The 57,671-nt window shown below is 72.8% G+C and carries 36 protein-coding genes (2 of these 36 cut by a window edge); 19 read left to right on the forward strand and 17 right to left on the reverse strand.

Annotated elements, in window-relative coordinates; all coding sequences use genetic code 11:
• Nucleotides 1-1,445, forward strand: the 3' portion of a protein-coding gene (locus ACQPXS_RS37990) for a LamG-like jellyroll fold domain-containing protein (RefSeq protein ID WP_433453976.1). 1,174 nt of this gene lie to the left of the window's left edge; only the last 1,445 of its 2,619 coding nucleotides appear in the window; its start codon lies beyond the left edge, outside the window; it ends in the stop codon at nucleotides 1,443-1,445.
• Between the two features lie 75 nt (nucleotides 1,446-1,520).
• Here the strand turns inward: ACQPXS_RS37990 and ACQPXS_RS37995 are convergent, their stop codons facing one another.
• Nucleotides 1,521-2,552, reverse strand: coding sequence for an amidohydrolase family protein (locus ACQPXS_RS37995; RefSeq protein WP_433453977.1), 1,032 nt, complete (start codon nucleotides 2,550-2,552; stop codon nucleotides 1,521-1,523).
• Nucleotides 2,553-2,888: 336 nt separating this feature from the next.
• Here ACQPXS_RS37995 and ACQPXS_RS38000 point away from each other — a divergent pair, with 336 nt between their 5' ends.
• The 3 genes from ACQPXS_RS38000 (at nucleotide 2,889) to ACQPXS_RS38010 (ending at nucleotide 6,180) form a co-directional block, all read left to right on the forward strand.
• The gene (locus tag ACQPXS_RS38000; protein WP_365334319.1) at nucleotides 2,889-3,215 is read left to right on the forward strand and encodes a putative quinol monooxygenase; all 327 of its coding nucleotides are present in this window, start codon (nucleotides 2,889-2,891) and stop codon (nucleotides 3,213-3,215) included.
• Between the two features lie 394 nt (nucleotides 3,216-3,609).
• A complete protein-coding gene (locus ACQPXS_RS38005; protein WP_433453978.1) occupies nucleotides 3,610-4,635 on the forward strand; it encodes an alpha/beta hydrolase in 1,026 nt (341 codons plus the stop codon).
• Between the two features lie 3 nt (nucleotides 4,636-4,638).
• Complete coding sequence (locus ACQPXS_RS38010; RefSeq protein ID WP_433453979.1) at nucleotides 4,639-6,180, forward strand: AMP-binding protein; 1,542 nt, start codon at nucleotides 4,639-4,641, stop codon at nucleotides 6,178-6,180.
• A 42-nt stretch (nucleotides 6,181-6,222) separates the two neighbouring features.
• Here ACQPXS_RS38010 and ACQPXS_RS38015 read toward each other — a convergent pair whose 3' ends face one another.
• From ACQPXS_RS38015 to ACQPXS_RS38025, 3 genes are all read right to left on the reverse strand, one after another.
• Nucleotides 6,223-7,140, reverse strand: coding sequence for an alpha/beta fold hydrolase (locus ACQPXS_RS38015; RefSeq protein ID WP_433453980.1), 918 nt, complete (start codon nucleotides 7,138-7,140; stop codon nucleotides 6,223-6,225).
• 279 nt (nucleotides 7,141-7,419) lie between these two features.
• Complete coding sequence (locus ACQPXS_RS38020) at nucleotides 7,420-7,650, reverse strand: hypothetical protein (RefSeq protein ID WP_356309954.1); 231 nt, start codon at nucleotides 7,648-7,650, stop codon at nucleotides 7,420-7,422.
• Nucleotides 7,647-8,261, reverse strand: coding sequence for a ParA family protein (locus ACQPXS_RS38025; RefSeq protein ID WP_356309951.1), 615 nt, complete (start codon nucleotides 8,259-8,261; stop codon nucleotides 7,647-7,649). The genes ACQPXS_RS38020 and ACQPXS_RS38025 overlap by 4 nt, the downstream gene beginning before the upstream one ends.
• A gap of 346 nt (nucleotides 8,262-8,607) precedes the next feature.
• Here ACQPXS_RS38025 and ACQPXS_RS38030 point away from each other — a divergent pair, with 346 nt between their 5' ends.
• From ACQPXS_RS38030 to ACQPXS_RS38040, 3 genes are read left to right on the forward strand one after another with little or no spacing between them, the layout of a single operon-like run.
• A complete protein-coding gene (locus ACQPXS_RS38030) occupies nucleotides 8,608-9,594 on the forward strand; it encodes a hypothetical protein (protein ID WP_433453981.1) in 987 nt (328 codons plus the stop codon).
• Nucleotides 9,595-9,645: 51 nt separating this feature from the next.
• On the forward strand, nucleotides 9,646-11,493 hold the full coding sequence (locus tag ACQPXS_RS38035; RefSeq protein WP_433453982.1) for an HSP90 family protein: 1,848 nt from the start codon (nucleotides 9,646-9,648) through the stop codon (nucleotides 11,491-11,493).
• Between the two features lie 2 nt (nucleotides 11,494-11,495).
• Complete coding sequence (locus tag ACQPXS_RS38040; protein WP_433453983.1) at nucleotides 11,496-14,429, forward strand: hypothetical protein; 2,934 nt, start codon at nucleotides 11,496-11,498, stop codon at nucleotides 14,427-14,429.
• Nucleotides 14,430-14,556: 127 nt separating this feature from the next.
• Here ACQPXS_RS38040 and ACQPXS_RS38045 read toward each other — a convergent pair whose 3' ends face one another.
• From ACQPXS_RS38045 to ACQPXS_RS38060, 4 genes are all read right to left on the reverse strand, one after another.
• The gene (locus ACQPXS_RS38045) at nucleotides 14,557-17,409 is read right to left on the reverse strand and encodes an FAD-binding and (Fe-S)-binding domain-containing protein (RefSeq protein ID WP_433453984.1); all 2,853 of its coding nucleotides are present in this window, start codon (nucleotides 17,407-17,409) and stop codon (nucleotides 14,557-14,559) included.
• A gap of 24 nt (nucleotides 17,410-17,433) precedes the next feature.
• Nucleotides 17,434-18,612: an anhydro-N-acetylmuramic acid kinase gene (locus ACQPXS_RS38050; protein ID WP_433453985.1), complete on the reverse strand. Its 1,179-nt coding sequence runs from the start codon at nucleotides 18,610-18,612 to the stop codon at nucleotides 17,434-17,436.
• A 134-nt stretch (nucleotides 18,613-18,746) separates the two neighbouring features.
• Nucleotides 18,747-20,318 carry a sodium:solute symporter gene (locus tag ACQPXS_RS38055; protein WP_433453986.1) on the reverse strand — a complete coding sequence of 524 codons (1,572 nt, stop codon included), beginning with the start codon at nucleotides 20,316-20,318 and terminating at the stop codon, nucleotides 18,747-18,749.
• Between the two features lie 8 nt (nucleotides 20,319-20,326).
• Nucleotides 20,327-21,325: an N-acetylglucosamine kinase gene (locus ACQPXS_RS38060; protein ID WP_433453987.1), complete on the reverse strand. Its 999-nt coding sequence runs from the start codon at nucleotides 21,323-21,325 to the stop codon at nucleotides 20,327-20,329.
• Between the two features lie 213 nt (nucleotides 21,326-21,538).
• Between ACQPXS_RS38060 and ACQPXS_RS38065 the strand changes: the two genes are divergently transcribed.
• From ACQPXS_RS38065 to ACQPXS_RS38085, 5 genes are all read left to right on the forward strand, one after another.
• Nucleotides 21,539-22,486, forward strand: a complete 948-nt coding sequence (locus tag ACQPXS_RS38065; RefSeq protein ID WP_433453988.1) for a MurR/RpiR family transcriptional regulator — start codon at nucleotides 21,539-21,541, stop codon at nucleotides 22,484-22,486.
• Nucleotides 22,487-22,551: 65 nt separating this feature from the next.
• Entirely contained in the window at nucleotides 22,552-23,448 is an 897-nt protein-coding gene (gene murQ, locus ACQPXS_RS38070) for an N-acetylmuramic acid 6-phosphate etherase (RefSeq protein ID WP_433453989.1), read from the forward strand.
• A gap of 121 nt (nucleotides 23,449-23,569) precedes the next feature.
• The gene (locus tag ACQPXS_RS38075; protein WP_433453990.1) at nucleotides 23,570-23,902 is read left to right on the forward strand and encodes a hypothetical protein; all 333 of its coding nucleotides are present in this window, start codon (nucleotides 23,570-23,572) and stop codon (nucleotides 23,900-23,902) included.
• Nucleotide 23,903: 1 nt separating this feature from the next.
• A complete protein-coding gene (locus tag ACQPXS_RS38080; protein ID WP_433453991.1) occupies nucleotides 23,904-24,932 on the forward strand; it encodes a hypothetical protein in 1,029 nt (342 codons plus the stop codon).
• Complete coding sequence (locus ACQPXS_RS38085) at nucleotides 24,929-26,650, forward strand: hypothetical protein (RefSeq protein WP_433453992.1); 1,722 nt, start codon at nucleotides 24,929-24,931, stop codon at nucleotides 26,648-26,650. The genes ACQPXS_RS38080 and ACQPXS_RS38085 overlap by 4 nt, the downstream gene beginning before the upstream one ends.
• Here ACQPXS_RS38085 and ACQPXS_RS38090 read toward each other — a convergent pair.
• The 6 genes from ACQPXS_RS38090 to ACQPXS_RS38115 all read right to left on the reverse strand — a co-directional run bounded on the left by ACQPXS_RS38090 (nucleotide 26,631) and on the right by ACQPXS_RS38115 (nucleotide 32,941).
• The gene (locus ACQPXS_RS38090; protein WP_433453993.1) at nucleotides 26,631-28,352 is read right to left on the reverse strand and encodes an APC family permease; all 1,722 of its coding nucleotides are present in this window, start codon (nucleotides 28,350-28,352) and stop codon (nucleotides 26,631-26,633) included. The two genes, ACQPXS_RS38085 and ACQPXS_RS38090, sit on opposite strands and share 20 nt — an antisense overlap.
• Nucleotides 28,353-28,518: 166 nt before the next feature.
• On the reverse strand, nucleotides 28,519-29,100 hold the full coding sequence (locus ACQPXS_RS38095; protein WP_433453994.1) for a hypothetical protein: 582 nt from the start codon (nucleotides 29,098-29,100) through the stop codon (nucleotides 28,519-28,521).
• A gap of 210 nt (nucleotides 29,101-29,310) precedes the next feature.
• A complete protein-coding gene (locus tag ACQPXS_RS38100; RefSeq protein ID WP_356316759.1) occupies nucleotides 29,311-29,610 on the reverse strand; it encodes a hypothetical protein in 300 nt (99 codons plus the stop codon).
• A gap of 67 nt (nucleotides 29,611-29,677) precedes the next feature.
• Nucleotides 29,678-30,532, reverse strand: a complete 855-nt coding sequence (locus ACQPXS_RS38105; RefSeq protein ID WP_365727135.1) for a mycofactocin-coupled SDR family oxidoreductase — start codon at nucleotides 30,530-30,532, stop codon at nucleotides 29,678-29,680.
• Nucleotides 30,533-30,726: 194 nt separating this feature from the next.
• Complete coding sequence (locus ACQPXS_RS38110) at nucleotides 30,727-31,119, reverse strand: cold-shock protein (RefSeq protein ID WP_365334298.1); 393 nt, start codon at nucleotides 31,117-31,119, stop codon at nucleotides 30,727-30,729.
• A 106-nt stretch (nucleotides 31,120-31,225) separates the two neighbouring features.
• On the reverse strand, nucleotides 31,226-32,941 hold the full coding sequence (locus tag ACQPXS_RS38115) for a DHA2 family efflux MFS transporter permease subunit (protein WP_433453995.1): 1,716 nt from the start codon (nucleotides 32,939-32,941) through the stop codon (nucleotides 31,226-31,228).
• Between the two features lie 166 nt (nucleotides 32,942-33,107).
• Between ACQPXS_RS38115 and ACQPXS_RS38120 the strand changes: the two genes are divergently transcribed.
• The gene (locus ACQPXS_RS38120) at nucleotides 33,108-33,845 is read left to right on the forward strand and encodes a TetR/AcrR family transcriptional regulator (protein WP_356316751.1); all 738 of its coding nucleotides are present in this window, start codon (nucleotides 33,108-33,110) and stop codon (nucleotides 33,843-33,845) included.
• Nucleotides 33,846-33,859: 14 nt separating this feature from the next.
• Here ACQPXS_RS38120 and ACQPXS_RS38125 read toward each other — a convergent pair whose 3' ends face one another.
• Nucleotides 33,860-35,431 (reverse strand): AMP-binding protein, encoded by a 1,572-nt coding sequence (locus tag ACQPXS_RS38125; protein WP_433453996.1) that lies wholly within the window; start codon nucleotides 35,429-35,431, stop codon nucleotides 33,860-33,862.
• 89 nt (nucleotides 35,432-35,520) lie between these two features.
• Here ACQPXS_RS38125 and ACQPXS_RS38130 point away from each other — a divergent pair, with 89 nt between their 5' ends.
• Nucleotides 35,521-35,766: an acyl carrier protein gene (locus ACQPXS_RS38130; protein ID WP_356316748.1), complete on the forward strand. Its 246-nt coding sequence runs from the start codon at nucleotides 35,521-35,523 to the stop codon at nucleotides 35,764-35,766.
• 38 nt (nucleotides 35,767-35,804) lie between these two features.
• On the opposite strand, the gene ACQPXS_RS38135 is transcribed toward ACQPXS_RS38130, so the two are convergent.
• Nucleotides 35,805-36,677 carry an ACP S-malonyltransferase gene (locus ACQPXS_RS38135; protein WP_433453997.1) on the reverse strand — a complete coding sequence of 291 codons (873 nt, stop codon included), beginning with the start codon at nucleotides 36,675-36,677 and terminating at the stop codon, nucleotides 35,805-35,807.
• 334 nt (nucleotides 36,678-37,011) lie between these two features.
• On the opposite strand from ACQPXS_RS38135, the gene ACQPXS_RS38140 reads away from it, so the two are divergent.
• From ACQPXS_RS38140 to thiO, 5 genes are all read left to right on the forward strand, one after another.
• On the forward strand, nucleotides 37,012-38,616 hold the full coding sequence (locus ACQPXS_RS38140) for an AMP-binding protein (protein ID WP_433453998.1): 1,605 nt from the start codon (nucleotides 37,012-37,014) through the stop codon (nucleotides 38,614-38,616).
• Between the two features lie 334 nt (nucleotides 38,617-38,950).
• Entirely contained in the window at nucleotides 38,951-49,933 is a 10,983-nt protein-coding gene (locus ACQPXS_RS38145) for an SDR family NAD(P)-dependent oxidoreductase (protein WP_433453999.1), read from the forward strand.
• A 50-nt stretch (nucleotides 49,934-49,983) separates the two neighbouring features.
• Nucleotides 49,984-50,571 carry an FcoT family thioesterase gene (locus tag ACQPXS_RS38150; RefSeq protein WP_356316740.1) on the forward strand — a complete coding sequence of 196 codons (588 nt, stop codon included), beginning with the start codon at nucleotides 49,984-49,986 and terminating at the stop codon, nucleotides 50,569-50,571.
• 51 nt (nucleotides 50,572-50,622) lie between these two features.
• A complete protein-coding gene (locus tag ACQPXS_RS38155) occupies nucleotides 50,623-52,917 on the forward strand; it encodes a type I polyketide synthase (RefSeq protein ID WP_433454000.1) in 2,295 nt (764 codons plus the stop codon).
• A gap of 92 nt (nucleotides 52,918-53,009) precedes the next feature.
• Nucleotides 53,010-54,140, forward strand: coding sequence for a glycine oxidase ThiO (gene thiO / locus ACQPXS_RS38160; protein ID WP_433454001.1), 1,131 nt, complete (start codon nucleotides 53,010-53,012; stop codon nucleotides 54,138-54,140).
• Nucleotides 54,141-54,264: 124 nt separating this feature from the next.
• Here the strand turns inward: thiO and ACQPXS_RS38165 are convergent, their stop codons facing one another.
• Nucleotides 54,265-57,671, reverse strand: the final stretch of a protein-coding gene (locus ACQPXS_RS38165; RefSeq protein WP_433454002.1) for an SDR family NAD(P)-dependent oxidoreductase. 13,342 nt of this gene lie beyond the right edge of the window; only the last 3,407 of its 16,749 coding nucleotides appear in the window; its start codon lies off the right edge, out of view — the gene reads right to left on this strand; the stop codon is at nucleotides 54,265-54,267.

Raw genomic sequence — 57,671 nt, forward strand, 5'->3', positions numbered from 1 at the left:
CCATCGAGTCGGCGGACGGCGCGACGGTCTACGCGTCCGCCCACGTGCCCCATATAGGCACCGTCTTCCCCGGCCGGCCGTTCGAGCTGACCCTGCGCACCGGTTCGCGCACCCCCGTGGTCGGCGACGCGAGGCTGACCGTCACCACGGCCGACCCCGCCGCCGCGGGCGAGACCCTGTGGCTCCAGCACGTGTCCCTCTTCCCGCCCACCTACAACGACCGGCCCAACGGCCTGCGCATCGACCTGATGGAGAAACTGGTCGCGCTGAAGCCGAAGTTCCTGCGCTTCCCCGGCGGGAACTTCCTCGAAGGCAACACCATCGCGACACGGTTCAACTGGAAGAACACCATCGGTCCGGTCTGGGAACGCCCCGGCCACATGGACGACGCCTGGGGCTACTGGTCCACGGACGGCCTCGGACTCCTCGAATACCTGGAATGGGTCGAGGACATGCACGCCCAGCCGGTCCTCGCCGTCTACGCCGGCTACGCGCTCAAGGGCGAACACGTCACCGGTGACGCCCTCAAGCCGTTCGTCCAGGACGCGCTCGACGAGATCGAGTACGTCACCGGTCCCGTCACCAGCACCTGGGGCGCACGACGTGCCGCCGACGGGCATCCCGAGCCGTTCCCGCTGGAGTACGTGGAGATCGGCAACGAGGACTGGTTCGACTCCTCGGGGTCGTACAACGAGCGGTTCGCGGCCTTCCACGACGCCATCAAGGCGAAGTACCCGCATCTGAAGCTGATCGCCACGACGTCCGTCACGAGCCGCACCCCGGACCTGATCGACGAGCACTACTACCTCGCGCCGTCCGCCGCCCAGGCCTCCAGCCACAAGTACGACAACCGGGACCGCAATTCGACGAAGGTGTTCGTCGGGGAGTGGGCCGCGCAGGAGGGCCGCCCCACCCCCGACCTCAACGCGGCGCTCGGCGACGCCGCCTGGCTGGCCGGGCTGATCCGCAACTCGGACCAGGTCCTCATGGAGTGCTACGCGCCGCTCTTCTCGCACGTCAAGAACAACGTCTGGGCCACCAACCTGATCGCCTACGACAATCTGACCAGCTACGTGTCGCCCAGCTACTGGGCGCAGCAGATGCTGACCAGCAGGCTCGGCAACACGGTGCTTCCGGCCACCGCACGTGCGCTGCCCGGCCTCGCCACCGTGGCCACCCGCTCCGGGAACCGCCTCTATGTCGCGATCGTCAACTGCGGCACGGAGAAGGTGAAGGTGCCGGTCGAGCTGAAGGGACTGGCCAAGGGGGTCAAGCGACAGGCCACCGCGACGGTCCTGACCGGTCCTTCGCGCACCGCCACCAACACGCTGACGTCCCCCGACACGTTGGTGCCCAGGACGAGCACCGTGACCGGCGCGGCGGCGTCCTTCACCAGCACCGTGCCACCGCTCTCGGTCACCGTACTGGAACTCGTCCTGAGCTGATCGCTCACTGCCCGACGCCCACTGCTTCCATCGCTCGGGAAACAGAGCTACGGGTGGTCGGCTCGGTTCACCGCCTCACCGCGGAAGGAGTCCGAACAACGAGGCCGCGTTGTCGTGGCACACGGCCCTCAGCCACTCCTGTCCGAGGTCCAGGCGCTCCAGGGCGTGGAGCTGATGGACGTACGGGTGGGGGACGTTGGGGAAGTCGGAGCCGAGCAGGATGCGGTCGCCGAGTCCGGCGAGCCGAGGCAGGGCGTGGCGGGGGAACGGCATGAGGTCCTCGGCGAAGTCGGTGAACGCCATCGTCGTGTCGAGCCGTACCTGGTCGTACCGTTCGGCGAGGCCGAGGAACTCCTCGTACTCGGGCATGCCCAGATGCGCGACGACCAGCCGCAGCTTCGGGTGCCGCGCCAGTACGCGCGCGATCGGTTCGGGACCGGTGTGCTTGCCGGGCGCGGGTCCGGAGCCGCAGTGGATCACCACGGGAATCCGCGCCTCGGCCAGCAACCCCCAGGCCGGCCGGAGAAGTTCGTCGGCCGGGTCGTAGGCCCCCACCTGCACATGCGCCTTGAACACGCGCGCGCCCGCTTCGACGGCCTCGCGGACGTACGTCTCGACACCCGGCTCGGGGTAGAGGGTCGCGGTGTGCAGACAGTCGGGGGTACGGCGGGCGAAGTCGGCCGCCCATCCGTTCAGCCACCGGGCCATGCCGGGCTTGTGCGGGTAGAGCATCGCGGTGAAGGCCCGGACGCCGAACTGCCGGAGCAGGGCCGTGCGTTCCGCCTCCCCCTCCCGGTAGGAGATCGGCCACTCGACGCCCCCGATCAGCGGTCCGCCCGTGTCGAAGTAGTCCCAGACCTTGTGCAGGACACGCTCGGGCATGAAGTGCGTGTGGACGTCGACCAGCCCGGGCAGAGCGAGCCGGCCCCAGAAGGCACGGACCTCCTCGGCCTGTGCGCGACTCGACGTCACGTCCTCGTCCGTCTCCCCTGGCGCACCCGTGGCCGCCCCCGGCCTCGGTGATCCGGCACTGTGTGCGGGCCCGTGGGCGTGCTCGGGCTCGGTGGAGCCGGCAGGGGCGGGGGGAGCCTTGCGGTGATCGTCCATGACGCCCACGATCGGCCTTGGTGAGGGAGCGGGTCCACCCCTGGCCGCAGTGGCGGGTGAGGTGTGCGTCACGCGGGCCGCGGCGGTGAGGTGCCGTGTGAGGCTTTGGCCTCCGGCCCTGACGAGCGGGTTCCAGGCCCGAGCGGCCCACCCGTTGCGCCGGCTGAGTCGTAGCGACTGTTCCCCCTTGGGCGTCAGGGGATGCCGCCGGCGCTCGGGTCCGTCGTGGCCGGGAAGGAGTCTCGCGCCTGGCAGCTCTGACGCCTCGCGTTACCGCGCGGTGGCCGCCCGGCGTCCTACGATGGGTGAAGATCACATGCGATCAGGGAGCGGGAAATGATCTTCATCACGGCCAAGTTCCGGATCAAGCCGGAGTATGCGGAGAGGTGGCCCGAGATCTCGCGCGAGTTCACGGAGGCCACGCGCAGTGAGCCCGGCTGTCTGTGGTTCGACTGGTCGCGCAGCCTCGACGATCCGACCGAGTACGTGCTCGTCGAGGCGTTCCGGGACGGTGACGCCGGTACCGCGCATGTCCAGTCCGACCACTTCAAGTCGGCACAGCAGACCCTGCCCCCTCACCTGGCCGAGACCCCGCGGATCGTCAACGCCGTCCTGGAGCAGGACGACTGGTCCCTGCTCGGGGAAATGGCCGTGGAGGGCTGACGGAGTCGCGGAGGAGCTTCCGCCGCCTGGCGGAAGGGATTCAGCGTTCGGTTGCGGGAGAGCGGCATGGCGTCGACTGGTCGCGCTGCCCGAGACCAAGCCGCTCCACGACAGGCGTGCTGAGCTGTGCCGTGCCCCTGAAGAGCCGGGGCACTGGGTGAAGATCCAGCAAACGAATGGCCCGCACTTGGCGTTTGCCCGGCCTGCTTCGCCTCGACCGTAACGCGCGCAAGGCGGCGCACACTGCACCTCGACCACGTGGACCTACCACACGAAACCGAGGCCACCTGCATGCGCCGAGCACATGTCGGATCCGCTCGCAGGGCCATATCGTGCGCGCCACGCGACCGGACGGCACGATTTCGGTGCGCGACGAGAAGAGGAGTCGCCGAAAATGACGCGTCACGCCGAGGTCCCTCGCCGCAAGGCCGCGCCGCAGACCGATCCGTACGAAGAACTCGCCGTGCCCGTCAGCGGCGGCGAACTCACCGTGCTGTGCTGGCCCGCGGCAGACCCGGGCGCTCCCGTCGTGTTCGCGGTGCACGGCATCACCGCGAACGCGCTCTCCTGGGCCCGGGTCGCCCACCACCTCGCGGGCAAGGCCACTTTGATCGCGCCCGACCTGCGGGGCCGGGGCGGCAGCCGGTCGCTGCCCGGTCCCTATGGCATCGCCGCACACGCCGCCGACGTGGCGGCGGTCGCCGAGGCGTTCGGGCTGCAGGGGGCGGTGCTCGCCGGTCACTCGATGGGCGCCTTCGTCAGCGCGTTCACCGGCGTGCACCATCCTGCGAGGTTCGCCTCGCTCGTCCTCGTCGACGGCGGCCTCGGCTTCCCCGCACCGACCCAGCTGGACCCCGACGCGCTCCTCGACGCCGTCATCGGCCCGGCGATGCGCAGGCTGGCCATGACCTTCCCCGACCGGCAGGCATACCGGGACTACTGGCAGGATCATCCGGCCTTCTCCGGTGCGTGGTCGCCGTGGGCGGACGCCTACATCCAACGCGACCTCGTCGGCGCGGAACCGCGACTGCGCTCGTCCTGCGTCCGCGACGCCGTGCGCGTCGACGGCACGCAGGTGCTGTGCGATCCGGACGTACTGGCCGCGGTGGGCCGACTGAAGCTGCCCGCACGGCTTCTGTGGGCCGACCGGGGCCTGATGGACGAGCCGCAGGGCCTGTACGACGAGCAGCGACTGGCCGCCGCCGGCCTCGACCCCGCCCGGCTGACGACGCACCGGGTGGCGGACGTCAACCATTACACCGTGCTCATCGGCGACGACGGCGCGCGCACAGTGGCCGGCCATCTGCTCGACGCGGCGGGCGTGAGCGGCGGCACGGCAGGCACGAGCGGCCGGCTGGGTAGACCACCGGCAGGCACGGGGCTTCCGCGCGAAGGAGTTGTTCCGGATGCAGGAGAGTGAGCTATGCGTGTTCCGATGACGGTCGCCGACTTTCTCGAGCGGGCCGAGTTGGGTTTCGCCTCCGACACCGGTGTGGTGGACGAGCCGGATCAGCCAGGCCCGCCGGTACCGGAGACGACGTATGGGCGGCTGGGTGAGCGCGTGCGTGCCTGGCAGGCGGGGCTGGATGCGCTGGGCGTGGGTGAGGGTGAGCGGGTGGCGGTGGTCAGCCACAACTCCGCACGGCTGCTGGAGCTGTTGTTCGCGGTGCCGATGAGCGGCCGGATCTGCGTGCCGGTCAACTTCCGCCTCAGGCCCGACGAGGTCGAGTACGTGGTGCAGCAGAGCGGCTCGTCGGTGCTGCTCGTCGACCCGGAGCTGAACGAGGCGCTGTCCGGAGTCAAGGCGCGCCACCGGTTCGTCCTCGGGGAAGAGACCGAGACCGAGCTGATGCGGTTCGGCGTAGCCCCACGCCCTTGGTCGGATCCGGACGAGGATGCCACCGCGACGATCAACTACACGTCAGGGACCACCGCCCGCCCCAAGGGCGTGCAGCTGACGCACCGCAACATCTGGGTGAACGGGATGACCTTCGGGCTGCACACCAGGGCATGGGAGCGCGATGTGTACATGCACACGCTGCCGATGTTCCACTGCAACGGCTGGGGCATGCCGTACGTGATGGCCGGACTGGGCGTGAAGCAGGTGGTCTTGCGCAAGATCGACGGCGCGGAGATCCTGCGCCGGGTCGACCGGCACGGCGTGACGCTCATGTGCGGCGCACCGACGGTGTGGAAGGCGGTGCTGGATGCGGCAGCTTCCTGGGAGGGCGAGATCCCCGGCCGTGATCGGGTGCGGATCGTGTGCGCGGGGGCTCCGCCGCCGAGCACGCTGATCCAGCGGGTGGAGGAGGAACTGGGCTGGGAGTTCACGCAGATCTACGGCCTGACCGAGACGTCCCCGCTGCTCACGTTCAACCGGTCCAGGCCGGCGGATGCGGGACTGCCCGCTGGGGAACGGGCGCGCAAGCTGTCCCGTGCAGGACTGCCCGCGCTCGGAGTCAGGCTGAAGGTCTCCGAGACCGGCGAGGTGCTGGCCCGGTCGAACGTCGTGCTGGACGGGTACTGGGACAAGCCGCAGGAGACCGCGGTGGCCCTGGAGGGCGGGTGGTTCCACACCGGGGACGGCGGCAGGATCGATGAGTCCGACGGTCACCTGACGATCTCCGACCGGAAGAAGGACGTCATCATCACAGGCGGCGAGAATGTGTCTTCCATCGAGGTGGAGGACGCCGTCTTCAGCCACCCGGCGGTCGCCGAGGTCGCCGTCATCGGGGTCCCGGACGAGAAGTGGGGCGAGACGATCAAGGCCCTGGTGGTGCTCGCCGAGGGAGCCACGGCGGCCGAGGCCGACATCATCGCCCACTGCAAGCAGCGCTTGGCCGGCTACAAGGCGCCGACGAGCGTCGAGTTCCGCGACGCCATCGCCCGAACGGCCACCGGCAAGATCCAGAAGTTCAAACTCCGCCAGCCGTACTGGTCCGGCCTGGACCGGAAGGTCAACTGACCACCGGCCCCCTGGCTGCGTTCGAAGCCACACTCCGCCCAGTCACCGGGACGCCGTGGCCGATGCCGCCGTGAGCCTGTCCACGGCCGCCGCGACCGCCTCGGGGCTGGAGATCATCGTCAGGTGCCGGGCGCCCGGGATGAGCGTGGCAGGCGGTGCGCCGATGCGCCGGGCGGTCTCCTGCGGGGTCTGCCGGGTGAACACGTCGTCCCTGGCGCCGAACACCACCGACTTGGGCAGGCGCACCCGGGCGAGCCGAGCCACCTGGTCCGCGGGCAGTCCCGGCACCCCGGCGGCCAGCATGCTCCACAGCGCGTTCTCCGCGCCCGGCACCCGGAGCGGGCGCCGCCACTGGTCCAGGCCGGCGGCGTCCAGGCGCGGACAGGCGGGCCCGCACTGCGCGTCGTACACGCTGCGGATCAGCGCGTCGATGCCGAGCCCGATCCGCAGCAGGCTGGTGCGGTACGGGTTGATCAGCACGTGCTTGAAGGCCGGCGGCGGCCCGGCGCCCGTGTCGAGGGCGTCGCCGTCGAGGAGCATCACACCCCCCAGCCGGCCAGGGGCCCGCAAAGCTGCCTCGGTGACCACGGCGGCTCCGCTGGAGTGCCCCACCAGCAGCGGGCGCTCGCCCGGACCGCCGAGGTGCATGGCGTTCAGGAAGCCCAGGAGCTGCCGGGTGAAATGGTCGACGGTGTACGGGCCGTGGCGCTCGCTGTATCCGTCGCCGGTCAGATCGAGGGCGTACACCCGGTGGTCGCGGGCGAGCAGCGGGGCAAGGCGCGACCAGGTGTCCACGGATTCGAAGGCGCCGTGTACCAGGACGACCGGTGGGCCCGCCGTGCCCCAGGTCTGGTAGCGCGTGCGGACGTCGGCGGCCTGCACGTACCTGAGCCCCCGCGGCGGTGCGGCGCGCCCGGCGGTGGCGGCGTTGTAGACGAACGAGGCCGCTGTGACGACCACCAGCACGACGGCACAGCCCAGTGCGGTGCGCCGCAGCCACCGCCGCAGCCGGGAGCGGCGCGGTCGCTGCGCGCGCTCGGCGGGGGGCGACGGCGGAGCGGATGCCGGACGGGAACCCCCGCCCCCGGCCCCGTCCCCGTCTGCGTCCCCGTCTCCGACTCGGGGAAGATCAGCTGTCACAACCCACAGCATCGCCCATGGCACACCCCCGGTCATCCTGCGGGGGGAGCCATCGTGACTACTCCGCCGGGTGCAGGGGAGTGCGTGATCGATGGCGGCCTACGGGTCCTGTCGTAGCGGTCGCAGGACCGCCTCGCCGGCGCGCGCGAGTGCGGACAGCGGTTGTCCTGCCCAGCCGGTGAGGTCACGTGCGAAGGCGAGGTCGAGTTCGATGGTCACCTTGAGGTAGCGGGTGTCGAGCCGGGTGACTTTGGTGGGAGCGGAAGCGGGGGCCGTCGTGTCCGGTCGCCGCTGCAGTGCGGCCCGGTAGGTGTCCTTGCGCTGGTTCATGCCCTGTCCTGACGGTCGATGAGTTCCTCTGCGAGATCCATGTAGGCCGTGCCCTTCACCTCGACGGGGCTGCCGAAGGACTGGGAGTACAGGTCGAGTCGTGGGACATGCGTGGACAACACGTCGAAGCCCCGCTCCGTGAGGGCTTCGCGGGCGTCGGCGTCCGGACCGGTACGGGTGGCGCCGGGGCGGTTCGTGCGGTTCAGCAGGACGGCGGTGCGGGCCGGTTGGGAGCGCAGGGACTGCATCTCATCCATTTCACGGTCGATGGGCGCCATGCGGTCCAGTTCGATGGGGGCCGGGGTCACGGGCACGATCCACTCGCTCGCGTACCGCATGACGCCTCGGGCGATGGGGGCGTGGTCTTCCAGCTGCGGGGCGTCGAAGACCACTGCCCGTCGGTTGTCGAGAAAGTCGTTCACCCGCCGGTGTACGTCGCCCACGGGGAGGGCGAGCACGGGGAACGGGAAACCGCCCGCCAGCTCGCTCCAGCGCAGCGCGGAAGAGGCGGGATCGCAGTCCACAAGCAACGGTGACAGGCCCGATGCGTGCAGCGCGTGGGCCAGCCAGACCGCGCTGGTCGTCTTCCCCACGCCGGGTTTGAGGTTCACGAATGCATAGCTCAGCGGCACAGGAGCCGACGCTAACGGCCGAGCGCCGACGCCTGTCGTCGACGCCGGGTCACCGTGCACGGTTCACCCTGCGGCGCCGGCGAATCATTCCCGCGGGCTAACCTCCGGCCTTCCCCCGGGTGACCGCTCGGGGACAGAAGGCGGACATGTCTGTCGGTGATGGATGCGGGCCGCGGAGCCGGCGGACGAGGGCGGCCCGGGACCGGGAGGGACGCGAGGGGGGACCGGGGGTCGTGGAGCGCCCGTGGAAACCCTGTGGAAGCGGTGTCGGTGGTGCCGCTTATGCTGCACCAAACGATCACGCGGGACCTGGGGAGGGCGCGGCATGTTCGGCAAGCTGTTCGGCAGGGGTGGGGACAGACCGGCGGCGGATCCGCACGCCCTTCCCGTCCCACGCAAGCAGAAGAACGGGATGTACACGCTGCGCGCCCTCGGGGACGCCCGGGTGCTGGCGTTGGTGGAGGCGGCGGAGGCGGGTGACTGGGAGGCGGTCAAGGCGGCGTCGGCTCCCTTCGACCTCGGCCGTGACCACCAGGTCCTGGGCGAACTGGCCGACCTGGACGGCGTGCAGGACTGGATCGGCCGGGCCGTCGAGGAGGACAAGGAGCACCGGGCGACGGCCCTGCTGATATCCGGGGCGCGCCACATCATCTGGGGCTGGGAGGCGCGCACCAGCGCGCGTGCCGTGGACGTCACACAGGAGCAGTGGCGGACCTTCCACGAGCGGCTCCACATCGCCGAGGAACAGCTGCTGGAAGCCGCCGAGTTGCGCCCGGAATCGGTCACGCCCTGGCGCCGTCTGCTCACCTCCGGCCGCGGCATGTCCCTGGGCCCGGCCGTCAACGAGACCCGGCTCGACGCCGCCCTGCGCCGCGACCCGCTGGACCTGGAGACCCACATCGAGTGGGTGTCGTACCTTCAGCCCCGCTGGAGCGGCGAGCCGGGCCAGGCACTCGCGTTCGCCCGCGAGGCGTTCGCCGGCGCGCCCGAGGGCCACCGTCTCGGCTGTGTGATCGCCATGGCGCACATCGAGGACTGGGTGGAGTCGGACAGCAAGGACTGCCTCGTCACCCCCGAGATCCAGGACGAGTTGCGGGAGGCGGCCGAGCGCAGCATCCTCCACCCCGCCTACGAGCGACGCCCCGGCTGGCAGGAGGACTTCAACATCTTCGCCATGGCGTTGTCGCTGGCCTCCGAGAGCATCGCGCTGCCGCGCGTCTTCCAGGAGCTCCAGGGCGCCTACACCTCGTGGCCGTGGAAGTACATGGCGCAGCCGGAAAAGATGTACGCCCGCGCCCGGCGCAACGCCTGAGCCCGCCACGCCACCTGCCACTCCTCGAACACCCCGACCCCGGACTGCCCGATGACTCTGCCCGACACCCCGCCCCGCCCGGCCGGCACCGACCGCACCTTCCAGGTGGATCTGCGCGGCCTCGTCGATCTCCTCTCCCACCACCTCTACTCCAGCCCCCGCGTCTACCTGCGCGAACTGATGCAGAACGCGGTGGACGCGCTGACCGCGCGGCACGGCCTCGAACCGGGCGCCGCGGCCGGCGCCTTCGGCATCCGCCTGTACGCCGACGGTTCGGCGGTGCGCGTCGAGGACGACGGCGTCGGTCTCACCGAGGCCGACGTGCACACCTTCCTCGCCACGATCGGCCGCAGCAGCAAGCGCGCCGAGAAGATCGCCGAGCAACGCGCCGACTTCATCGGCCAGTTCGGCATCGGCCTGCTCTCCTGCTTCCTGGTCGCGGACGAGATCCACGTCCTGAGCCGTTCCGCGCGCACCCCCGACGCGCCCGTCGTGGAGTGGCGGGGACGCGGCGACGGCAGCTACTCCGTCCGCACCCTGCCCGCCTCCGCCCGCCCGCGGCCCGGCACCACCGTCACGCTGACGCCCCGCGCCGACGCGGGCGAGTGGACCCGGCCGGCCCAGGTGCACGCGCTGGCCCGGCACTTCGGCTCCCTGCTGCGCCACCCGGTGACCTTCGACGACGGCACGGGCGGCCCGGGCGCGCCCGTCAACCCCGAGCCCGCACCCTGGGCGCGTACGTACCCCACGCCGGGAGCCCGTTCCCGCGCGCTGGCCGCGTACGGCGAGGAGGTCTTCGGGTTCACACCGCTGGACACCATCGAGCTGGACCTGCCGGCCGTGGGCCTGAAGGGCATCGCGTGCGTGCTGTCCGAGGCGGTGCCGGCCGGACGCCGCCACGGCCACCGCGTGCACGTCAAGGGCATGCTGCTGTCCGAGCAGGCCGAGGAGATCCTGCCCGAGTGGGCGTTCTTCGTCCGCTGCGTCGTCGACGCCGAGAGCCTGCGCCCGACGGCGTCCCGCGAGTCCCTGTACGAGGACGACACCCTCGCCGCCGTCCGCGACGCCCTCGCCGAACGGCTGCGCGCGTGGATCGCCCGGACCGCCGCCAGCGACCCGGACCTCCTCGGCCGCTTCCTCCAGGCCCACCACCTGGCCGTGAAGTCGCTGGCGGTGCACGACGACGAGATCCTGCGGATGCTGCTGCCGTGGCTGCCGTTCGAGACCACCGACGGCCACGCCACGCTGGACGAGTTCGCGCGCACCCACCGCACCGTGCTGGTGACGTCCAGCGTGGAGGAGTTCCGGCAGGTCGCGGCGATCGCCTCGGCCGCCGGGCTCGGCGTCGTCAACGGCGGCTACACCTACGACCGTGAACTGGTCCACCGGCTACCGGAGATCAGGCCGGAGGTGAGCGTCGCCGACCTCGACCCGGCCACGCTCACCGCCCACCTCGACTCCGTCGACCGGGAGACGGAACTGGCCGCCGCGGCCTACCTCGCCCTGGCCCGCGACGCCCTGGCCGTCTTCGACTGCGACGTCGCGCTGCGCACCTTCCAGCCCGCCTCCGCCCCCGCCCTGCTCCTCGACAGCCGCGAGGCCCGGCACGAGCGGACCCGTTCCCAGCTCGCCCGCGAGCAGCAGGGCGGCCTGTGGGGCGACATCCTCGGCCATCTGCGTCAGGAGGCTCCGCGGGCCCAGCTGATTCTCAACCAGCTCAACCCGCTGGTCCGCACGGCCGTCACCATCGACGAGCCCGAACTGGCCCGCACCAGCGCCGAAGCCCTCTACGGGCAGGCCGCGATGCTGTCCCGGCGCCCGCTCAGGCCCGCCGAGTCGAGCCTCATCAACCGCTCCTTCCTCGACCTTCTCGCCCACGCCCTCCGCAAGGACAGCTGACGATGCCGACCGCACCCCAGACCACCGACGAGCTGTACCAGGCGCTCCAGGAGAACGACCGGCGCCCCTACGGCCGTACCCGCACCGTCACGGCCGAGGAACTGGTCGACGCCGCCGAGCAGTTCGCCGAGCCCGTCCCGCTCGTCCACGCGCTCCTCGAACTCCAGGAGGCGTACACCTACGGCTCCGAACCCCGCAAGTCGCCCGTCGTCTTCGCCCGCCTGCTCACCCTCTTCGACGAGCAGCCCGACGTCTTCGACGAGCGCCTGCGCCACATGCTGTTCTGGCGGTTCAAGTGGGTGGCCCACGCCCTGCGCCAGCTTCCCGAGATACCTCTGACCAGCCTGCGCCAGTGGCTGACGGAGATGCGCGACCGGTACGAGAAGGCGGGCCTCGGCCTCCAGCCCTACTACGGACAGGCGTACCAGCTCGCCGCCCACATCGGCGAGGACACCACCCCCGCCTACGAGCTGTGGGCGGGCCGTACCCGCACCAGGCTCAGCGACTGCGAGGCCTGCGAGATCTGCGAGCGCGCCCTGTACCACCTCACGGCCGGCGACGACGAGCGCGCGCTGCGTACCTGGGAGCCCGTGCTGGCCGGGAAGGAATCCTGCCAGGAGGAGCCCGCCCGCTCCGTCTCCTACGCGCTGCTTCCCCTGCTGCGCACCGGCCACACCGACCGGGCCCGCGAGCTGCACCTCGCCGGTTACCGCGCCTGCCGCCGCAACCCCTCGATGTCCCAGGAGGTCGGCCGGCACCTGGAGTTCTGCGCGCTGACCGGCAACGAGGCACGCGGCCTGGAACTGCTCGCCGAGAACCGGAGCCTGTTCGACGAGGTCGACTCGCCGCTGGACCTGCTCGGTTTCCTCACCGGCGTGGAGGTCCTCCTCCAGCGCGTCGAATCCCTGGGCCACGGCGAACTGCCCGCCGCCGGATACGCGGGCCGCACCTGGACGGTGGCAGCCTTGCGCGCCGAGGTGCGTGGCCGCGCCGACGACCTCGCCGCCCGCTTCGACGCCCGCAACGGAACCACGGCCCACACCGACCGGCGCAGGGCACGCCTCGACCGTGCCCCCCTGCTGGACGCACTGGAACTGACCCTGCGCCCCCGCGGTCTCGACGACGTCGCCCCGGCCACCCCGGCCACCGCGCCCGCCGCCCGCACGGCCGCCGCCGTCCCCGAGTCGCTGCCCGAACTCATCATCCGGGCAAGAGCTCTGGACGAGCAGGGGCATCCGGACGCGGCCGCCTGCTGGGCACGGCTGCGCACGCTCGCCGCCGCCCCCGACTACGCCCACCCCGACGACCCGGCCGTGGGACCGCTCGTCCTGCTCCGCGCCGACCTGCTGGCCGACGAGGCGGGCCGGGTGGGCGAGAAGGACCGGTTCGAGGAAGCCGCCGCCCTGTACGAGGAGGCCGCGAGACTGTACGACGAGGCCGGAGCGCCGGGTCACGCGGCGCTCGCCCGCGCCTGCGCCCTGCTCCCCACCGGCGAGATCCCCGCGGAGCGCGCCGACGGAGCCGAGGCGAAGGCCGCCGCGCTGACCGCCGCCCACGCGGCTCTCGTCCGGCTGCACGAGGAGGCGACCGGCCTCGCCCCGTACCAGGAGGCCCGTCTGCTGCGGCTGCGGGCGAGCGCGCTCGGCCTGCGGCTGCAGACGTCGGGGAACGAGGAGCACGTCGCGCCGGTCTTCGCCGAGGTGGACCTGCTGCTCGACTTCGCCACCCGGCACGACATCGCCGGACAGGTCTCCGGCGCCCTGCTGCTGCGGGCGAGCACCTACGCCCTCTCCGGCGATCTGCCCGCCGCGGCCACGGAGATCGACGCCCTCCTCGACCGGCTGAAGGCGCACGGCCCCGCCTGGCACCTGCCCCGCACCCTCGGCCTGCGCGGCCGGATCCAGCTCGGCCTCCGGGACGCGCAGGCCGCGCACGCGGACCTGACCGAGAGCCTGCGCCTGGCCGCCGACTGGCCGTCCGACAGGGGCGACACCGCCCGCCTCCACGGTGATCTGGCACAGGTCTGCATGCACCTGGGCCGCCCCGACGAGGCACTGCGGCACCTGACGCGCTCCGCGGAGCTGGAACTGCGCCACGGCAGCCGCATCGACGCGTTCTGCACCTACAGCAACGCCGCGCAGCTCAGCCTCGACCTGGGCCGCGTCGAGGACTGCATCGCCCTGCTCGACTCCCTCCTGGCCGAACCGGACGTCGCCGCCGGAGAGCTGGACGACCGGCTCGTCGCCCAGCTGCGCCTGACCCGCGCCCGCGCGCTGCACGCGGGCGAGGACCTCAAGGCCGCCACGGTGGAGTTCGCCGCCCTCGCCGCCGAGTCGGCCGGCTGGGACGACGACCCCGGGAGCCACGCCATGATCGCCGCGGAGACCGCCGTACTCCTCGCCGAGTCCGGCGAGTTCGGCCGCGCCCGCGAGGCCGCGGACCAGGCCCTCGCCGCCCACGCACAGGCCCCGCGCTACGAGCAGCTCAGCAACTGCCTGCGCGAACTCGCCCGCCTCCAGGCCCAGCAGCAGGGCCCCGAGGGCCTGGCCGACGCCCTCGCCTTCCTCGCCGACGCGGGCAGGATCGCCGACGAGGCCCGCGCCGCGGGGTACGAGGCCCGCGGCCGCGCCCTGGACCCCGCCCTGGCCTACGAACACGGACGGGTCAACGCCTACGCCCGTGAGTACGAGACCGCCCTGGCCGCCCTGGACGAGGCCCTCGGCCTGCTCGGCGAACCGGGATCCGACGAGGACCACGCCGGCGAGTGGGCCGAGTGCGTCCGTCTCGCGGCTGCCGTGGAGGGCATCTACCTGGAACGCCCCGCCCCCGCCCTCACCCGCCTCGACGCGGCGGTCCCCCGCCTCACCGCCCTGGGCCACACCGAGGAGACCGAGCCGCTGACCTCCCTGGCGGCCCGGCTGCGCGACAACGGCTGATGCGGCGGCCCGGTGCCGGGGCGGCTGGCCCGCCCCGGCACCGGCGGCGCCGCCGTCCGACCGGCCGACCGCGCACGCCGACGCGCTCACCGGCACCGTCCGGATCGGTGTCGCAGGCCGGGCAGGCTCAGGCCGTCGCCTCGTCGAGGAGTTCCAGCACGTGCCGGTAGGGGCGGCCGGTGGCGCGGGTCATGCCCATCTCGCAGGTCCGGTTGCAGGAGGCGTACGCGTCGTACCTCCCCGCGGTGATCTCGGCGGCCTGGACGGCGGTGGCGCTCGCGGTGATCTCCGGGTGCAGCAGGCCGCGGTCGCCGGCGAACGCGCAGCAGCCCCAGGTGTCGGGCACGGTGACCGTGTCGCTCACCGCCGCGGCCACCGTGCGCAGGGCGCCGTCGATGCCCAGGTGCACGGTGGAGCAGGTGGGGTGCAGGGCGAGGCTGCCCAGTCGGCGGGGCGAGGGCAGCGCGGGGAGCAGGTGCTCGGCCGTGAAGACGACGCTGTCGACGAAGCGCAGGGCGGCGAAGCGGGCGCGGTCGGACTCCGGTAGGGAGTCGGGCAGTTGCTCCAGGCCGTGCGTGCAGGAGGACGCGTCGCAGACCACGGGCAGCCGGCCGTGGTCGCTCGCCTCCCACAGCACCTGGAGCGTGCGGGCGGCCATGGTGCGGTGCCCGGCGGTGTAGCCCTTCGACTGCCAGGGGGTGCCGCAGCACAGGCCGGTCAGGCCCTCGGGCACGACGACGGGCACGCCCGCCCGGTCGCACAGCCGCAGGAACGCTGCCGCCGCCCCGTCGGAGGCGCCCTCGGCAGCGAAGACGCTGCCGATACAGGCGGCGAAGAACACCGCCCGCGGCTCGGCGGGCCGCCGCGGCGCGGGCCGGGCCGGGCCGCCGCGCGGGATGTCGTCGGCCCAGGCGGGCACCAGTTCCCCTGCCCCGAGCCGGCGCACGGCGCCGGTGGCGGCGCGTACGGCCGGGGCGGGCGCGGCGTGCGCCGTGTTCAGCGCGGCGCGCACACCCCTGACCGCGGTACCCCAGTGCCGGGCCACCGCGCTCCCGGCGCGCTGCGCGGCGGCGCCGTGGCGTTCGCCGCGCAGGCGCTTCATGACCGCGCCGGTGTCGATGGTGACCGGGCAGGCGGTGACGCAGAGGCTGTCGGCCGCGCAGCTGTCGACGGCCGCGTAGGCGTAGTCGGCTTCCAGGGCGCGGCGGCGTTCGTCGTCGCCCGCGGCGGCGGCGAGCGCGATCTCGCGCCGCAGCGCGATCCGCTGACGGGGCGTCGTGGTGGCATCCGCCGTGGGGCAGACGGGCTCGCAGTAGCCGCACTCGACGCAACGGTCGACGGCGGGGTCGACCTCGGGAACACTCTTGAGGCTGCGCAGGTGCGCGGCCGGGTCGTCCGCCAGCAGCACACCCGGGTTGAGCACGCCGTGCGGGTCGCACAGCCGCTTCACCTCGCGCATGACGTCGTACAGTTCGTCGCCGTACTGACGGCGGACGAAGGGGGCCATCGCCCGGCCGGTGCCGTGCTCGGCCTTCAGGGTGCCGCCGGCGTCCAGGACGAGGTCGGCCATGGCATCGGTGAACCGGGCGTAGCGCTCGATCTCCGGGGCGGAGTCGAAGTCCTGGGTCAGCATGAAGTGCAGGTTGCCGTCGCGGGCGTGGCCGAAGATCACCGCGTCCTGGTAGCCGTGCCGGTCGAAGAGGCCGATCAGGCCCTCGCAGGTGCGGGTCAGCCGGTCCATCGGCACCGCGATGTCCTCCAGCAGCGCGGTGGTGCCGGGAGGCCGCGCCCCCGCGACCGCCGTGTACAGGCCCTTGCGCAGGTGCCAGAGGCGGGCCCTGACCCGAGGGTCGCGGACGAGCCCGGTCCCGGTGACGGCGGGCAGGCCGTCCAGAACCGGCCGGGCCGCGGCCACCCGCTCCTGAAGCGCCTCGGCGCTGTCCTCGGCGAACTCGACCAGCAGGGCCGCGTGTCGCTCGACGCGCAGACCGCGCAGTTCCGCCACGGGGTCCGGGGACTGCTGTGTCACGCGCAGGGAGGCCGCGTCCAGGAGTTCGGCGGTGCGGGCGCCGACGGCCAGCAGTGCGGGCAGCGCGTCGGTGGCCTCGGCGAGGCCGGGCAGCACCAGAAGGCCGGTGGCGGTGTGCGGCAGGACGGGCACGGTGCGGAAGACGGCCTCGCCGACGAAGCCGAGGGTGCCCTCGCTGCCGATCATGAGGTGGGCGAGGATGTCGGCGGGATCGGTGTGGTCCAGGAACGAGTTGAGGCCGTAGCCCATGGTGTTCTTCATCGAGAACAGGCGCTCGATGGTGGCGCGGGAGCCGGCCGAGGCGCGCACGCGGTCGCGCAACCGCAGCAGTCCCGCGTGCAGTTCGGGTTCGTGGGTGCGCAGCGCCCGGTCGGCGTCGGGTTCCGCGGTGTCGACGACGGTGCCCGAGGGCAGCACGAACTGCAGGGACTCCATGGTCCGGTAGGCGTTGTCCTGGGTGCCGCAGTTCATGCCACTGGAGTTGTTGGCGACCAGGCCGCCGATCGTGCAGGCGGACTCGCTCGCCGGGTCGGGTCCGAGCCTGCGCCCGTACCGGGCGAGTCGCGCGTTGGCCTGACGGACCGTCAACCCTGGCTGGAGGCGCATGCGCAGGCCGTCGTCGAGGATCTCGGCGGTGCGCCAGTGGCTGCGCACGTCCACGAGGATGCCGTCACCGCCCGCCTGCCCTGCCAGGCTGGTGCCGCCCGAGCGCAGCGTGAGCGGCACTCCGGCGGCGCGAGCCCCGGCCATCAGGGCGCCCACCTCGGCCGCGGACGCGGCGCGCACGACGGCTCGCGGGGTGAACAGGTACGGCGACGCGTCGTGCGCGGCGGCGACCCTGCGGGGCACGTCGGTGGTCACCCGGGCCGGGTCGCCGACGCACGCGGAGAGCAGCTGGGCCAGGTCGGAGGCCGGCTCCGGCGTGGGCGATGCGGCCGCGGTGGGGCTCATGGAATCCTCGCTCCCGGGCGGGTGTCAGCGGGCGGGTCGGTCGATGCGCAGCAGGCGCGGCGGCCGTGCGGCGGGTTCGGGCAGACGCAACGGCACCGACCCGGGGGTGATGCTGCCCAGCAGCGTGGCCCGGCGGGCGCCGGTGCCCGAGGGCAGGGCGCCGGGCAGCCCGTGCACCGTGAGGAAGCCGAGGACGGCGAACGCCAGGGCCTCCTTGGCGTCGGAGGGCAGGCCGAGGTCGTCGCTGGGGCGCAGCCGCACACCGGGCAGCTCCTCGGCGATCAGGCGCATGAGCACCGGGTTGCGGGTGCCGCCGCCGGAGACGACGAGCTCGGTGACCCCGTGGGCGCGGCAGGCGTCGGCCACGGTGACGGCGGTGAGCCGGGTCAGGGTGGCCACGACGTCGTCGGGGTCCGGGGTGGGCACCTTCTCCAGCGCCCGCTGCAGGTAGGGCAGGTGGAAGTGCTCCTTGCCGGTGCTCTTCGGGGCCGGCCTGCGGTAGTAGGGGTCCTCCAGGAGGGCGCGCAGCAGTTCGGGGCTCGTCCGGCCGGCGGCGGCTCGGCGTCCGTCCTCGTCGTAGGTCGCGGCGCCGCCGGTGAAGTGCCGTACGGCCGCGTCCAGCAGGGCGTTGGCGGGGCCGGTGTCGAAGGCCAGTGGTTCGGCGCCGGGCGCGAGGACGGTGACATTGGCGATGCCGCCGAGGTTCAGCGCGGCGGGCGTGCCGGGCAGGGCGCGCAGCAGGAGGGTGTCGGTCATGCCGACAAGCGGGGCGCCCTGTCCGCCCGCCGCCACGTCCCGGCTGCGCAGGTCGGAGACGACCGGGAGCCCGGTGGCCTCGGCGATCCAGGCGGGCTGGCCGAGTTGGAGCGTGCCGCGGACGGCGCCGTTCTCGACCCAGTGGTGGATGGTCTGGCCGTGCGAGACGACGAGGTCGGCGGTGCCGCCGCACAGCTCGCGCAGCGCGCGTCCGGCGGCGTCGGCGAAGGCCTGGCCGACACCGGTGTCCAGGGCGCAGACGGCCTGCGTGGTCGTCGCGGCCGGCGGCAGCGTGGCGCCGATCAGGTCCCTCAGATCGTCCGGGTAGGGCACGGAGAGGTGTCCGAGGGGCCGCAGAAGCAGGGTGTCGCCGTCCAGGGCGAGGTCCGCGGCGGCGGCCTCGATGGCGTCGTAGGAGGTGCCCGACATCAGACCGATCACGCGCACGACGCCTCCCGGTTCCTGTGCCGCCGCGTGGGCGGGGTCGGTCGACGCTGCGGCATGGCTTCTCCCTGGGTGTCGGAACGGGGCGGGTGCGGGGCCGCGGGTGCGGCCCCGCACCGGGTGGGGCGGGCGTGCCGTCAGTCGCGGCCGGCGACCGCGGCGACGTGGTCGGGTCCGGGGTCCGTCTCGCCACCGGCCACCGGGATCGCGGCGATCTCGGGGGCGCGGTGGAACAGGCTCATCAGGCCGCCGACGACCAGGGTGATCACGACGCCGATCGGCACGAGCCACTGGGCGGCGATCGCGGTCGGCACGGTGGCACCGGCCACCGTGACGTCGATCTTGACGCTGCGCACGATGTACGTCATCACGCCGACCGTCACCAGGAACGCCACGACGGAGTCGGTCTCGTTGGCGCGCCGGACGAGGCGCCCGAGCAGGAACGCGCCGAGCAGGGCGCCGTAGGTGTAGCCCGCGATCGTCAGACCCGTCAGATAGACGTTGCCGGTGCTGGTGCTGAAGGCACAGGCGAAGACCGCCATCAGCACCGCCCACACCAGCGTCATCACCCGGGCGAGCCTCAGCAGCGACTCCTCGGACGGCGTGCTGCGGAAGAAGCTGTGGATGATGTCGGCGACCGTCGAGTTCGACATGGAGTTCAGCGCCGAGGACAGGGAGCCCATCGCGGCACCGAGGATGCCCGCCACGAGCAGACCGGAGATCACCACGGGCAGCCCGTGCAGGATGAACTGCGGGTAGAGGTTGTCGGAGCTGCTCAGGCCGAGCTGCTTGAAGTCCTTGCCCTGGTTGTACGACCACAGCAGGGCGCCGACGAGGGAGAAGGCGGCGAACTGGAGGGTGACGAAGACGCCGGAGGCGATCATGGCCTTCTGGCCGTCGCGCAGCGAGCGGGTGGCCAGCACGCGCTGGACGATCAGCTGGTCGGACCCGTGGCTGGCCATGGCGAAGATGGCGCCGCCGACGATCGCGGTGGGCAGGGCGAACGGGCTCGTCAGGATGTGTGCCAGGTCGAAGTCGGTGTCGAACAGCCTGAAGTGGCCCGAGTGCAGCGCGCTGGAGAATCCGCTGCCGCCGACGTGGCCGGAGAGCACGGCGATGGCGAGGATCGCCCCGCCCAGGTACAGGCCCATCTGGATGGCGTCGGTCCAGATGACGGCCTTGATGCCGCCGAGGTACGTGTAGACGACGGTGATCACCGTGAGCACGATGATGATCAGCCGGTAGCCCGCGTGCACGCCGAACTCGTCGAGCAGCAGCTTGATCGGGATCGCGGAGGCGAACAGCCGGACGCCCTCGGCGAGGAGGCGGGTGAAGACGAACGTCACCGAAGCGAGCCCCTGCAGCTTGAGCCCGAATCTGCTGCCCAGATACTGGTAGGCGCTGACGAAGCCGCCGCGCTTGTACAGGGGGATCAGCACGGTGGCCACGACGACGCGGCCGATGACGTAGCCGAGGGCCAGTTCGACGTTCCCGAAGCCCTGCCCGCTGTACGCGCCACCGGGCACGCTGATGACGGTGAGCACGCTGGTCTCGGTGGCCACCACGGAGAACGAGACCGTCCACCACGGCATGCGGCCTTCGCCGACGAAGTAGTCCTTCGCGGTGCTCTGCCGGCCGGCCAGGCGCAGTCCGATCACGGCGATCGCCACCAGATAGACGACGACCACCACGAGGTCGAGTTGACGCACGCTCACTCCTAAGCAACGGCCGGCGGGGGCACCGGCGGGGTGGGGACAGGGGGAGAGGACGCCGCCCGTACGCGGACGACGTGGGGCTCGTGCGGCGCGCGGGCGTCCAGCGCCAGCAGGCGCGCACCGTCCAGCGGTTGCCCGAGCGGGGACCGCAGACGCAGAGAGCGCGGGAAGCCGGCCAGCGCCGAGCGCAGCGGCCCGAGGAGCGGTTCGCCCAGGCCGGTGAGCCCGCCGGTGATGGTGACGGAGAAGGCTTCGCCGCCGATCCGGCGGGCGGCGGCGAGCACGGCCTCGCCGAGCGCGCCGGCGGCGTCCCGGATGATCGCCGAGGCGGCGGTGTCGTCCGCCGCGGCCAGGCGTGCGACGTCCGGCGCGAAGGAAGCGGCGGTGCGGGCCGGGTTGCCGTCGTGGCCGAGGGCCACAGGCAGCCGGTCCGGATCGCCGAAGCGTTCGACGGCAGCGGCCAGTAGCGCGGTGTCCGGGCCGCGTCCGTCGTGGGCCCGCAGCGCGGCCCGCAGCCCGGCGGCGCCGATCCAGGCGCCGCTGCCCTCGTCGCCGAGCCAGGGACCCCAGCCGTCGACGCGCGCGTACGACCCGTCGTCCCCGATGCCGATGGCGACGGAGCCGGTGCCGATCGCGAGCACCACGCCGGTGTGGCCGCCGAGGGCGCCCGCGTGGGCGGTGACGGCGTCACTGGTGACGGCCACCTCGTCCGTGGGCAGGTCCGCGAGAAGCAGACCGGCCAGCGTGCGGGCCGCCTCCGGTGCGGCGGCCGCCCCCGCCGCGCCCACGCAGACCGCCGCCGGCCGTGGCGCGGGGTCCCCTTCGAGGAGGGGGAGCACGGCGGCGAGCACGGCGGCATGGGCCGCCGCCACGCCGTTCTCGGCGGCGAGCCCGGGGGCGCCGGGCACCTCGTGGATCCGCTGGGGAGGGCCGTCGCCGCCGTTCCACAACGCGGCACGGCAGCCGGTCTTGCCCAGGTCCACCGCGACTACTGCTGACATACGGCACGCCTTCGTGTCTTCGGGGGTGTGTCGCGCAGCCCGGTCACGGGGACGGCCGGACGGCCGGTGACCGGCACGGCACACGGTTCAGCGAGTATCAGAACGACGGACTCGGCATGTCAATAAGTAACGTCACGTAATTCGGCACGTAAATTTTTGACGCCCGCCGAACGCGTGGTTACTGTGGCGCCACCCACCCAGGAGGAACGGCCCATGGCCAGCACCGAACCACCTCGCATACCGGACCGGCCCGCGGAGGACACCTCCGCCGCCGGGACCCTGGCACGCATCAGGACGGCCCTGCCGTCCCTGGCGCCGTCCGAGCGACGCGTGGCCGAGGCCGTTCTGGCCGATCCGGCACAGGCGGCGGAGCTGTCCATCAGCGCCCTCGCCAAGCGGGCCGACACCTCGGTGGCGACGGTGATGCGCTTCTGCCGGGCCATAGAGATCACCAACTACCCGCAACTGCGCCTGGCCCTGGCCGCGGCGGCCGCTCGCGAACACGCCCTCAGCGGCGATCGCCCGGCACCGGGCACCGACATCAGCGCCACCGACACCCTGAACGAGATCGTCGGCAAGATCATCTACAACGAGGTGCGCGCCCTGGAGGACACCGGGGCGGGAGTGGACGTCGAGGTGCTGGGCCGGGCCGTGGAGGCCCTGGCGGGAGCGTGCAGGATCGACATCTTCGGCGTCGGCGCCAGCGGGTTCGTCGGCCAGGACCTGCACCAGAAGCTGCACCGCATCGGCCGCATGGCGTTCATCTGGACCGACCGGCACGCAGCACTCACCGCCGCCGCCCTCCTCGGCCCCGGCGACGTCGCCGTCGCCATCTCGCACTCCGGGGAGACCGAGGACACCGTCGAACCCCTGCAGGCCGCCGCCGAACGCGGGGCCACCACGATCGCCCTCACCAACGTCCCACGCTCCGCCCTCGCGGAGAGTGCGGACCTCGTACTGACGACCTGCGCCCGGGAGACGCCCTTCCGCTCCGGCGCCACCGTCAGCCGTATCGCCCAACTCGCGCTCATCGACTGCCTGTTCGTCGGCGTCGCCCAGCAGTCCTACGACGCCACGACCGCGGCGCTGGAGAAGACCTACGGCGCGGTCCAGCGCCGCAGGCGCCAGCCGTCGACCCGCCGCACACCACCCGGCGACTGACCACCCGCCCTGTCCCCTTCCGTCGGCACCATCCCCGAGCACCACCCTGAAAGGACGACCGCGCCGTGGACCTCAGCACACTCGGCACCGAGACCCGCAACGAGCGGACCGCTGATCTGGACCGCATGCCGGTCACCGAACTGCTCTCGGTCATGAACGACGAGGACCGGACCGTCGCCCTCGCGGTACGCGAAGCCCTCCCGGAGATCGGGGCCGCCGTCGAGGCGATCACCGAGTCGCTGCGGCGGGGCGGACGGCTGATCTACATCGGCGCAGGCACCAGCGGCCGCATCGGCCTCCTCGACGCCGTCGAGTGCCCGCCGACCTTCGGCACCTCCCCCGAGCAGGTCGTGGGGCTGCTCTCCGGCGGCCCGGGCGCCTTCGTCCTCGCGGTCGAGGGGGCGGAGGACGAACCGACGAGGGCGGTCGCCGACCTCGACGAGATCGGCGTGGACGACCGGGACACGGTCGTCGGGCTCGCCGCCAGCGGCCGCACGCCCTACGTCGTCGGCGGCCTGCGGCACGCCGCCGGCAAGGGCGCCGTCACGGTGTCGGTCGCCTGCAACCGTGACGCGGACGTCAGCCGGTACGCCGACATCCCGATCGAGATCCCCACCGGCCCCGAGGTCCTCACGGGGTCGACCCGGCTCAAGGCCGGCACCGCCGAGAAGATGGTCTGCAACATGCTCTCCACCGCCTCGATGGTGCGTCTGGGCAAGGCCTACGGAAACCTCATGGTCGACGTCAAGGCCAGCAACGAGAAACTGGTCGACCGGGCCCGCCGCATCGTCGTCCAGGCCACCGGCGCCGACCCCGACACCGCCGCCGACGCGCTGCGGGCCGCCGACGGCCACGCCAAGACCGCCATCGTCATGCTCCTCGCCCACTGCACGGCCGAGGAGGCGACCCGGCGCCTCGAGAAGGCCGACGGCGACACACGCACCGCCATCGGCCGCCCCTGACGCGGAACGCCCCGGGGCGGCTTGCCCCGGTGAGTACGCTGGTACGGGCGTTGACGCGGGAACCGCGGAACCGGTTTCGGCGTTTTGGTTGCAGACCTGAGCTCGAGGCGGGGGCGTTGGCATGGCTACGAGGATCTCGGTGACCGTCAGGGGGCTGACCGGTCTTGACGACCGGGAGCGGATGCTCGACGAACTGGAGGCGGAGACCGGTCTGTCGTGGCGTGCGTCGGCCGTCGACCAGGGCAAGGTACTGACCGGCGGCATCGTCGAGGTCGTCCTCGTGGCCGTGGTGGGCAAGGCGACCGAGATGACCGTGTCGGCCGCCGTGGACGCCGTGAAACGGGTCGTCGAGCGCCGGCGCCGTGAGCGGCTGGATCCGCCCGAGACCTCGGTCGGCACCGAGTCCGTACCCGACTCCGCGGCGGAGCCGACGGCTCAAGGGCTGGACGGCTGAGATGGCGTCCCGTGCGGTGGTGATAGGACCGGCGAGGTACGCCGTCGGTTCGGGGATGGACAGCCATCCGCCGATCGGCGAGAGCGCGCGTATGTACGGCGAGGTTCTCGCGGGCGACGAGATGTGGGGTGCCGACTCCTGCCGGGTCCTGACCGAGGACGAGGTCCGGACGGCTGACGGCGTGATGAGGGCGTTGCAGGAGGCCGCGGACGAGACGGGACCCGACGACATCTTCCTGGTGGTGTACGTCGGGCACGGTCAGTACTGGAGTGACGTTCCCGGCGCGCAGGTCCACTTCTCCGTGGGCTCGTCCTGCCGGGACAAGCCATGGACCTGGCTTTCCAGTTGGTACGTCTACCGCGTCATGCGCAAGGCCAGGGCGAGGCTGAAGGTCCTGATCGCCGACTGCTGTTACTCGAACCTGCTGCCTCAGCTGGGGGAGGAGCCCGTCCTTCCCGGAGTGCTGGGCGCGCTGGACGAGGGCACCTGTGTGTTCACGGCCGTCAAGAACGCCAGTTTCGCGTCCGCTGACGGCTGCTCGGCCCTGCCGGGGAATCTCGCGAAGTGCACACCGTTCAGCGGGCATCTGCTGCACATACTGCAGGAGGGCACGAAGGACCACAATCACCAGCTCACCATCGGCCTCCTGCGGGAGGCGGTGAAGAAGGAGATGGAGTTCTGCACAGGTGCCCAGCACCAGGTGCCGAGGATGTCGCTGAACGACGCCCGTGACGGCACCCCGCTCTTCACCAACCAGATGGAGCTCAAGAAGCGCGACCCGGTCCCGCAACTCCCGGTCGAGCCCGCGGACTGGGTCAAGACGCTGATGATGGACCGGGACGCCCGCCTCGACGAACTGCTGAAGGACGAGCGGAAGACCGGTGACGTGGTCGCCCTGCTCAGCTCCAGGCCGGACGAGGCCAGCCGGCATCTCGCGCGGCACATCGACGTCAGGGCCAACCAGGCGTTCAGCTCGCCCCATGCCTTCGCCCGCTACTGGAACCAGGTGGAGAAGGCACTGCGCGTATGACGGAGGGTCAGAAGGCCGCGGGCTCCGCCGTGGCCAGGAGTTCCGAGGGTGACGGTGCGGCGGAGCCGTGGGGCTTCGGCTACGAATGGGTGACCAAGTGCTCGGTCGCCGCCTTCAAGGAGCGCATGCAGGCCATGCGGGAGGGCGAGCAGCCCGTCACCGAGAGCAGCGAGAGACCCCGGCCCGCCAACGCGATCAGGGCCCTGCACGCGTTCGCCATGTTCAGCTCCGTCGACCGGCTGATCGAATGCGCGGTGAGTTTCGACTACCGGGACGCCGTCAACATGGTGGCCACGGCGGCGCTGAGCCGGAACATCATTCATGCCGCGGAACTCGCCATCCGGCAATGGGACGCCGAGCGCGCGAGTGAGGGCGGGCACCCGCGGCTGACGGACGGCGTCATCCACGACATCGCCTGCCAGCGGACGGTGCTCGACGTCGCCGTCTTCGTCCGGGAGTGCCGTCGCGCCGGGAAGAGCGAGCTGGTGGACCAGACGCTGCGTGTCTTCACCACACCGAGTTCGGGGCGGACCAATCTCGACAAGGCCCTCCTCTACATCGCGCTGCGTGACGAGGAGTGCGGGCAGGAGGCCGCCGAGCTCCTCCGTCTGACCCTCGTCGCGATCACCGAGCACGTGCACATGCCGTTCCAGGCCTCGTACACCGTTCCCAGGGAGTTCCAGGATCTCGCCGGCGCTCTGCACCAGCTCAGTCCCTCCGAGCGGATCCTCGAGGAGTGGGTCGACGCACAGTTGCGGATTCCGGATCGCGTGCCCGAGACCAGACGGATCGTCGCCCATCTGATCGCCACCCGGACCGACAGCCCCGACACCCTCGTGGAGCATGTCGGCAAACGGCTGTCCCAGCATGACATCGCAGAGATCTGCGGCCAGTTGGCCAGACAGGGGTCCCCCGAGAAGTGCGTGTTGATCCGCGAGCACGCCGCGTCGCGCGACAACGTGGAGCACCTGGCGGAGATCGTCATCGCCTGGCACCGCTCAGAGGCTCTCACCAGGACGACCAAGGACCTGCTCGCCGACATCGTGGCCAGGGGGACGGCGCGGGCGGCCGGGCCGCGTTCGCCGGTCGAACTCGACTACCTGGACACGGTACTGGGCAACTTCAACGCCCAGCCGGAATGCAGGAGGCTGCTGCGCATCGCCGCCGCGGCGCACACGGACGGCCGCTCCGGAACCGATCTGGCCGGTCTGCTGGTCAGGATCGAGCGGCCGAGGGACCGCAACCGTGTGGCGCAGACGATCGCCCAGCGGCTGGCCGCGCACGTCCTCGAACAGGGCGCCGACGCACGGCTCTTCGTCGAGTACGTCGAAGGGCTGCGGGGTCACGGCCGCGCCGAGGCCGTCGATCTGGCCTGCAAGGAACTGGCGGACCCCTCCGACCCCGTCGGGGTGATCCGGGGTTCGGGCGCCGTCATCGCCGAGATCGCCGCCTGCCTGTACGGCGCGGCGCTGCCCCGCGACGGCTGGGATCTGCTCGAACGATGCCTGGAGAACGAGCAGCGTGTCACCCCTCGGGACGTGGCGCTGGTCGTCGACCGGCTGCGCACCAGCTCGATGGAGGAAGAGGACAGGCATTTCCTGCTCCGTGCCACGGTGGGCCGCTGGTCCGACGCGAACCGCCGGGAGGAGGCGGTCGAGGAGCTGCGCGGCAGGGGATTCGAGGAGGAGGCCACGGAGGTCATTCGTTCGCTGCGTTAGCGGCCGCGGCGGGGCCGCCGGTGCCCGGAGTCGGCAGCATGGGCGCCACTTCGGCCATGTGGCGTCTGGACGCGTGGACCAGGCCCTCGAACGCCGCGAGCGCCGCAGCCACGGCCAGCAAGCCCCCGAGGACCTTGGGGAGGACACCGATCGAGGAATCGCCCAGCAGCGTCAGCAGCGTCAGCACCGCGAGATGACCGATCAGCCAGAGCGCGGCCTGGGCGGCGGGGCTGGTGCGCCAGTGCCGTAACAGGGTCACGTGCACCTTGGCGTCGTACATCCGGCCGAAGGCGGGCAGCCACCGGGCGACGATCGGCAGGCACAGCAGCAGGGCGCAGCCCACCGTGAGGGTCGCCATGCCCCGCCACAGCGGGGCCCAGCCCGCCCCGTAGAGAATGAGGGCGATCAGGGCGAAACCGGCCCGCGCCAGGACCTCGCGCACGCCGCGCCGCAGACGGGACCAGCCGGTCAGGTGATCGCGGAGCGACACGAGTACGACGCCCGGGACGGCATAGACGACCAGCGTCAGGACTCCGGTGATCGCGACGAGGGAGCTCCAGCTGCCGCCGACCGCCAGTAACGCGATGCTCGCGACGAAGAAGTCCACGACGAGGACCAGCCAGTACACGTCGTACCGCCGCTTCAGGGACGCCTTGCGGGCGGTTTGCAGCCCGCGGTGCGTGAGGTGGGCCCGGCTGAGCGCCGCCACCTCGCGGGTGAGCGCGTGGGCGAAGACGAGTCCCGCACCCATGGGTGAGATCACGGCCCCGACCCTGAGCAGCCACCCGAGCCACCACAGGGAGAGAGCGAAGGCGAACTGGGCATAGGGCGACGGCTCGATGCCGGGCGGACTCCAGTAGGACGCCTGGTACTTGGTGAAGACGACCTGAAGCGATATGTACAGGACCATCGCCCCGGTGATCGTTCCGAAGACCGCCCTGCGGAGCCGGGCCGCCTCGCCGATTCCCCGTCCCCACCGCTTGATGTTCCCGGCGAAGTCCAGCGGTCCCTGGAAGCCCACGTAAGCGAAGATCACGCCGCTGCCGACGACCGCGGCCAAGGCGGCGCCGGCACCCTTTCCGGTGGCGCCGCCGCTCTCGTGGGGACTCCCGTGGTCGAAACCGGCCGCGATCAGCAGCGCGACGGTCAGGACGGGGATGACGACCTTCACCACCGTCAGCCAGGAGTTGATCCTGAAAAAGATCCGCGGGGCCACCAGATTCACCGCGGAGATCGCCGCCATGAACACCAGCGCGTAGACCCAGCCTTCGAGGGTGAGCGCCTGTGAGGAGTCCAGGAGCCCGTGGACCTGCCAGGACAGGCCCCTCGTCATCGCGACGGCCTCACTGGCGAGGTTGATCGCGTAGAAGATCCACAGGCCGGCCGCGACCACCGTCGCCACCAGCGCGCCACTGCTCTGCAGCGGCAGGAAGATCAGCCCGCCGGTCTTGGGGGCGACGGTGCCCAACTCGACCATGACCGCGGCGATCAGCAGCATGAGCAGGCCGCCGAACGCCCAGGCCAGGTAGGCGTCCGAACCGGCCCGGCGGAACGCGTCGTCCGCGCCCAGCAGCCAGCCGGAACCGATCATGCCCCCAGCCGCCAGGCCGACGAGGTGGAACACCGACAGCCGCCGCTGCTCGTCCTCCTCCTCGGCCCGCACCGGCCGCCGGCCCTGAGGCTTCACTTCCCGGACACTCATCCGTCCTGTCCCCCGCGTAGCGTCGGCATCCTCACGCACAGTGGCGAACAGGGTACTGGTCGGTGCGGGCCGGGGATACGGCGTTCCCACCGGCCCTTTCCGCCTTGCTGTCAGGCGTGGTTGGCCGGGTTCACCGAGGGGTCTGCCGGGTCGGTCCCCGCGGCGGTCACCGGTGCTCGGTGGGTACCGGCTGGGGGAGGGCGCCGAGGCGCCAGGCCGGCGTACGGTCCCGGGGGCGGGTGGCGGCATGGGCGGAGAGGCTGACGGCGGTCAGGTCGAGGACCGCCTGGGTGAGGCCGGCGGCCGAGTCGAGGGCGCCGGGGTCGGTGCGCCGGCGCTGCCGGGAGACGCTCGCGACCAGACGGCGGAACTGCTCGGCGACCGGTTCGCCGAGGGCGGCGTCGGGCAGCAGCACCGCCGGGGACCGTCCCTGCAGCCGGGCGACGGCCGCGCCGATCACGCCGGCGAACAGACCGCCGGGACCCAGTCCCAGGACGGCCCGTACCCGCAGGCCGCGGGCTCGCACGTCGTCGGTCCACGGCACCAGGTACGCCTCGAGGTCCAGCCCCGAGGGCCGGTGCCCGGCGGGGCCCGGCAGGGCCTGCCACACGGTGTGCTCGGTCCCCAGCAGCGGCGCCGCGTCCCGCAGGTCGGCGCCCGTCGGGCCGAACAGGGGGCGGCACACCGCGAGGACCAGTTCCTGGGAGTCCCCGCGGTGCAGTTCCTCCCAGCAGACGAGATCGTGCACGCGGCCTCCTTCGGACGGGGTGCGCGCAACGGCGCGGCGTGGAAAGGCTCGGCGTGGAAACCCCGCGGCGCGGAAACGCGGCGCGGGAAGGACACGGCCGGCGAAGGCGGGGCGCGGAAACCGTGCGGCGCCCGCCCTCTGCGGGGGATCAGAGGGCTGCCCACACGGTTTCCGCGCGTCGTGAGGCCGCCTTCGGGGTGGCCGTGTCCGTCAGGCGCGCTGGCCGGTGACGGCCATCCGGCCGAAGTTGCCCGCGACGGTCCCGCCGGTCAGCGCGTCGCCGTCGATGATGAGGTCGAAGTCCATCTTCATGGGCATCGGGCGCACCATGTTGATGGTGAACTGCGCACGGTCGCCCTCCAGCCGGCCGTTCTCGATGTCGACCGTGCTGCCCATGGCGGTGGCGGTGCCGCTGAGCGCGGCCCCGTTCTGCTTGACGTCCACGGTGCCGTGCTGCGGGCCGATGGGAGAGGCGATGGTGATGGACCACGTGCCGTCGAAGGCGCTCATTGATTCTCCGTAGGTTGGTCGGTGGCCTGGATAGGCCGGGTGGGGCTCGCGGGCCCGCCCGGGCGGCTCAGCGCTGGATCGCCCGCTGCGCCAGGGCCCCGGCGTCGATCTTCAGCTGTACGCCGGTGAGGTACCGCGATTCGTCCGAGGCCAGGTAGACCACGGCGTGCGAGATGTCGATCGGATCCAGCAGCGGAACGCCCATGGCGTGGAAGTTCCTGAAGAGCACCTCGGCGTCCGCCTCGGTGGGGTGCTCCAGGTCGGGACGGTAGGTGCGGTAGGTGGACTCGTTCTGCACCATCCGGGTGGCCACGTTGCCCGGATGGACCGCGTTGACGCGGGTGCCCTTGGGGGCCAGCTGCACGGCGAGCCAGTCGACGTAGTCGACGAGCGTCTTCTTGGAGAAGCTGTAGCCGTAGCCGCCGGGTCCGGCGACCGCGTTGCCGGCGAGCTCCGGGGCCAGGCCGGCGACCGAGCCCATCACGATGACGGAGCCGCCGTCGACGAGGTGGGGCAGGGCGGCGTGGACGGTGGAGATCGAGCCGAGCAGGTTGACGTCGATCGTCTCGGTGAACGCGGACAGCGGCCGGTCCATGCCGACCGGGCTGATGCCCGCGTTGGCCACGACCACGTCGAGCCGGCCGAGTTCCTCGACCGCTTCGGCGAACGCCCGGTCGAGCGCGGGCCGGTCGCGGATGTCGAGCTCGCGGGTCACCGCCCGCCGTCCGAGCTTGCGGACCAGCTCCGCGGTCTCCTCCAGGTCCGTGGAGGTCGACATGCCGTAGTCGGCGACGGGAATCTCCTGGCAGATGTCGAGCGCGATGATGTCCGCGCCCTCCTCGGCCAGTCGCAGCGCGTGGCTGCGGCCCTGTCCGCGGGCGGCTCCGGTGATTGCGACGACCTTGCCCTCGACGCGGCCCATGATTCGCCTCCGTAGGCACTTGGAAGGATTGCGTGTGCGCGGGCTGCGGGCCCTGCGCGTCCGTCACGGCGTGGCCGCACCGGGTGCCGGCCGCCTGGGGCTTCTATATAGCCACGGCCCCGGAAGGCGTACGACCCCTAGATTCACGGTCGGTGCAGACCTAGGGGGTGTCCTCGCCCCGGGCCACGGCCGGGTCAGTCGTGCACCCAGCCGTGGCTGCGGGCCACGGTCAGCAGTCGCTCCCGCAGCCGGGAGATCTGGGCCGCCGTCACCGACGGGGCGCCCGAGATGATGACGTCGGTGAACTCCTGCAGGAGTTCGGCCGATGTCATCGTCCCGGCCGCGGAATGGGACGCCGTCCGCGGGCCGTCCTGGCACGGGCCGTCGGCCTGGGTGGCCGGCACCCGGGTCAGCGGCCGCACGTTGACGGCCCGCAGACCCCGCTCGCTCTCGGTCTCCTCGAACTCGACCTGCACCCCTGGAGCGATGAGGTGCCGGTCGCGGAGGATGTCGTTGGCGTGCATGAAGGCGTCCTCGCCTGAGGGGTGGCTGACAAAGCCGTAGCCGTGAACGCTGTCGAAGCTCACTACTCGACCTACAGGCATGGGGGGTTTCCGCGCTTTCTGTGTCGTCGGTGTCGTGGTCGCCGTGTCTATGGGGACCGACAGGGACGTCTCGCCTGAGCGCCGCTGGTCAGGTCCCCGGCCGCAGGTCGGCGTTCGGGGGAACGTCGCCCTGCCGGGCGGCGCCGGACGTGGTCGCGGTGCCGGCCGCACCGGGTGCGGCGGTGCCGTCGAGCCCGGCCGGCGCTTCCTCCGGGTGGTGCGCCAGGTACTCGCTCAGACCGGGGAACTCCTCCTCGTAGTCCTCGGGATAGGTGGCCGGCGCGTGGCGCAGCGTGATCAGCGCCGTGATCGCGACCACGGCGAGCAGCACCACGTTGACCATGACGGCGGAGTGCAGGCCCCGCATGAACGCGGCGTCGGCCGCGTCGAGGAGGGCGGAGGCCGTCTTGGCGGGAAGTGCGGCGGCGGCCTGGAGGGCCCCGCCGAGGGAGTCGCGGGCCGCGTCGGCCACCTGCGCCGGGGTGCCCTGGGGCAGCTCCAGCGTGTGGGTGTAGCGGTTGTTGAGGATGGTGCCGAGCACCGCCATGCCCAGCGCGCCGCCCAGCTCGGCCGCGGTGGTGGCGAGCGCGGACGCGGCGCCGGAGCGCTCCTTGGGCGCGCTGTTGACGATGGTGTCGGAGGTGACGGTGAACGTCGACACGGCGCCGATCGCCTGCAGGATGATGGGGATGATCACGATGCCGTAGCTGGTGTCGGCCTTCAGGGTGCTGTAGAAGGCCATGGCGACGGCGCCCACGCCGAGTCCGAAGCAGCACAGCTTGGCCCGGCCGATCTTCGGCACCAGCATGCCGATCATCGGGGCCACCAGGATCGCCACGCCGGCCGGGGGCAGCATGGCCAGGCCCGACTTCAGCGGCGACCACTGGTGCACCAGCTGGAAGTACTGGCTGAGCAGCAGCGTCGTACCGATGAATGCGAACAGGGCGAAGGTGTTGGACGCCACGGCCCCGGAGAACGCCGTGTTGGTGAAGAGCTTGACGTCGATCAGCGGGTGCGCCATGCGGACCTGCTTGAGCGCGAACAGCACCAGTGCGACGACGCCGATGGCCGTGGCGGTCAGTACCCGGGTGTCCGTGAAGCCGTCGTGCACCGACTCCTGGATGGCGTAGACGATGCCGACGACACCGATGACCGACAGCACGACGCTGACGGGGTCGATACGGCCCGGCAGCGGGCTGCGGGACTCGGGGACCACGAAGACCGCCACCGAGAACAGCAGTACCATGATGGGGACATTGATCAAGAAGACCGAGCCCCACCAGAAGCTGTTGAGCAGCGGTCCGGCGACGATGGGCCCGATGGCCATACCGCCGCTGATCATGGCGGCCCAGATGCCGACGGCGGTGGTGCGCTCCTTGGGGTCGGTGAAGATGTTGCGGATGATGGAGAGCGTGGTCGGGTAGACCGTCGCACCGGCGACACCGAGCAGCGCCCGCCCGAAGATGAGCCAGCTGGGCGAGTCCGCGTAGGCGCACAGCACCGAGGCGGCGGCGAACGAGAACGACCCTGCCAGCAGCAGCTTCTTGCGGCCGATCCGGTCGCCGATGTTGCCCATGGTGACCAGCAGACCGGAGAGCGCCAGACCGTAGATGTCCGCGATCCACAGGATCTGGCTGGAGGTGGGTTTGAGGTCCTTGATGAGCGAGGGGATGGCGAGTTGCAGGACGGTAAGGTCGACGCTCAGCAGCAACGCGGCCATGCAGATCACCACGAGTGCCACCCAACGGCGGCCCCCCAGTTGCGGGGGAGCGTCTAGGCGGGGCGCGGTGGGGGAGGTAACCATCAGAGTGTCTCCGGTTCAACGCGTGGTCGGACGAGGACGGTAACTGTGTATGCCGTACTCACTTGTGTAAGCTATACGCAGAACGGCGGGGTGGTCAATCGCTCCGTGCTCGACGACTGGAGTGTCTGTGTCGAAACAGGACAGAGCCGATGACTTCTCGAGGACGTTGGAGCTCCTCTGGGGCGGACAGGAGCGCTCGGCTCGCGGGCCGAAGCCGGCGCTCTCCGTCGAGCGCATCGTGGAATGCGCGATCGACATCGCCGACCGCGAGGGTTTTTCGGCGGTCTCGATGCAACGCGTGGCCGGTGAGCTCGGCTTCAGCACGATGTCGCTGTACCGCTATCTGCCCGGGAAGAACGAGCTGGTCAGCCTCATGATCGACGCCGCCCTCGGCGACCCGCCGGTGCTCGAGGACTCCGTCGGCGACTGGCGCGCCAAGCTCGAGGTCTGGGCGCACTGCTACCTGATGGTCCTCAACGACCACCCGTGGGCCGTCCTGGCGGCGACGTTCGGCCGGGCCATGGGACCGAACGAACTCGGTTGGCTGGAATCCGCGGTGTCCGCGCTGCGCGACACGGCCCTGAGCGGCAGCGAGAAGACCGACGCCGTCGTGGCCGTCAACGGACACGTGCGCAGCTGGGTCCAGTACGCCGGAAACGCCCCCTCCGGTCACACCTCCAGCCTGTCCAACGAACAGTGGGGCAGCGCCATCGCCGAGCTGGTCCGCAAGCACGGCGACCGCTACCCCGCGCTGCTCGACGCGATGTCCTCCGGCGCCTTCGACCCCGCGGACGACAACGGCCCGGCCTTCGGCCTGCGCGTCGTCCTCGACGGCATCGGCGTCCGCATCGCCGAACGCCAGGCGATGAGGGACCGCGAGCGTCCCGCGGCCCCCCACTCCTGAGTCCCGGAAACCGGCTACGGGCCCGACTCCTCCGCTCCGGGCGGCAGTTGGGCCCGCCGGGCCAGTTCCCTGCGGTCGGTCTTCCGGTTCGAGTTGAGCGGGAACGACTCGACGTGCCGGAACTCGCGCGGCAGCGCGCCGCTCGGCAGCAGGCTCCGCAGATGCTTCAGCAGGCTCGCCGCGGGAACGCGCTCCCCGGTGTAGAAGACCACCAGCTCCAAAGAGGTGTCGGCCGGCCGCGCCACCGCCACCGCGTCGGTCACCCCCGGACAGGAGCGCGCCGCGTTGTCGACCTCCGCCAGCTCGACCCGCAGCCCCTTGAGCTGCACCTGCGAGTCCAGCCGGCCCACATAGCTGTACTGGTCGGCGGTGCGCACGACCCGGTCGCCGGTCCGGTACCAGGTGCGTCCGTCCTCGACGAAGAACCGCCCCTCGCCGTCCGCCGGATCCAGATACCCGGGGGTCAACTGCGGGCCGCTCACGCACAGTTCACCGCTGTGCCGGCTCTCCTGGCCGTCGTCGTCCAGCAGCCGGGCCAGATGCCCCTCGTGGACGGCGCCGATCGGGACGACCCCGTTGACCGCGAGTTCACCGGAGATCTGCGCCGACCACCGGTGCGCACTGATCGTGATGGTCAGCTCGGTGGGGCCGTAGAGGTTCTCGATGATGCTGTGGTCCGCCGCCCGGTGCCAGTCCTCTACATCCCCGCACTTCAGCGCCTCGCCGGCGAAGAAGCTCCAGCGCAGGCCCGACAGGGAGCCGGGCGTCAGCCTGCCGGTGCGCCGCACCAGGGATATGGCGCTCGGCGTCGAGAACCACACGGTGATCCTCCGCTCGCGCACGAACGCCGGCAGATCCAGATAGGCGGTCGGCGGCACCGGGTGCACACAGGCGCCCGCCCCCCAGGCGCAGAACAGGTCGAAGGCGGTGCAGTCGAAGTTCAGCTCGACGGTCTGCGCGAAGCCGTCGCCCACCCCGAAGTCGTAGCGCGCGTCCACCACCGCGAAGTAGTGCAGCAGATTCGCGTGGGTCAGCGGCACCCCCTTCGGCCGTCCCGTGGAGCCCGACGTGAACAGCACATAGGCCACGTCGTCGGGAGCGACCCCGGCGGGTTCCGCGAGGGCGTCCGCCGGCTCCAGCGGCAGCAGCCCGCCGAACGGCCCCTCGTCCGCGCCGGATCCCGGCCGGTCCGGACACAGCACCGGCAGGCCGAGTCCCGTCTCGGCCACCGTCAGCAGGCCGTCCGGATCGGCGATCACCGCGTCCACCCGCGCCGCCCGCAGCATCTGCCCGATCTGCTCGGCCGGCCACCCCACGTGCAGCGGCACCGCGGCGGCGCCCGTGTAGAGCGCCGCGAGCAGCCCGGCGTAACCGGTGAGGTTCTTCCCGGCGAGCACGGCGACACGGCGCGGGCGGCCGGCCAGGCGCCGGGTGAGCGTGCCCGCCCAGCGCAACGCGGTGTCGTGGAGTTCGCCGTACGTGTACCGCTCCTCGGCGCCCAGGCAGAGGGCGGGCTGGTCGTGGGCGGCGCGCAGTCCCTCCAGGAATCGGTGGTGCACCCCGGCGTCCGACACCGGCTGCGTCATCGTGGCCTCCTGCCAGGGTTAGGGGTTGTTGTCATGCGCGGGGCGCCTTTAGGTTGACGCCGAGTTCGCCGAGCAGGAAGGGCCCGACCGTGTGGGATTCCGAGTTCGAGCAGCTGCTGCGCCGGCACACCCCGTTCATGGGGCCGGACGAGCCGCTCACCGAAGACGTTTCGCTGAAGGACCTGGGACTGGACTCCATGGCCACCGTCGAGCTGCTGGCCGCCCTCGAATCCGCCTACGGGGTGCGGTTCAGCAACGACGCCATGAGCATGGAGCGCTTCTCCACACCGGCGCTGCTCTGGCAGACCCTCACCGAGGTGCGGGCGTCGGCGTAGGCCCCGCGCGGGGGCGCCCGCCGTCGCGGCCGGCGCCCTCATCCGGTGCCCGCCGGCAGCCTCCGGGCCGGCGGCACCAGGGCGCGCCGGGGTGTCAGCGTCGTCACCGCGAAGTTGTCGGTGCTGCACCGCACCCGCCCCCACAGGCTGTCCTGGCCGGCGACGACCAGCTCGCGCACACCGCGCTCCCGCAGCGTGGCCACCACGCTCGGCCAGCGCACCGGCGCGGTGATCCCGTCCAGGACCATCTCCCGCACCTGCCCGGCCGTGTGCACCGCGCCGCCGTCGTGGTCGTCGACCATGGGCAGCACCGGGTCGGAGAACTCCAGCCGCGCGAACACCTCCGCGGCCACCTCCTCGCGCAGCGCGGCGAAGGACGGTGAGTGCATGGGCGGGCGCATGGTGGCCAGCGGCAGCCCGCCGCGCGCCCGCATCTGCTCCACCAGCCACGGCAGGCGGCGCTCGCGCACCGAGACGATCGCGAAGTCGGCGTCGACGTAACAGGCCACGTCGTGCCACTCGCCGTCCGCGCGCAGCTGCGCCAGCACCTCGGCCAGCTCCTCCTCCGGCAGCCGGGCGCACGACTGCGAGACCGTGTCGCTGTAGTGCTCGGCGAAGTAACGGTCGACGCGGTCGCCCCAGCCGGCGGTCATCCGCACCGCGTCGGCGAAGCCGACCGCGCCCGCGTAGGCCGCGGCCGGCATGCCGCCGAAGCTCGGCCCCACCACGACGTCGGGCCGCAGCTCGGACCGCAGTTCGGCGTCCCGGGCCAGCGCCAGACAGCCCACGAGGAAGGACACCCGGGAACTCGCGGTGAACCGCCCGTCCTCCTCCTTGTACCGGTCGAGCAGGTGATAACCGAGAATGTCACTCGCTTCGGCGACCAGCGCTCTGGCCGATTTACTGAGCATCAGGAATTTGGCCAGATTGGCATATGGGGTGGCGCTGATTCCGGGAAAGACAATCGCGGTGCTGCTCGTTTCGCTGATTTCCATGCGCCCTCCGAAGTGGCCGATTCGCAGCGTGTGCACGTCCTTGCAGCTGCTCGCAGGTGTGGTCCTGCCGAGTCTCCTGTCGGGCGTTCGGGCGCAGAACCCCTAGCGTCCCCTAAGCCCCCCAGGCCCGCTGGGAAACGGGCGTGAAGGTACTGTGTCGGTGGCCGGGATTGATTAGCGTCGGGCGCCGGAACGGTGCCGTGGAAATTCCCTGCGGACACCGCAATGCAGTCCGCCGACAGGAGAACCCGTGACGCTCCAGCCTCCGCGATCGGTCCGCTTCGCCTGTGCGACCGACGAGAACGACAATCTGCGCGGCTACCTGCTGGCCGCTGCCGCCACCACCCCCGACGCCCCGGCGCTGGTCGAACGCGCGCCCGACGGCGGCCTGCGCACCTGGAGCTACGCCGCACTCGAAGACCTCGTGGACGGGTACGTCGACACCCTGGACGGGCTCGGCCTCGACGTCGGCGAGCGGGTCGTCGTGCAGTCCCACCACTGCTCGTCGGCCCTCGCCGTGCTGCTGGCCTGTGCGACGCTCGGGCTGCCGTTCATCCCCGTGGCCCCGGACATGCCGGACGAGCGCCTGGCCCTGATCCTCGACAGCGCACGGCCGGCACTGTTCCTCCAGCACGGCGACGGCACCCGCGACCACCTGCCCGGCACCGTCGGCACCGGCCGGTTCGGCGACGACGGACTGCGCGTCGAGCGGGCGCCGCACACCCGGCCCCGCGTCCGCGCCGGAGTGACCCCCACCGACCCCGTCTACATCATCTTCACGTCCGGAACGACCGGCCGCCCCAAGGGCGTGGTGATGACCCACCGGGGTGTCGTGTCGTTCCTGCGCGGCGTACGGCGGCTCGGCTTCGTCGCGCCCGGCGACCGGGTCGCCACCACCTCCCCCCTGCAGTTCGACTTCTCCCTCGTCGACACCGGCATGGCCCTGGGCTGCGGCGCGACGCTCGTACCGGTGCCGCGGGACGAACTCGCCTGGCCCCGCCGCTTCCTGGAGTTCCTGTCCGAGGCCGAGGTCAGCCAGGTGCACGGCGTGCCGTCCATCTGGCGGCCCGTGCTGCGCACCGCGGCCGACGAACTGGCCGCCATGGACACGCTGCGGCGCGTCGTCTACTCCGGTGAGGACTTCCCCCTGCCGGAGCTGCGCCGGCTGTCCGAACTGCTGCCCAAGGCCCAGATCGTCAACGGATACGGCGCGACCGAGTCGATGGCCGCCTCCCTCACCGCACTGCCCAACCCGATTCCCGACACCCTTCAGCGGCCGTCCATCGGCTGGGCCCACCCCGGTGCGGAGATGACCCTGATCGACGAGGCCGGCCGTCCGGTCACCGAACCCGGGGTGACGGGGGAGATCCACCTGCGCAGCCCGGCGCTGTTCAGCGGCTACTGGAACGACCCCGAGGCGACGGCCGCCGCACTCGTCCCCGACCCCTTCGACCCCTCCTCCGGGCAGCTCGTCTTCCGCACCGGGGACCTCGCCTACCGCGGCCCGGAGGGCGAACTGTACTTCTGCGGCCGCGCCGACTCCCAGGTCCAGGTGCGGGGCAACCGGGTGGAACTCGGCGAGATCGAACGACGGATGCAGCAACACGAGGGCATCGCCTCGGCGGTGCTCGCGCTGGACCGGCAGGCGGGCCCCGAACCGGTGTTGACCGCCTTCCTGGTCCGCGGCGACGCAGCCGCCGGCGAGAGCGTGACCGCGGCCGCCGTACGCGCCTTCTGCGCCGAGACGCTGCCCGCCTACATGCTTCCGCACCACATCCACTTCGTCGACGACATACCGCTCACCAGCAACGGCAAGGCCGACCGCCGCGCCCTGCTGGCCCGCGTCAGCCACTGAGTCCACCGGTCCCGTGGACCCCGGGCCGCCACGCCCCGGATCCACGGGACCGGCCCTCCGCCCCGGCGGGACCGAACCCGCCGACTGGCCGAATCCCGCAGCGTCTCCCGGCCGTCACGCCGGCCGAACCCCGACGGTCCGCGCAGTCCACCGGTCCTCGAACCGGCGCCACCGCCTGCACCGGCGCACGCCGAACCCCGCCTCCGCGACGCGGTCCATAGGGGGCGTCGCCCCATTCGCAGGGGTGGGGCGGATACCCGCCGAAAGCTACCGTCGATGGCCGAGACGCACCTGTCTTCCCGTAGGAACTCCGAGGTGACCAGGTGATAGCCCAGTGATCCCCGCCGACGACGCCGGTACCGACGCCGAGCGCGGTGCCGCCGAAGAGCAGCCGACCTTGCCGACGAGTGCGGAACTCACCCGCTCGCTGACCCGGCTGCTGCGCGAGCAGCTGCACGACATCCGGCTCCGGACGGACCCGGACGCCGACGGCGAGATCGACCTGGAGCGGCCCTTCCGCGACCTCGGGCTCGACTCCCTGGGGCTGGTCGAACTCCATGCGCGGCTCGTCGCGCAGACCGGCCTCGACCTGCCCGTCACCGTCGGCTTCGAGTACCCGCGGCCCGCCCTGCTGGCGCGCCATCTGAAGGCGCGGCTCCTCGGGACGCCCGAGGAGGCCCCGGAACCGGAGCCGGCCGCGTCCTACGACGACGAGCCGATCGCCGTCGTCGGCATCGGCTGCCGCTACCCCGGCGGCATCGGCTCGCCCGAGGACCTGTGGCGGGTGGTCTCCGCCGGCGAACACGTCCTGGCGGAGTTCCCCGACGACCGCGGCTGGGACCTGGACGGCCTGTTCGACCCCGACCCGGACGCGCCCCGCACCAGCTACGTCCGGCACGGCGGATTCCTGTCCGACGCGGGCCACTTCGACGCGGAGTTCTTCGGCATCGGCCCCAAGGAAGCCATGGCCATGGACCCGCAGCAGCGCCTGGTGCTGGAGACCGCCTGGGAAGCGCTGGAGCGGGCCGGCATCGACCCGAGCACCCTGCACGGCAGCCGCTCCGGCGTGTTCGTCGGCGTCGAACCGCACGAGTACGGGCCGCGCACCCACGAGGCGCCCGACGGGGTCGACGCGCACCTGCTGCTCGGCAACCTGCCCAGCGTCGTCTCCGGACGCGTCGCCTACACCCTCGGCCTGGAAGGGCCGACCCTGACCGTCGACACCGCCTGCTCCGGATCGCTGACCGCGCTGCACCTCGCCGTGCAGTCGCTGCGCCGCGGGGAGTGCGCACTGGCGCTGGCCGGCGGCGTCGCCGTCATCTCCAGCCCGGGCACGTTCACCACGTTCAGCCGGCAGCGGGGCCTCGCCGCCGACGGCCGCTGCAAGGCGTTCGCGGCCGAGGCCGACGGCACCGCGTTCGCCGAGGGCGCCGGCATGCTCGTACTCGAACGGCTCGACGACGCCCTGAAGGCGGGACACCCCGTCGTCGCCGTCGTACGCGGCTCCGCCATCAACCAGGACGGTGCCAGCAACGGACTCACCGCGCCCAGCGGACAGGCCCAGAAGAAGGTCATCCGGCAGGCCCTGGCCGACGCGGGGCTCACCGGCGCCCAGGTCGACGCCGTCGAGGCACACGGCACCGGCACCCGGCTCGGCGACCCGATCGAGGCCCGGGCGATCCTCGAGACCTACGGCCGGGACCACTCGGCCGATGACCCGCTGTGGCTGGGCTCGGTCAAGTCCAACATCGGGCACACCGGCGCCGCGGCGGGCGTCGCCGGCGTCGTCAAGATGGCCATGGCCATGCGGCACGGCGTCCTGCCCGCCACCCTGCACGCCGACAACCCGACACCGCACGTGGACTGGTCGTCCGGCGCGGTGCGGCTGGCCACCCGGCCCGGGCCGTGGGAGCAGCGCGAGGACCGGCCGCGCCGGGCCGGAGTGTCCTCCTTCGGCGCCAGCGGCACCAACGCCCACGTCATCCTGGAGGAGCCGCCCGCGCTGCCCGCCGAGCCGCCGCGCCCGCCGGCCGCCGGTTCGGTGCCGCTGCTGCTGAGCGGCAGGAGCGAGGCGGCCCTGCGGGCCCAGGCGGCCCGGCTGGCCGACTGGCTGGCCGAGCGGCCCGCCGACCAGACCGGCCTCGCCGACGTGGGCTTCTCCCTCGTCACCACCCGCGCCGCCCTCGACCACCGCGCGGCGGTCCTCGCCGGCGACACCGCCCAGGCCCGCGCCCGCCTGGCCGAGCTCGCCGCGGGCCAGGCACCCACCGGCCGCGTCGCCGGGGGTCCGCTCGCCGTGCTGTTCACCGGCCAGGGCTCCCAGCGGCTGGACATGGGCCGGCAACTCCACCGCCGTTTCCCGCTGTTCGCGCACCACTTCGACGTCGTCGCCGACCACGTCGACCTCCTGCTCGACCGGCCGCTCACCGACGTGGTGTTCGCGGCGGAGGGCTCCGAGGAGGCGCGGCTGCTGGACACCACCGAATACGCGCAGCCCGCGCTGTTCGCCCTGGAGGTCGCCCTCTACCGGCTCCTCGAATCGTGGGGGACACGCCCCGACTTCCTCGCCGGGCACTCCGTCGGCGAACTCGCCGCCGCGCACGTCTGCGGCGCGCTCTCCCTGCCCGACGCGGTCATGCTGACCGTCGCCCGCGGCCGGCTGATGCAGGAACTCCCGCCGGGCGGCGCCATGGCCGCCGTGGCCGCGAGCGAGGAGGAGGTACTGCCGCTGCTCGGCGCCACGGTGTCCCTCGCCGCCGTCAACGGGCCGGCGTCGCTGGTGGTCTCCGGAGCCGAGGACGAAGTCGCCCGGATCGAACGGCACTTCGCCGAGCAGGGCCGCCGGACCCGGCACCTGCGGGTGTCGCACGCGTTCCACTCGCCGTTGATGGAACCGATGCTGGAGGAGTTCCGGCGCGTCGCCGAGGCCATGACGTACGCCGAGCCCGAGATACCCCTCGTCTCCACGATGACCGGCGAGCCGGTGGTCCCGGACGCCGACTACTGGGTGGAGCACGTGCGCCGCACGGTCCGCTTCGCCGACGCCGTACGCCACCTGCACGCCGCGGGCGTCACCACGTACCTGGAGGTCGGCCCCGACGGCGTCCTCACCGCACTGACCCCCGCCTGCCTGCCCGAGGACGCGGCGGACGTCGCCACCCTGGCCACCCTGCGCGCCGGGCGCGACGAGGAGAGCGAACTGCTCGGCGCGTTCGGCGCGGCCTGGGTGCGCGGTGCCGCGGTGAGCGGCGCCGGCCTGTTCCCCGGCGCCCGGGCGGTGCCCCTGCCCACCTACGCCTTCCAGCGCCGCCGCTACTGGCTCACCACCCAGGCCGCGCCCGACGTCGCCGGCGCCGGGCTCACCCCGCTGACCCACCCGCTGCTCACCGCCCAGATATCGCTGGCCGACGGCGAGGGCACCCTGCTCACCGGGGTGCTGTCGACCCGGACGCAGCGCTGGCTCACCGACCACGTCATCGCCGGGGACCCGATCCTGCCCAGCACCGGGTGGCTGGAGATCGTCCTGCGGGCCGGACGGGCCGTCGACTGCCCCCGGGTGGACGAACTGCTGGTCCAGGCACCGCTGCCGCTGCCCGCCGACGCGATGGTCCCGGTGCAGGTCAGGCTCGCCCCGCCCGGCCCGGACGGGCGGCGCGAGGTGCGCGTGGCCTGCCTCGACGCCGCCACCGAGACCTGGGTCACGCACGCCCGCGCCACGGTGTCCGCCGGACCCGCCGACCCGCCCGCGCATGCGGAGGCCTGGCCGCCGCCCGGCGCCCAGCCCATCGGCCTCGACTCCTTCTACGAAGACCGCGCCGCGGCCGGATACGGTTTCGGGCCCGCCTTCCGCAATCTGCGTGCGGCCTGGCGGCTGGGCGAGACCGTCCTCGCCGAGGTGGCGCTCGACGGCGCGGCACGCTCCGGCGCCGACGCCTTCCTCGTCCACCCCGCCCTCCTGGACTCCGCCTTCCACGCCGCCGACTTCCTGCCCCGGCCCGACGAGGGCGGCACCCGCATCCCCTTCTCCCTCGACGGCGTCACCGTGCACGCACCCGGCGCCACCGCGCTGCGCGTCCGGCTGGAGCGCGACGCGGCCGGGCTGCACGCCGAACTCACCGACGGCACCGGCAGCCCCGTCGCCACCGTCGAGACCGTCGTCGAACGGCCCCTGCACGCCGCCCGCCCCACCCGCCCGCTCCACCAGATCCGCTGGGAGCCGGTCACCGAGGCGCCGGCCGGCAGCCCGCGACTGGCCCTGCTGGGCAGCCCCGCCCTGCCGCTGCCCGGCGACCACCACCCGGACCTCGCCGCACTGCGGGCCGCGCTCGCCGCGGGCGCCGCCGCCCCGGACGCCGTCGTCGTCCACGTCGCCGCCGGCACGAGCGGCACGGCGGCGGCCGCCCGGGCCGCGGCCACCCGTGTCCTCGGCCTGCTGCAGCAGGCACTCGCCACCGAACCGTCCACCCTGCGCTGGGTGTTCGTGACCGAACGGGCCGTCGCCTCCGGAGCCGGCGACCCCGCCGGGCTGGCCGCCGCACCCGTGTGGGGCCTGGTGCGCGCCGCGCAGGCCGAACACCCGGGACGGTTCGCCCTCGTCGACACCGAACCCGGCACCACCGCCGAGCGGTTGCTGGCCGCGCTGGCCCTCGCCACCGACCCCGAGCGGGGCGAGGACCAGCTGGCCGTACGCGACGGCGAGCTCACCGCGGCCCGGCTCGCGCGGCTGCCGGAACCCGACGCCGAGGCCGACGCCGAACCCCGGGCGCCCTGGACCGCGGGGACCGTGCTCATCACCGGCGGCACCGGCGGCCTGGGCCGCCGCGTGGCCCGCCACCTGGTCACCCGGCACGCGGTGCGCTCCCTGCTGCTGACCAGCCGGTCCGGGGAACGCGCGCCCGGAGCGGCCGAGTTCGCCGACGAACTGCGGGCGGCCGGCGCACAGGTGCGCATCGAGGCCTGCGACGTCGCCGACCGCGCGGCCGTGGCCCGGCTGCTCGACGGAATCGACCCCGGCACACCGCTGACCGGCGTCGTCCACACGGCCGGTGTGGTGGCCGACGGAGCGGTCACCACCCTGACCGCCGACGACATGGACACCGTGTTCGCCGCCAAGGCCGACGGCGCCTGGCACCTGCACGAGCTGACCCGCGACGCCGGCCTGAGCGCCTTCGTGCTGTTCTCCTCCGCCGCCGCCACCATGGACGCCGCCGGCCAGTCCAACTACGCCGCCGCCAACGCCTTCCTGGACCGCCTGGCCGAACACCGCCACGCCCTCGGCCTGCCCGCCACCTCCCTGGCCTGGGCGCTGTGGGCCGGCCAGGAGGGCATGGGCGGCCGCCTCGACGAGGTCACCCTGCGCCGCTCGCAGCGCTCCGGGGTGCGGGCGCTGACCCCCGAGCAGAGCCTCGCCCTGTTCGACGAGGCCCTCACCCGCGACACGCCGGTCGTGCTGCCCATCGACCTGGACCTGCCCGCCCTGCGGGCCCGCACCGGCCCGCTGCCTTCCGTGCTCGGCTCCCTGGTGCCCAGGCGACGGCGGACCAGCGCGCCGGGCAGCGCCGCCGCGGGCGGCGAACTGGCCCGCCGCCTGGTCGCGCTGCCCGAGCGGGACCGCCGCGGCCAGGTCCTCGACCTGGTCACCGGGCACGCGGCCGCCGTCCTCGGGCACGAGCACGGCAGCGCCGTCGACCCGCGCCGCCCGTTCAGCGAGACCGGCTTCGACTCGCTCGGCGCCATCGAACTGCGCAACGCGCTCGGCACGGCGACCGGACTGCGCCTGCCGTCCTCCCTGATCTTCGACTATCCGACGCCGACGGCCCTGGCCGACCACATACTGGCCCTGCTCGCCCCGGCGGCCGCGGCCAACTCACCGCAGTCCGGGTCCGGCCCGCTCACCGACGACGACCCGATCGCCATCGTCGGCATGGCCTGCCGCTACCCCGGCGGAGTCACCACTCCCGAGGAGCTGTGGCACCTCGTCGCCCACGGCGTCGACGGCATCTCGCCGTTCCCGGTGAACCGCGGCTGGGACACGGCCGAGCTGTACGACCCGGAGGTGGGCCGCACCGGCAAGACCTACGTCCGCGAGGGCGGCTTCCTGCACGACGCGGCCGACTTCGACGCCGAGTTCTTCGGGATCAGCCCCCGTGAGGCCGTCGCCGTCGACCCGCAGCAGCGGCTGCTGCTGGAGACGTCCTGGGAAGCGATCGAACGGGCCGGCATCGACCCCGGCACGCTGCACGGCAGCCGCACCGGCGTCTTCGCCGGCGTCATGTACCACGACTGGGCGAGCCGGCTGCGGGACGTCCCCGACGACCTGTTGCCGTACCTCACCAACGGCAGCTCCGCCAGCGTCGCCTCCGGCCGGGTCGCCTACCTCCTCGGCCTGGAGGGCCCCGCCGTCTCCGTCGACACCGCCTGCTCCTCCTCGCTGGTCGCCCTGCACTGGGCGATGCAGGCGCTGCGCCGCGGCGAGTGCACCCTCGCCCTGGCCGGCGGCGTCACCGTGATGGCGACGCCGGAGACCTTCACCGACTTCAGCCTGCAGCGCGGCCTGGCCGCCGACGGCCGCTGCAAGTCCTACGCCGACGCCGCCGACGGCACCGGCTGGGGCGAGGGCGCCGGCATGCTGCTGCTGGAGCGGCTCTCCGACGCCCGCCGCAACAACCATCCGGTGCTTGCCGTGGTCCGCGGTTCCGCCGTCAACCAGGACGGTGCCTCGAACGGCCTGACCGCGCCCAACGGTCCGTCCCAGCAGCGCGTCATCCAGCAGGCCCTGGCCTCGGCCGGGCTCACCCCCGCCGACGTCGACGCCGTCGAGGGCCACGGCACCGGCACCCGCCTCGGGGACCCCATCGAGGCACAGGCGCTGCTCGCCACCTACGGCCAGGACCGCCCGGGCGAGCCTCTCTACCTGGGCTCCATCAAGTCCAACATCGGGCACGCCCAGGCCGCCGCCGGTGTCGCAGGCGTGATGAAGATGGTCCTCGCCCTGCGCGCCGGACTGCTGCCCGCCACCCTCCACGTCGACGCCCCCTCCACCCAGGTCGACTGGAGCGCGGGCCGGGTGGAGCTGCTGACCGGGCCGCTCACCTGGCCGCGCACCGGGCGCCCCCGCCGCGCCGCCGTCTCCTCCTTCGGCGTCAGCGGCACCAACGCCCACGTCATCCTCGAAGCCGTGGACCCGGCCCCGGCCAGGTCCGTGGACCAGACCGTGTCCGGTCCCGTCTGCTGGCCGCTGTCCGGACACACCGAGCAGGCCCTGCGCGAGCAGGCGGCCCGGCTGCACGCCGCGCTCGACGGCGACGACACCGTCGTACCGGCCGCCGTCGCCCGCAAGCTCGCCCTCGGCCGCACCGCCCACCCCTACCGGGCCGCCGCCGTCGGCACCGACCCGGCCGAACTGCTGGCGGGCCTGCGGGAGATCGCCGACGGCCGCGCCACGGTCACCGGCAAGGCCGCCTCAGGCCGCTCCGCGTGGCTGTTCACCGGGCAGGGTGCTCAGTGGGCCGGAATGGGCCGCGGCCTGCACGCCCACTGCGCGCCCTTCCGCCAGGCCTTCGACGAGGCCTGCGCCGCACTGGACCGGCACCTGGACACACCGCTGCGCGACATCCTGTGGGACGACAGCGACAGCGGCGCCCTCGACCGCACGGAGTGGACACAGCCCGCGCTGTTCGCCTTCCAGGTCGGCCTGGCCAGAGCGCTCGGCCACTGGGGGCTGCGCCCCGACGCCGTACTCGGCCACTCCATCGGAGCCCTGGCCGCCGCGCGCGTCGCCGGGGTGCTGGACCTGGACCCGGCCGCCCGCCTGGTGGCCGCACGAGCCCGCCTCATGCAGGCCCTGCCCCCCGGGGGCATGCTCGCCCTCAACACCGGTGAGGAACACGCCGAGCGGCTGATCGCGGACCTCGGCCTGGACGTCGCCGCGGTCAACACGCCCACCTCCGTGGTGGTGTCCGGGCCCGTGCCCGCCCTGACCGAAGCCGCCGAGCGGGCCGAGGCACAGGGCGTGCGGCACAAGCGGCTGACCGTCTCGCACGCCTTCCACTCGCGGATGACGGAGCCGATGCTCGCCGACTTCGCCGAGGTCGCCGCCGGCCTCGACTACCGCGAACCGGAACTGACCTTCGTCTCCGACGTCACCGGGCGCCCGGCCGGCCCCGGCGAACTCACCGACCCGGCCCACTGGGTGGAGCACGTACGCCGCGCCGTGCGCTTCGCCGACGGCGTCACCGCCCTGCACGAGGCGGGCATCACGCGCTTCGTCGAGGTGGGCCCGGACGCCACGCTCACCGCACTGGCCCGGGAGACACTCGACCACACCGACGGCACCGTCTTCATCCCCGTCCAGCGGGCCCGCCGCGACGAGGCCACCGAGCTCCACACCGCCCTCGCCACCGCGTTCACCGCGGGCATCGAACCCGACTGGGCCGCGGTCCTGAAGGACGCGCCGGACGACCCCGAACTCGTCCTGCCCACCTACGCCTTCCAGCGCCGCCGGTTCTGGATCGACGCCGGCAGCGCCACGGGCGACGTCGGCGGCGCCGGCCTGGACACGGTCACACACCCCCTGCTCACCGCCGCGGTGCCCGTGCCCGACACCGGCTCCACCGTCCTGACCGGCCGCCTCGGCGCCGGACGCCACCCCTGGCTCGCGGACCACGCCGTCCACGGCGTCACCCTGCTGCCCGGCACCGGGTTCGTCGAACTCGCCCTCGCCGCCGGCCGGGAGACCGACACGCCCACCGTCGAGGAACTCACCCTGGAGGCGCCGCTGATCGTGCCCGCCGACGGCTCGGTCACGGTCCACGTCACCGTCGGCGAACCCGACGGCGACGGAGTCCGCCCCGTCACCGTGCACTCACGCACCGACGGCTCGGCCACCTGGACCCGGCACGCCACGGGCTCGCTGAGCGCGGCACCGCAGCCACCCGCCGCGCGCCCGGCCGCCTGGCCGCCGCCCGGCGCGGCCGCCCTCGACGTCACCGACGCCTACGCCCGGCTCGCCGAACAGGGATACGACTACGGCCCGCTGTTCCAGGGGCTGCGCGCCGCCTGGACGGACGGCGAGAACCTGTACGCGGACGTGGCGCTGCCGGAATCCGCCGGTGACGCCGGACGCTACCGGCTGCACCCGGCCCTGCTCGACGCGGCCCTGCACGTCGAATCGCTCGGCGGCACGGAACCCGGCGAGACACTCATCCCCTTCGCGTGGGAGGGCGTCCGCGTGCACCGCCCGGGCGCCGCCGCGGTCCGCGTCCACCTGCACCGCGCCGCCGGCGCGGAACACAGCTCCCTCACCCTCCACGACGCCGACGGCGAACCCGTCGCCGAGGTGCGCAGCGTGCGCGGCCGCCCGGTCAGCGAACAGCAGCTCGCCGAGGCCCGGCGCAGCCCGCTCCACCGCGTCGACTGGAAGCCGCTGGAGGTCCCCGCCGACGCGGACGGCTGGGCCCTGGTCGGCCCGCCCGAGACCGGATTCGGGTTCACCACGCCTGTCGCCGCCGACGTGGCGTCACTCGCCGGCGCACCCGGAACCCCGCCCGCTCTGGTGCTGCTGAGCTGCCCGGCGCACGGAACCGGTCCAACGGACGGCGACGGAGCCGGGACGCCGGACACGGGCGACGCGGGTCTGCCGGACGCGGTGCACGCCGTGACCGTCCGAGTCCTCGACGCCGTCCAGCAGTTCCTCGCCGACCCGGCATTCGCCGACAGCCGCCTGGTCGCCGTCACCAGCGGACTCGCCTCGGCGGCGGTCGCCGGCCTGGTGCGGTCCGCGGAAGCCGAGCACCCGGGGCGGTTCGGTCTGGTCGACGTGGACACCGACCCGGCCTCGCACGCCGCGATCCCAGCCGCGGCGGCCTGCGGCGAGTTCGAGGTACGCGTCCGCCGCGGGCACTGCTCCGTACCCCGCCTGCTTCCGGTCACCGAACCCGTGTCGGAGGTGCGTGAGCTGGATCCGGAGGGCACCGTCCTGATCACCGGCGGCACCGGCGGCCTCGGCGCCCTCCTCGCCCGCCACCTGGTCGCCCGCCACGGCGCCCGCCACCTCCTGCTCGCCTCCCGCCGCGGACCCGACGCACCCGGCGCCCGCCAACTCGCCACCGACCTGGAAGCCCTCGGCGCCACCGTCCACCTGGCCGCCTGCGACCTGACCGACCCCACCGCCCTGGCCGCACTCCTGGACACCCACACCGGCGAACGGCCCCTGACCGCCGTCTTCCACCTCGCCGGCCTCCTCGACGACGGCCTGATCACCGACCTCGACCCCCACCGCCTGGCCCACGTCCTCGCCCCCAAGGCCGACACCGCCTGGCACCTGCACCACCTCACCCGCCACCACCCCCTCACCCACTTCGTCCTCTACTCCTCCGCCAGCGGACTCGTCGCCGGCGCAGGCCAGGCCAACTACGCCGCCGCCAACACCTTCCTCGACGCCCTCGCCGACCACCGGCAGCGCGCCGGCCTCCCGGGCCAGTCGCTCGCCTGGGGCCTGTGGGCGGAAGCCGACGGCATGGGCGGCACCCTCACCGCCGCCGACCTCACCCGGCTGGAACTCGCCGGCAGCGCCGCCATCCCCACCGACGAGGGCCTGGCCATGCTCGACGACGCCCTCGCCCGCCCCGACGCGCTGCTCGTCCCCCTCAAGCTCAACCCGGCCGCCCTCCGCGCCGGCTACGACCAGCTGCCCGCCGTACTCAAGGACCTCGTCACACCCCCGGCGCGGCAGCCCGAAACCTCCGGCACCGCCGCCGCGACCACCGACGTCCCGATCGCACAGCGGCTGGCCGCCGCAGCCCCCGAACAGCGGCTGACCCTCGTGCTCGACCTGGTACGGCGGCAGGTCGCCCAGGTCCGGCACGACGACCCGAACGCCATCGACCCCGAGACACCCTTCACCGCCTTCGGCATGGACTCGCTCGCCGCCATCGAACTGCGCAACGGCCTCAGCGCCGCCATCGGCACCCGGCTGCCCGCCACCATCACCTTCGACTACCCGACCCCCGCGGACCTCGCCGCCTTCCTGCTCGACGAACTCGCCCCCGAGATCGAGGCACTCGCCGCCGACCACGCCGACGACGAGATCCGGGCCGTGATCTCCGCCATCCCGATCTCCGCCCTGCGCGACGCCGGACTCCTCGACACCCTGCTCGAACTGGGCAACGCCGACGCCACGCACCCGCCGGCCGAGACGGCCGAGACCACCGCGGCGGCTGCCGAACCCACCCAGGAGCCCCGCACCTCCGCCGCCGCGCTGCAGACCATGAGCGTCGAGGAACTGCTGCTCGCCGCACAGCGGGCCCGCAACAGCTGACCCCGCCCCGCACAACCTCCACCCGACCGCACCAGCCGGAGACAACCACCATGACGGAACTCCTGCAGCGACCCGAACGCGCCGACAGCCCCACGGCCCGACGCATCCCCACCGACGAGCCGCTGCTCCACCGGGTGCTCACCCCGTACCGGACCAAGAAGTGCGAGTACCTCCAGACCGCCGAGGTGATCAGCGACGGCAGGCCCGGCGACGGCGGCCGGCTGGAGGCCGAGTGCACCTTCGAGATCCCCGAGTCCTGCTACATCGACGACACCGGCCACTTCAACTCGGTCGAGTTCAACATCTGCTACAACCAGATGGCCTACTACCTCATCGCCAAGTCCGTGCAGGACGGCCTCGCCGAGCCCTTCAGCCAGTGGTCCATGGAGGACTTCTGGTACCGCCAGCTCGGCGACATCCTCATCACCGACTTCTCCAGCTCCTTCCGCGTCCCCATGCGCGGCCGGCTCTTCCAGGGAAGCATCGAGATCCTCGACATCGTCGCCTGGGACGCCAACGACATCCGTGACGCCCTCGTCGTCGTCAAGACGTTCTGCCGCTACTACGACGAACACGGCGGCGACTCCAAGGGCTACGTCACCGCGGCCATCACCAACCCGCCCCCGCTCAAGGACTGACGTCCACGCGCCTCACGGCACCCCAGGTCCCCACTGCCACGAAGGAAGCGCATGACCGTCCTCGATCCCCGCCCGAGCGAGGCCGCCCCCGGTGGCACCGCTGCCGCCGGACACCGATGCGCGCACCCCGGACACGGCGCCGAGCCGGCCGGGGCCGCCCCCGGCGCGCCCGCCCAGCCACCGACCTGGCCCCCCGTCGGCAGCGAACCCGTCGACGTGCCCGACCTCTACGACCGGCTCACCGCCCGCGGCATGGAGTACGGCCCCGCCTTCCGCCTGCTGCACGCCGCATGGCGACGCGGCACCGACGTGTTCGCCGAGATCCCGCAGACCGACCCGGCACCCCCCGCCACCGGCCTCCTCATGCACCCCGCCCTGCTCGACGCCGCCCTGCACGCCGCGAGCATCCCCTTCCTCGACCGCGACGGCGACGACACCTACCTGCCGTTCGCCTGGCGCGGCGTCCGCCTGCACCGCCCCGGCGCCACCGCCCTGCGGATCCACATCACCCAGACCGACGACGACTCCCTCGCCCTCACCGCCACCGACACCGACGACAACCCCGTCCTGTGCGCCCGCTCCCTGATGGTCCGCCCGGTCAGCCGCGAGCAACTGCGCTCCACCACGACCTCCGGCACCCTGCTGCGCCCCGTGTGGCGGCCGCTGCCCGCGCTGCCCGCACGCCCGGCGGCCGACGCACCCTGGGCCTTCCTCGGCACCGACCACCTCGGCATCACCGGCGAACTCAAGGCCACCGGACGGTCCTTCGAGAACTACGCCTCCCTGCACGCCATGGACACCGCCCTGCGCCGCGGCGCCCCGGTGCCCGCGGTGATCCTCGTCAGCTGCGCCGACGGCACCGACACGGCCGACGACGCGCGCGCCGAGGCCCAGCGCTGCCTCGCCCTCGTGCAGGAATGGCTCACCGACGACCGGCTCACCGACTCCCGGCTGGTGTTCATCACCCAGGGCGCCCAAGCCTGCGAACCCGGCGAGGGCATCGCCTCCCTCGCCGCCTCCGTGGTGTGGGGACTCGTCCGCAGCAGCCAGACCGAACAACCCGGACGCTTCGCCCTCGTCGACATCGACGAGGCCGACGGATCACGGCGCGCCCTGGTCGCCGCCGTCTCCACCCTCACCGACCCCGACACCCCCCACTCCCAGCTCGCCGTCCGCCACGGCAACCTGCTCCACCCGCGGCTCCACCGCACCCGCCCCGACGGCACCGAGCCCACCCCAAACCCCGCAGGCCCCCACGGCACCGTCGTCCTCACCGGCGGCACCGGCGCACTCGGCCGCGTCCTCGCCCACCACCTCGTCACACGGCACGACGTCCGCCGGCTCCTGCTGCTCAGCCGCTCCGGACCACAGGCACCCGCAGCCCGCAGCCTCGTCGCCGAACTCACCGAACTCGGCGCCCGAGCCAACGTGATCGCCTGCGACGTGGCCGACGCCGACGCACTCACCGCCGTCCTGGCCGACGTACCCGCCGAACACCCCGTCACCACCCTGATCCACGCCGCCGGCGTCACCGACGACGGCGCCGTCGGCACCATGACCCCCCGCCGCCTCGACCGCGTGATGCGGCCCAAGGTCGACGCCGCGCTCGCCCTGCACCAGGCCACCGCATCCCTGCCCGACGACTGCCGGCTCGTCCTGTTCTCCTCCATCAGCGGCGTCGTCGGCGGCGCCGGCCAGACCAACTACGCCGCCGCCAACACGTTCGTCGACGCCCTCGCCCAGCACCGCCGCGCCGCCGGACTGCACGCCGTATCCCTCGCCTGGGGCCTGTGGGACGAGGCAGGCATGGGCGAACGCCTCGCCGCCGCCGACCTCAAGCGCATGGAACGCGCCGGAATCTCCGCGCTGCGCGTCGCCGACGGACTCGCCCTGTTCGACGCCGCCCTCGGCCGCGACGACGCCGTCCTCGTCCCCGTCCAACTGCACGAACCGGCTCTGCGCGACCACTCCCCGCAGCTGCCGGACGTGTTCCGCGACCTGTGCCCGCCCAAGCCGGACCACCCCCGCCCCACCGACCGGACCGCCCGCACCGACCCCGCCGAACTGCGCCGCTCGCTCCTCGCACTCCCCGAGCACGAGCGCACCGACGCCGTCGAGCAGCTCATCCGCACCGAGGTCGCCGGCGTACTGGCCCTCACCGGACCCGAAGCCGTCGACCCGGCCGTCGAGTTCTCCGCCATCGGATTCGACTCGCTCACCACCGTGGACCTCAACCGCCGACTCGCCGCCCTGACCGGCCTGCGGCTTCCGGCCACGCTCCTGTTCGACCACCGCACACCGGCCGCCCTGGCCGCCCACCTCCTGCGCCTGACGCAGCAGGACTGACCGCTCCGCGCGACGGAGCAGACCCAGTGCTCCGTCGCGCGGAACGGACGGGTCCTCCATCCGCTCCGCACGACGGAGCGGATGGAGGACCCATGCGTGTCATCATCATCGGCGCCGGCGTCATCGGACTGTCCGTCGGCTGGCGCTGCGCCCAGCTCGGCACCGACGTCACCGTCGTCGACCCGGCCCCCGCGAGCAAGGCCTCCAGCGTGGCCGCCGGACTGCTCCCGCCGTCCGGCGACATGCTGCTCGGCCAACCGGACTTCGCCCGGCTCGTCCTGCACTCCCGCTCCCTGTACCCGGCGTTCACCACCGAACTCGCCCACGCCGCCAAAGGCCCCGTCGGCCACCTGCGCAACGGCATCCTCGACGTCGCCTACGACCCGCAGGCCGCCGAAGGCCTCGACCGGCTGCGGCAGATGGCCGACGACTTCGGCGTGCGGTACCGGATGCTCACCGCGGACGACTGCCGGCGCCTCGAACCCCTCCTGGCCCCCGGGGTACACGTCGGCATGCTCTCACCCGACGACGGCTCCATCGACCCGCGCACCCTCACCCGCGCCCTCGCCGCCGCACTGCGCAACGCCGACGGGCACCTCGTGACCGACCGCGTCGAACAGGTACTGCTCGACGGCACCACCCCCGCCGTCCGGCTCGCCGACGGCACCGTGCTGCACGCCGACCGGCTCGTCCTCGCCGCCGGTCCGTGGACCCACCGCCTCCCGGGCCTTCCCGAGGGCCTGGTCCCCGAGATCCGCCCCTACAAAGGCCAGGTGATCCGGCTGCACGCCGAGAACCACGGCAGCCCGGCCGTACGGCACACCGTACGCGGCAGCTACGGCGACCGCGCGGTCTACATCGCCCCCAGAACCGACGGCGAACTGGCCGTGGGCGCCACCTACGAGGATGCCGGATACGACGAACAGGTCCTCGTCGAAGGCGTCGCCGACCTCCTCGCCCGCGTCCGCCGGGTCCTTCCCGCCGCCGCCCGGATGCGCTTCGTCGGCGCCGCCGCGGGCCTGCGACCGGGCTCACCCGACGGCCGGCCGATCCTCGGCCCGACGACCCGCGAAGACGTCCTCGTGGCCACCGGCCACCATCGCGCGGGCGTCCAGCTGACCCCGGCCACCGCCGAGGCCGTGTCCCGAGCCGTCGTCACGGGCGAACTCCCGGAGTACGCACATCCGTTCAGCCCTACCCGGTTCGCGTCCACACCGGTCTGACGCACCGGCGCGCCCACTCTCCGGCGGCTTCCGACGACATAGGACGGCACAGGGCGGTGACCCCGAACCCCGCAAGGGGTGCGGGGCCACCGCCCTATGCCGTGTCCGTCGCGCCGGAGCCTGGTCAGATCCTGGCGAGGGTGCCCGTCGCGTTCTGCGTCCAGGACTCGTCGTGCGTGTCCCGGCTGTAGATCGTGATCGGCCGGCGGCCCGACGCGTCGACCGGACCGGTCATGACGTGCAGCACCTTCTCCCGATCACCGGACAGCGCCACCGGTACCTGGAAGAGCAGCTCCTCGACCTCCGCACAGCCCGTCCGCTGCCCCGCGTGGAGGGCGAGTTCGAGGAGGGCGGTGCCGGGGAGGAGGGTGGTGCCGGCGATGGTGTGGTCGGCCAGCCACGGGTGCTGGGCGGTCGTGAGGGTGGTGGTCAGCAGAAGCGTGCCGTCGGGCAGTTCCGTGGCCGTTGCCAGCAGGGGGTGGTCGGTGGTGGTGAGTCCGAGGTGGTGCGCTTCGGTGCGGGGTTGGGGGGTGAGCCAGTAGCGGGTGTGGGTGAAGGGGTAGGTGGGGAGGTCGGCGGGGGGTTCGTGGTGGGTGGTGGGCCAGGTGAGGCCGGTGGGGGTGGTGGTGTGGAGGCGGGCGAGGGCGGTGGTGAGGGCTTCGGTCTGGCTGGTGCGGGGGTTCTGGATCGGGATGACCGTGGCGAGGTCTTCGCTGTGGTCTGTTTCGAGGGTGGTGTGGGTGAGGTGGGTGAGGGTGGTGTCGGGGCCGATTTCGAGGTAGGTGGTGACGCCGAGGTGGGCCAGGGTGGTGATGCCTTGGTGGTAGTGGACGGCGGTGCGGGCCTGGGTTGCCCAGTGGGCGGGGTCGGTGAGCTGGGCGGTGGTGGCGGGTTGGCCGGTGGTGTTGGTGATCAGGGGGATGGCCGGCGGGTGGTGGGGGAGGCGGCTTGCGACGTCGGTGAGTTGGGTGAGGTGGGGGTCGAGGTGGCGGGAGTGGAAGGCGCCGGAGACGGTGAGGTGGCGGTGGGGGATGCCGGCGTCTTGGAGGTCGGTGGCGAGGGCGGTGAGGGCGTGGGTGGTGCCGGCGAGGGTGGTGTGGCGGGGTGAGTTGTGTCCGGCGATGTCGATGTCGGGGTGGTGGGCGAGGAGGTCGGTGAGGTCGTCTGCTGCGGCGGTGGCGGTGAGCATGCCGGTGTGGGTGGGGAGGTGGTGCATGAGGTGGGCGCGGGTGGTGACGAGGGTGCAGGCGTCGTCGAGGGTGAGGGTGCCGGCGGCGTGGGCGGCGGTGAGTTCGCCGATGGAGTGGCCCATGAGGTAGTCGGGGGCCAGTCCGTGTTCGGTGAGGTAGTGGTAGAGGGCGGTTTCGAAGGTGAACAGGGCGGGCTGGGTGTAGAGGGTGTCGTGGAGCAGGTCGGCGAGCTGCGTGCCGTCCTCGGCCCACATGACTTCCAGCAGGGGGTGGGGGAGGTGGGTGTCGAAGCGGGCGGCGATGTCGCGCAGGAGTTCGCCGAAGCGGGGGTGGGTGTGGGCGAGTTCGCGGCCCATGCCGGGGTGCTGGGCGCCCTGGCCGGTGAAGAGGACGGCGAGTTTTCCGCCGGTGGGGTGTCCGGTGGTGAGTCCGGGGTGGGTGGTGTGGTCGGCCAGGGCGCGGGTCTGGGCGAGGAGGGTGTCGCGGTCGTCGGCGGTGAGTACGGCGCGGTGGGGGTGGTGCCGGCGGCGGGCGAGGGTGTCGGCGATCGCGGTGGCGGTCAGTTCCGGGTGGCGGGCGGCGTGGTCGGCGAGCCGCCCGGCGGCACGGGCCAGTTCGTCGTGGGTGCGTGCTGACAGGAGCCAGGTGGTGGGGGTGGGGTGGGGTTGGTCGGTGTGTTCGCTGGTGGTGGGGGTGGGGGGTTCTTCGATGATGACGTGGGCATTGGTGCCGCTGATGCCGAAGGAGGAGACGGCGGCGCGGCGGGGGGTGTCGGTGGTGGGCCAGAGCTGCGGCTCGGTGAGGAGTTGGATGCCGCTGTCGTTCCAGTCGACCTGGGTGGAGGGGGCGTCGACGTGGAGGGTGGCGGGGAGCAGTCCGGCGCGCAGGGCGAGGACCATCTTGATGATGCCGGCGACACCGGCGGCGGCCTGGGTGTGCCCGATGTTGGACTTGATGGAGCCCAGGTAGAGGGGGTGTTCCGGGTGGTGTTGGCCGTAGGTGGCCGTCAGGGCCTGGACTTCGATGGGGTCGCCGAGGGTCGTGCCGGTGCCGTGGCCCTCGACGGCGTCGATGTCGGCGGGGGTGAGTCCAGCGGTAGCGAGGGCCTGGTGGATGACGCGTTGCTGGGCGGGGCCGTTGGGGGCGGTCAGGCCGTTGGAGGCGCCGTCCTGGTTGACGGCGGAGCCGCGGATGACGGCGAGCACGGGGTGACCGTTGCGGCGGGCGTCGGAGAGCCGTTCGAGCAGCAGCATGCCGGCGCCCTCGGCCCAGCCGGTGCCGTCGGCGGCGTCGGCGTAGGACTTGCAGCGGCCGTCGGCCGACAGCCCACGCTGACGGCTGAATTCGATGAAGGTGTTGGGGGTGGCCATGACGGTGGCGCCGCCGGTGAGGACGAGGTCGCATTCGCCGGATCGGAGTGCTTGTGCTGCTTGGTGGAGGGCGACGAGGGAGGAGGAGCAGGCGGTGTCGATGGTGATGGCGGGGCCTTGGAGGCCGAAGGTGTAGGCGATGCGGCCGGAGGCGATGCTGGGCATGGAGCCGTTGGTGATGTAGCCCTCGAAGCCGGTGGGTGCGGGTCGGAGGCGGGCGCCGTAGTCGTCGTACATGATGCCGGTGTAGACGCCGGTGTTGGTGCCGTTGAGGGTGGTGGGGTCGATGCCGGCGCGTTCGAAGGCCTCGACGGTCAGCTCCAGCAGCAGGCGTTGTTGGGGGTCGATGGTGAGGGCTTCGCGGGGGCTGATGCCGAAGTGGGCGGGGTCGAAGTCTGCGGCGGTGTGGAGGAAGCCGCCGTGGCGGGTGGTGGAGGTGCCGGTGTGGTCGGGGTCGGGGTGGTAGAGCCGCTCGACGTCCCAGCCGCGGTCGGTCGGGAAGCCGCTGATGGCGTCGACGCCGTCGGCCACCAGTCGCCACAGCTCCTCGGGCGAGGTGACGCCGCCGGGGTAGCGGCAGGCCATGGACACGATCACGATCGGGTCGTCGTCACCGGCGGGCGCGGTCGTGGCCGCCGGTGCTGTCTTGCCGCTGCGGACCGGTGCGTTGTCGGCCTGGGTGATGTGGTGGGTGATGTGGGTGGCGAGGGCTTGGGGGGTGGGGTGGTCGAAGATGAGGGTGGCGGGGAGGCGGAGGCCGGTTTCGCGGTTGAGGCGGTTGCGGAGTTCGACGGCGGTGAGGGAGTCGAAGCCGAGCTGTTTGAAGGCCTGGTCGGTGGCGAGGTGGCCGGGTTCGGTGTGCAGGACGGCGGCGCAGACGCGGGTGACGAGGTCGTGGACGGCGGTGGTGCGTTCCAGGTCGGAGAGTTCGGCCATCCGCTCCCGCCAGGTGGCCGCGGACTCGGCCGTGG

The sequence above is a fragment of the Streptomyces sp. CA-142005 genome (genome assembly GCF_050942335.1).
GTDB lineage: Bacteria > Actinomycetota > Actinomycetes > Streptomycetales > Streptomycetaceae > Streptomyces.

What these genes read in the sequence shown, in the direction of transcription:
- ACQPXS_RS37995 (WP_433453977.1), bottom strand. Translation starts at nt 2,552, where the DNA reads ATGGACGATCACCGCAAGGCTCCCCCCGCCCCTGCCGGCTCCACCGAG.
- ACQPXS_RS38000 (WP_365334319.1), top strand. Translation starts at nt 2,889, where the DNA reads ATGATCTTCATCACGGCCAAGTTCCGGATCAAGCCGGAGTATGCGGAG.
- ACQPXS_RS38005 (WP_433453978.1), top strand. Translation starts at nt 3,610, where the DNA reads ATGACGCGTCACGCCGAGGTCCCTCGCCGCAAGGCCGCGCCGCAGACC.
- ACQPXS_RS38010 (WP_433453979.1), top strand. Translation starts at nt 4,639, where the DNA reads ATGCGTGTTCCGATGACGGTCGCCGACTTTCTCGAGCGGGCCGAGTTG.
- ACQPXS_RS38020 (WP_356309954.1), bottom strand. Translation starts at nt 7,650, where the DNA reads ATGAACCAGCGCAAGGACACCTACCGGGCCGCACTGCAGCGGCGACCG.
- ACQPXS_RS38030 (WP_433453981.1), top strand. Translation starts at nt 8,608, where the DNA reads ATGTTCGGCAAGCTGTTCGGCAGGGGTGGGGACAGACCGGCGGCGGAT.
- ACQPXS_RS38035 (WP_433453982.1), top strand. Translation starts at nt 9,646, where the DNA reads ATGACTCTGCCCGACACCCCGCCCCGCCCGGCCGGCACCGACCGCACC.
- ACQPXS_RS38040 (WP_433453983.1), top strand. Translation starts at nt 11,496, where the DNA reads ATGCCGACCGCACCCCAGACCACCGACGAGCTGTACCAGGCGCTCCAG.
- ACQPXS_RS38045 (WP_433453984.1), bottom strand. Translation starts at nt 17,409, where the DNA reads ATGAGCCCCACCGCGGCCGCATCGCCCACGCCGGAGCCGGCCTCCGAC.
- ACQPXS_RS38060 (WP_433453987.1), bottom strand. Translation starts at nt 21,325, where the DNA reads ATGTCAGCAGTAGTCGCGGTGGACCTGGGCAAGACCGGCTGCCGTGCC.
- ACQPXS_RS38065 (WP_433453988.1), top strand. Translation starts at nt 21,539, where the DNA reads ATGGCCAGCACCGAACCACCTCGCATACCGGACCGGCCCGCGGAGGAC.
- ACQPXS_RS38075 (WP_433453990.1), top strand. Translation starts at nt 23,570, where the DNA reads ATGGCTACGAGGATCTCGGTGACCGTCAGGGGGCTGACCGGTCTTGAC.
- ACQPXS_RS38080 (WP_433453991.1), top strand. Translation starts at nt 23,904, where the DNA reads ATGGCGTCCCGTGCGGTGGTGATAGGACCGGCGAGGTACGCCGTCGGT.
- ACQPXS_RS38085 (WP_433453992.1), top strand. Translation starts at nt 24,929, where the DNA reads ATGACGGAGGGTCAGAAGGCCGCGGGCTCCGCCGTGGCCAGGAGTTCC.
- ACQPXS_RS38090 (WP_433453993.1), bottom strand. Translation starts at nt 28,352, where the DNA reads ATGAGTGTCCGGGAAGTGAAGCCTCAGGGCCGGCGGCCGGTGCGGGCC.
- ACQPXS_RS38100 (WP_356316759.1), bottom strand. Translation starts at nt 29,610, where the DNA reads ATGAGCGCCTTCGACGGCACGTGGTCCATCACCATCGCCTCTCCCATC.
- ACQPXS_RS38105 (WP_365727135.1), bottom strand. Translation starts at nt 30,532, where the DNA reads ATGGGCCGCGTCGAGGGCAAGGTCGTCGCAATCACCGGAGCCGCCCGC.
- ACQPXS_RS38115 (WP_433453995.1), bottom strand. Translation starts at nt 32,941, where the DNA reads ATGGTTACCTCCCCCACCGCGCCCCGCCTAGACGCTCCCCCGCAACTG.
- ACQPXS_RS38125 (WP_433453996.1), bottom strand. Translation starts at nt 35,431, where the DNA reads ATGACGCAGCCGGTGTCGGACGCCGGGGTGCACCACCGATTCCTGGAG.
- ACQPXS_RS38135 (WP_433453997.1), bottom strand. Translation starts at nt 36,677, where the DNA reads ATGCTCAGTAAATCGGCCAGAGCGCTGGTCGCCGAAGCGAGTGACATT.
- ACQPXS_RS38150 (WP_356316740.1), top strand. Translation starts at nt 49,984, where the DNA reads ATGACGGAACTCCTGCAGCGACCCGAACGCGCCGACAGCCCCACGGCC.
- ACQPXS_RS38155 (WP_433454000.1), top strand. Translation starts at nt 50,623, where the DNA reads ATGACCGTCCTCGATCCCCGCCCGAGCGAGGCCGCCCCCGGTGGCACC.
- thiO (WP_433454001.1), top strand. Translation starts at nt 53,010, where the DNA reads ATGCGTGTCATCATCATCGGCGCCGGCGTCATCGGACTGTCCGTCGGC.